The following is a 52,651-nucleotide window of genomic DNA, read 5'->3' as shown; positions in this document are numbered from 1 at the left end:
GATACCAGAAGCCACGTGCACCACGGTACCCGGCTTTGCCAGCACGTCAGCGCGGCTGATCGTCTTGACCGGGCGAGTCTGGGTGCCTGGATTTGAATCGGAACCGGTGGTTGCGACATACAGGTCAGCGGCCATGGCGCCGCCGCATGCGGCGAACAGGACGGCTGCGCTGGCGATCGACTTCAGGGTGAAACGGACATTCGAGAACTTGACTGCGTTTTGCATGTGGATTGCCTTAACAATGTAATGGAGTAGCTTGGAGCGGTGGAAACTTCCTAAGTTCAATAGATCGCAGGAAAAATTTTCTTACGGTAGTAAATTACAAAGATCAATTTCTATCTATAAATAAACCTGTGCATTCGGTGTTATTCCAGATCCTGCAAAGGAGTAACTTTGAGCGTCGAAAAATTCTTAAGTTCAATAGATTTTGGGAAAAATTTTCCCCCTGGTATCGAACGAAAAAGAAAAATTTCGTATCGGCAATATTCGCTCGCTTTCGCAACTGCCTAAAGGATGCAAAGGAGTAGCTTTGAACGCAGGAAAGTTTCTAAGTTCAATAGATCTTGGGAAAAATTTCTCACAGTATTGAAAAACAAAGAAAAATTTCCGATTAGCAATTGGTTTCCACTGCAACATGTATCAATAATGTGAAGGCGGATCTTTGAGGCTGGGAAGGTTCCTTAGTTCAATGGAATTTCGGAAAAAAATCGTGCGTAATGAACATCAAAGACTCATTCCTGTTGGAATTGAGTCTCGCATTCAAATCGGGAGGGAGAGAGAGGCGAGATCAGACCGAGAACATCGCTAATACTTTCCAATACCCATCTGCAGGGTCCGGCTGATCAGCTCGCTGCACTACACATAAGTTCAATACGCAAATTACTGGTGACGAGAGAGTTGGTGCTGGAAGCATTGGCAGAGAGGCAACACAGATGCGCGACAGCAGACGCTCTCCACCGCCAGGAGAAGCGACCGATGCTGCGCAGGGGAATCAAGGCGCCTGTGTTGAAGAGCCTACCGATGATGAGCGTGTGCTGCTGGCGTCACTCGCATTGCACGAGCTATCGTGTGGAAGTCGATCAGCCAACAGTCATAGCCAGGCTCGCGAAGCGAGCTGTGGCATTCCAGCAGCGATCCACACAAGCCGGAGCCAGCGTGAGTGGTGCCCATTAAGAACAATGCGTTTCCAGTCCGGCGTGTGCTTCATATGTATACGCGGATGGCAGCAATCGAATCTTGGCTTCGATCCAGGCGCATGCAGCGTAGCTCCGGTAGCTGCGCCCAGCCCTGCGCGTCGACTACCGAGGGCAAGCACCGGCTGCGGCTAGCAGCCCTGTACATCGCGCACTGAGGCCGCATGGACCAGCGGCACGAGCTAATCGGAATATTTCAGCTGCCCGACCGGGCCCGGATGGAATTGCATGCGGGAGCGGCCGATCCCGTAGCTGATATTGTTGAACAAGACACCCTGCGGCGACAAGCCGGCATGGTTCAAGCGCTTGACCGATTCGGTGATCTCGCCATCGGTCGTCACCCGTGCACGGGCGAGCAGGAAGATGGCGCCGGCGCGGGCGCCGACGATCAAGGAGTCCGCTGCCAACAGCAGCGGCGGCGTGTCGATCAGCACCAGGTCGTAGTTCGGGCTCATCGTTTCGAGCAAGGTGCTGAAGTTCAGGTGCAGCAGGAAGTCGGATGGATTCGGCGGCAGCGAGCCGGTCGGGATGAAGTCCAGGTTATCGAACACGTTGTGATGGATGATGTCGTCCACCGACGTGGCCCCGTTGATCACCTTGGACAAGCCTTGTTCGCGGCCGATGCCGAAATAGCGGTGCAGGCGCCCATTGCGCAGGTCGGCATCGATCAGGAGCACCCGCTTGCCGCTGGCCGCCATCACGGCGGCGAAATTGATGGTCACGAAGGATTTGCCGACGCCATGCGTGGGCCCGGCGAATACCACGATGTTGTTACTGAAATGCGGCATCGAGAACTGCAGGGCGGCACGGAAGCTGCGCAGGCTTTCCACGGCCGGGTCTTCTGGAAGGATTTGCGCCAGCAGGGGCAAGACGCCCTCACCTTTCACCTTGCGCATCAGCTTATCCTCGTTGATGCTGTGCGGAATCGAGGCATACACGACCTTGGCGCGCAGCAGCCGCTCGATCTTGGCCGGGTCGTCGATCCCGCCGCGCATGGCTTTGCGCGTAAAGGCGATCAGCATGCCAATGAAAAGCCCGGTGACCACGGCCAGCGCCACGATCAGCGGGCGGTTCGGCTTGATCGGCCGCTCGGGCGCGATCGGCGCGTCGACCAGGCGCACGTTACTGACGCGGCCCACCGAGATCAGGCGCAATTGCTGCGCGGTGTTCGACAGCGCGGTGTAGAGGTCGGTCTTGACCTTGATGTCGCGGGTCAGGCGCGCCTCGTCCTGTTCCATTACCGGCAGCGTGCGGATGCGGGTGTTTATGGCCTCGATCTCGGATTCGACCTCCTTGCGCTGGCGGTTGATGGCGGCAACGATCGGGTGGTCGTCGGTGAAGCGCGCCAGCAGTTCGGTCTTTTTCTGGATCAGTTCCATGCGCCGCGTGCGCGCCGCCGCCGCCTGCGTCAGGCTCATGCGCGCCTCTTCGCGCAGGTCGACCGTGCCATGGGCGTTGCGGAACTGGTTGTAGCGGTCTTCGGACTGTTCCAGCTGGCGCTTCAGGATGGGCAGTTGCTGGTTGAGGAAGGCCAGCGATTTTTCGGCTTCCTCGGTCTTGCGCGCCAGGTTCTGGCGCATGTATTCGCGGCCGATTTCGCTGAGCAGCCCGTGGATGGCTTCAGCGTTTTCGCCCTGCAGCTTGACTTCGATGACGCCGGATTGCTTGCCCTGCTCGGTAATGACCATGGCGTTCTGGATCGCCTGGATCGTGCCCAGGCGCGAATTGCGCTTGATCCGGAAGCGCGCTCCGGGATTGGCGTGCAGGCGGTCGACCTTGATTTCGACCAGGCCGCTGGGCGTCGGCACCCGGTAGCGCTGGCCTACCGTGGCATCGAAGGCGATCGGCTGCCCGCCGCCGGAAAAGCGGTAGCGGTGGCCTTCGCGCGCGGTGATGGTGAATTCACGCTTGAGCCAGCTGTCGGGTACCTCGAATACCGACACCTCGGCCTTCTCCCCGCCCCAGACGAATCCGCCCTGGCCGAACAGGCCGGGTTGCGACAGTGCGCTGCCGTTCTGGGTCGCGAACCAGGAACCGACTAGGGGGAAGTATTCAGGCCGCACCTCGACATACAGCTGCAGGTTGTCGACCGCGCGCGATACCACCATGCGCGAGCGCAGCAGTTCCATCTCGGCGATGGCGGCCTTCTTGGTCTCGAAGAGCGACGAGGCCTCGCTCAGGATGTTCTTGGAGGCGGTAGGGCTTTCTTCCTCGACGTGGATCATCAGGTTGGCTTCGAATACGGGCTTGGTTAGCAGCGCATACAGCACCGCCACCACCGTGATGATCCCGGTGATGGTGCCGATCAGCCAGCGGCTGTCGTACAAGGTGTTGAGGTAGCCCTTGAGGTCGACGGCCGGCTCCTCGGCCAGCGGCTCCGCCGGGCGCGGGTCGAAGGGCACCGACAGCACCGGAGGGCGCTGGTAGACGGGGCTGAGCGGGTGAGGATGGGGATCGTGCGGGGTGGTCATGGCGGACTTCTCCGGTCAGGGCCTGGTGGTGACGCCGACGGCCGAGGTCAGCGCGCCCGGGAACAGCATGCTCAGGTGGCGGTTCCAGTTCGCCAGCGGCGAAGCGGCGACGTAGACCACGTCTTTGGGCCGCAGCTCGAAGGATTCGGCCATGCCGAGCGCCCCGCTGGCGCGGGCGTCGAGCCGGAACACGCGGGTGCGCTCCGGGGTCTTGCGCACGACATAGACCTGGCGCGCGTCGCCGCTCAGCGGGCTGATACCGCCGGTCGCGCCCAGTGCCTCGTTGAGGGTCAGGCGGCCGTTGTGCATGGTGAGCGCCTTCGGGGTAATGACCTCGCCGGAGACGAAGACCTTGCTCTCGTCGCGCGAATGGACGCGCACCACGTCGCCGTGCCCGAGAAGGATGGTGCCGGGATTGACGCCTTTCTGGACCAGCTCGCGCAGGTTGACCGTATAGCGCCGCTCGCCGCGCTCGAGGACGATCTGGCTCTGGTCGGCACTGGGAAGCATGCCGCCGGCACGGTTGAGCGCTTCCACGAGCGTCATGGGAATGTCGTCGATGGCCTGCAGGCCGGGTGTGCGCACCTCGCCGTCGACATAGACCCGCCTGCTGCGATAGGACTGAACGCGCAGCGTGACGTTGGGCTGGGCGAGGTAGCGCGCGAGCTTTTTGGCCAGCAGTTCGCGTGCCTGCTCTTCGGTCAGGCCTTCCATGGTCAGCAGTCCGATCAGCGGAAACTGGATGCGTCCCAGGTGGTCGACGGCGAAGCCGGGTGTCGCCGCATTCGGCGGCGCCGCGCCGCCCCCGCTCAGGGGGGTGGCCGCGTTCATGCCGCCCGCGGCGAGCTCGGGGTGGTCCCAGACCACGATCGACAGGATGTCGCCTCGGCCGATTGTGTAAGGAGGCGGCTTGGCCACGAACAGCGGGCCGAGATCCTGGCGCGCGCTGCCGGCTACCGCCTGGCGTTCCGCCGCGATCAGCTTGTCGGTAATGAGTTCGGTAGGCGGCGCGGCACTGCCGTCCGCGCTGTCTCCGCCCACGGGAGAATCGAAACCGATACCGGTTGCACATCCGGCCAGCGCCAGCACCAGCGCGGCCGCACGACATCCCCTGATTGCACCCCAACAAAACAACGCCATGATTGTTGCCTATCAAAAATGGACCGTTACTTGAGTCGTTCAGCTCAGCGTACGGGGTCCATCAGGCTTGGCTTTGCACCGTATCAAAGTTCGAGCCTCGGCGGTCCGGCCCGGTGCTGGTAGCGCTCAGCGCATCTCTTCCATGAGCTTCAGGCCATCGGCAAAGGCCCAGACCCGGCGGATCTCGATGACGTCGAAGCGCGCGGCGACATTCGGGGGAAAGGCCGAGTAGCGCTCGTTCAGCCGCACGAAGCGGCGCACGGCGTCGTCCATGTCGGCGCGGCCGCTGGAACGCACGATCGTCACCTCATCGATGCTGCCGTCGCTGCGCAGCGACACGCTCACCAATGGATCGATGCGCACCTCGCGTGAGGCAAAGCGCGCGCCGCCGAGCACCGCATTGCGTTCGAGCTTCTGGCGCACGCTGTCGACATACAGGCGCAAGGGCACGTCGCGCTCTGCGCCGTCGGCGAGCACGCGGCGCCCGTCGTGTTGTGCGTTTGGCGGCCGGGCCGGTGGCGCCACGCTCGGGATGGTGACGCCACGCAGCAATTCGCGGGCGCGGCTGCCGACGCTTCCGGCCAGGGCGCCCGCCGGAATCCCCCCACTGCCGGCACCGATGCCCGGGCCGATCGCCGGCCCCCCTGATGCCTGCCCGCCGCTTCCGGGGATCGCCGCTTGCCGGCGGTCGGACTCGGCGGCAGCTTGACGGGCAGCTTCGGCGGCTTGCCGGGCCGGGTGCTCGGCCTGGGCACGCTCATCGGCCTCTCGGCGCGCGCGCTCGTCCGCCAGGCGCCGCCGGGCGAGTTCCTCGCGCTGGCGCTGATCGAGTTGCTCGGCCAGCCGGCCCTGCGCCTCTTCGGCGCGGCGGCGCTCGGCAAGCTCGGCTTCGCGGGCGGCGGACTCGTCGGCCAGCCGCTGTTCGGCCTGGCGCCGCAGAAGCGCGTCCTGTTCGCGCTGGCGCTGCACCGCTGCCTCATCGGCCAGGCGCCGGCGCTCCTCGTCGGCACGTCGGCGGGCCAGCTGCTGCTGGCGCTCCTGTTCGGCGAGCTGCCGGGCTCGCTGCTGCGCAGCCAGGCGTTCCTCAGCCAGGCGCGCAGCCTCGGCCTGCTCGGTGCTTTCCTGGGCCAGTATCGCCGGGTCCGGCTCCGGTTCCGCCGTCACCTCGGGCGCGATCCTTTCAGCCTCGGGCCCCGGTGCCGCATCCGCGGGCAAGGGATCCGGCGCCGCGTCCACCTCTGGCAACGGCACGGTAAATGCAGAATCGGACCGTGCCTCGGACGCGATCACGGGTGTCGGCACCGGCGCCACGCGCCGTTTTGGCATGGCCGGGCGGCTGCGCTTGGGAGGCCTGGGCCGGGCCGGCTGGTTCGCCGCCACTGGATCGGGGGACTTCGGCGCAATCGGATCGACGATTCGAAGGCCGGCGGGCGCCGGCGTCGGCGCGAGGGCTGCGTCAGGTGGAGACGGCAATGGCTCCTGCGCCAGTGGCGGCGAAGGCGGAACGTCAGCGACAGGCGGCAGCGGCGCCAGCGCAACCGTGATCGGGCCACCTCCCCCGGCATCGACACCGGGCAGCCCGAACTGCAGCGACAGCAGCAGCGTGTGCAGCACGACCGACACCGCCACCCCGGCTCCGAGGCGGCGGTCAGTGTGGCCGTATGGCTGGTGTCGACTGCTTGCGTTCGCTGGAGGCATGCCCGTCCTGATGCGACATTGTCAAGCTGGCATCTTAGCGTTTACTCAGCAGTATGGGGAAGCGCGCACGATAGGAATCGCTGCCGGCGGCAGGCTGCGTCAATACCCGCACCAGTTCCCGGTCAGCGCTGCACGGGTGCGAACCCGTAAGTCTGGCCGTGCGACAGGTAAATGACGTCCTGTTCCAGCCCGGCGGCCTTGACCTCGCGTGCGAACTCCTCGAGCGGCGACTTGAACACGTCGTAATCGTTGTAGTGGACCGGTACGGTCTTTTTGGGTCGCACGACCTGCATCATGCGCACGCCATCCTGGCCGTCCATGGTCACCTTGACCACGCCGAGGATGCGCGTGCCGCCAAGGTGCAGCAGCGCCAGGTCGATATTCGGGAATCGTTGCGGGATGGCGTGGATGTCGTCATGGACCAGCGTATCGCCACTGATATACATGCGGTAGTCCGGCGCTTGCGGGTCGGCGCCGAAGTCGAGCACCGAGCCCATGGTTTTCGGCAGCAGCACGGCAACGGCCGCAGGACCGTGGCGGCCAGGTGCGGCTGTGATGCGCAGGCGCGCTTGTCCTTTGCTCACTTCGACGCGATCCCAGGTACTCAGGCCAAAGGTGCGCGTGAATCCCATGCGCTTGAGCCGCTCGCCCGCTTCCTTGGTGCTGATGATGGGCGTGGCGCGGTTGAGCCGCTCCTGCACTTTCTTGTCGAAATGGTCGTCATGGAAATGCGACAGCACGACCAGGTCGATCGGTGGCAGGTCTTCGAAGCGGATGGCCGGATTGGTCTTGCGTTCGGAGGTCAGACCATAGCCAAGGTGCACGTGCTCGCCCTTGTGCAGGAAGTTCGGGTCGGTCAGGATGGTAAAGCCCTGGAAGCGGATGATGACAGTCGCCGTGCCGATGAACTGCACCGTACCATTGTTCGCGTCCTGGGGCGGCGCACCCGCCGGCAACTGCAGCGTGAAACTTTCGCCCTGGGCCGGGGTGGCGGTCGCATCGGCATGGGCTGCACCGGCCAACCCGCACAGTGCGGCCAGCAGCAAACAGGTCTGGAACAATCGTGCGACAGGCATGGAAGGCACTCCGGAGCGATGCGCGTCCCGGAGCGGTCCGCGCTTGCCGGAACGTTAACACGCCAGGGTAGAAACCGGCGTTCGCTTGCCTTGCCTGGTGGCCGGCGCAAAGGCCCCGGCTAGAGCTTGGCAACCACCCCGGCCAGTTGCTGGCGCGCCTTCTGCCAAGGCGTGCCAGCCAGGGCCGCACCGCAGCGCTCGCAAGGCTCGAAGGGATTGCAGCCGTGCTCCAGCGCCACATAATTGGTTCCGACCACGGTCTTGCCCTGGTAGCTGTCGACCCGCCCGCCTGCCGCCGGCGCTGCCGGCTCGCCCTGCCCGGCCCATTTTTCGAAGGCGGCGGTGGCGACGCCATCGGGAACATACCAGCGGCGCTTGGTGGGATTCCAGCGGGCGCCGAGCGCCTTGGCTTCGTCCTTCTCGGCGTAGGGAACAGTCAGGAAAAGCATGGTATCGAAAAGCGTCCAGAATGAGCGACCGCGGCGGGACGCCGGGTCCGGGACCGTGATCTTACTGCAAGGGGAAGAAATCGCGAAGCCTGAGGCGGATTCACGGTGCGCTTGACCGCAATGCGGGACATGTCGGGGATGGCCTGCCCAGCAGGAATCGAACCTGCGACCCTCAGCTTAGAAGGCTGATGCTCTATCCAACTGAGCTATGGGCAGAAAATACAATGCGGAAGGTGAAAACAAAACGGGCTGTCCGAAGACAGCCCGCAGGGAAAACTGTGGTCGGAGTACAAGGATTCGAACCTTGGACCCCCTGGTCCCAAACCAGGTGCGCTACCGGGCTGCGCTACACTCCGAATAAGACGGATGATACTCCCCCGGAGGGGCTACGTCAAATCGGGATTCCTGGTTCGTACCCCGCCCTCCAGCCTGTACCCGCTACTGCCTTGTTCAAGCCGCCAGCTTGTCGGCAATCCGGCGCGCCATGCTTTCGGCGAGCTCGGCTTCCTTGGCTTCGACCATTACGCGAATCAATGGCTCGGTGCCCGATGCGCGGATCAGCACGCGGCCGGTATCGCCCAGCTCGCGCTCGACGGCCTCTTTCTCGGCCACGACAGCGCTGTTGCTGGTCCAGTCGAAGCCCGGGGCCACCTTCTTGTTGATCAGCGTTTGCGGATACAAGGTCAGTTCGCTGCAGCATTCGGCGAGCGAGCGGTTGCTGCGCTTGAGCGCCGACAGGACCTGCAGGGCCGAGACGATGCCGTCGCCGGTCGAATGCTTGTCCAGCGCCAGCAGGTGGCCCGAGCTCTCGCCGCCGAACAGCCAGCCGCGCTCCTGCATGACTTCCAGCACATAGCGGTCGCCGACCTTGGCGCGCGCAAAGCCCACGCCGAGTTCCTTGAAGGCCACTTCCAGCGCCATATTGGTCATCAGGGTACCGACGGCGCCGGACACCGGGCCGGTCGACATCCGGTCGCGCACCATCAGATAGAGCAGCTCGTCGCCGTTGTAGACGCGGCCGGTTGCGTCGACCATGATCAGGCGGTCGGCATCGCCGTCCAGCGCAATGCCGAGGTCGGCCTTGTTGGCGACGACGGATTCCGACAGCGCCTTTGGCGCGGTGGCGCCAACGCCAGCGTTGATATTGAAACCGTCCGGCTGCGCGCCGATCGAGATCACCTCGGCGCCGAGTTCGTGGAACACGTGCGAAGCGATGTTGTAGGCGGCGCCGTGGGCGCTGTCGACCACGATCTTCAGGCCGCGCAGGTCGAGCTCGTTCGGGAAGGTGCTCTTGCAGAATTCGATGTAGCGGCCCTGGGCATCGCGCAGGCGGGTGGCACGGCCGAGCTTGTCCGAGGGCACGCAGCCCATCGGCTGGTCGATGGCCTCTTCGATCTCCATTTCGACCGCATCCGGCAGCTTGGTACCGTGTTCCGAGAAGAACTTGATGCCGTTGTCCTGGAAAGGATTGTGCGAGGCCGAGATCACGACGCCGGCCTGCAGCCGCAGCGCGCGGGTCAGATAGGCAATCGCCGGGGTCGGCATCGGGCCAGCCAGCATCACGTCCACGCCAGCCGCCGAGAAGCCCGCTTCCAGTGCGGCTTCCAGCATATAGCCGGAGATACGGGTGTCCTTGCCGATCAGGACGACCGGACGGCCGCTGGTCGACTTCCCGCCCTTGGCCAGCACCGTGCCGGCAGCATAGCCGAGACGCATGACGAAGTCGGGAGTAATCGGCGCGGTGCCTACCAAACCGCGAATGCCATCCGTACCAAAATATTTACGTGCCATTCTCGTTCTCTTTTCTTTCCGTGATTATTCGTTGTTGGCCGCGTGCCATACCTTCAGGGCATCGACCGTATCTGCTACATCATGCACACGCACGATTCTAGCGCCATGCGCTACCGTAGCCAATGCCCCAGCGACACTGCCTGCAACACGTTGTTCAACTGGCCGCCCAGTGACGGCCCCAATCATCGACTTGCGCGACAGGCCTGCCAGCACAGGCAGGCCGACTTCGTCGCCGATGCGCTTCAAGCCGCGCAGCAAGGCGTAATTGTGTTCGACGGTTTTCCCGAAGCCAAAACCGGGGTCGATGCAGATGCGTTCGCGGGCAATGCCCTCGCCCACCATCGTGTCGACACGTGTCTTCAGGAAGCCGATCACCTCCCCCACCACGTCTGTGTAGCTGGGCGCATGCTGCATGGTCTGCGGCGTGGCCTGCATGTGCATCACGCACAGCCCGCAGTCGCTGTCGCGCACGGCATCGAGCGCACCCGGCGCCTGGAAGGCATTGATGTCGTTGATCATGTCGGCCCCGGCAATGATCGCTTCACGCATCACCTCGGGCTTGCAAGTATCGACCGACAGTGCGACCTCGAGCGTGCGCAGCGCGTACAGCACCGGCATCACGCGTGCCAGCTCTTCGCCAAGGGGCACGCCAGGCGAACCGGGCCGGGTGGATTCGCCACCGATGTCGATCATGCTTGCGCCCTCGAGCATCATCTGCTCGGCGTGCGACAGCGCGAACTCGAGACCCTGGTAGCGTCCGCCGTCGGAAAACGAATCGGGGGTGACGTTCAGGATGCCCATCACGACTGGATGGGTGGAGGCCGGGCCATCCAGCGCGAAGCTGAACTGGCCGCATTGCAGGTTCTTTGGCATGGCAGGACAGACGCGGGGACCGGGAAGCGTTAACAAACAAAAGGCATCCGGAGGGATGCCTTTTGCGGGGGGTGTTCAGGCGATCAAGGGATCAGGCCGGCGCGGTGGCGTTCGGCGCCACGCCACCCGAACCGCCGTCGCCCGGAGGGGTGCGCTTGGTCAGGATGCTGGTCGGCGACTGGCGCGGCTCGCGGCCGGCCATGATGTCGTTGATCTGCTCGGCATCGATGGTTTCCCATTCGAGCAGCGCCTTGGTCATGGCTTCGACCTTGTCACGGTTTTCTTCCAGCAGGCGGCGCGACAGCGCGTACTGCGTGTCGAGGATCGCGCGGATCTCGGCATCGACCTTCTGCTGGGTGGCTTCCGAAATGGTCTTGGTGGCGCCGCCGAAGAAGCCTTCGTTCTCGCTGTCCTCATACACCATCACGCCCATGCTCTCGGACATGCCGAAGCGGGTCACCATCGAACGGGCCAGCTTGGTGGCACGCGCGAAGTCGTTCGAGGCGCCGGTCGACATCTGGCCGACAAAGATCTCCTCGGCAATACGGCCGCCGAACAGGATCGAGATTTCTTCGAGCATCTTGTCTTTGTAACCGGACAGCGCATCGTGTTCCGGCAGCTGCCAGGTCAGGCCGAGCGCATAACCGCGCGGCATGATCGTGACCTTGTGCACCGGGTCGGCTTTAGGAAGCAGCTTGGCGATCACGGCGTGGCCCGACTCGTGGTAGGCCGTATTGCGGCGCTCTTCCTCGCGGATGATCATCGACTTGCGCTCCGGACCCATGTAGATCTTGTCCTTGGCGTCTTCGAAATCGATCATCTCGACCAGGCGCTTGCTGCGGCGCGCGGCGAACAGTGCAGCCTCGTTGACCAGGTTGGCCAGGTCGGCGCCCGAGAAGCCCGGGGTGCCGCGTGCCAGGATATCGGCCTTCACGTCGGTGCCGATAGGCACTTTACGCATGTGCACGTTCAGGATCTGTTCGCGGCCGCGGATGTCCGGCAGGCCCACCGTCACCTGGCGGTCGAAACGGCCCGGACGCAGCAGCGCCTTGTCGAGCACGTCGGCGCGGTTGGTAGCGGCGATGACGATCACGCCGGACGAGGCTTCGAAGCCGTCCATCTCGACCAGCAGCTGATTCAGCGTCTGTTCGCGTTCGTCGTTGCCGCCGCCCATGCCGGCGCCGCGGTGGCGGCCGACGGCGTCGATCTCGTCGATGAAGATGATGCAAGGCGAATGCTTCTTGGCGTTCTCGAACATGTCGCGCACGCGGGACGCACCCACGCCGACGAACATCTCGACGAAGTCGGAACCGGAAATCGAGAAGAACGGCACCTTGGCTTCGCCCGCGATGGCGCGCGCCAGCAGGGTCTTGCCGGTACCCGGAGGACCGACCATCAGGACGCCGCGTGGAATGCGGCCGCCCAGTTTCTGGAACTTGGTCGGGTCTTTCAGGAAGTCGACGATCTCGCTGACTTCTTCTTTCGCTTCGTCGCAACCGGCGACATCGGCGAAAGTGACGGTGTTGTTGGTTTCATCGAGCATGCGCGCCTTCGACTTGCCGAAGGAGAAAGCGCCGCCCTTGCCGCCGCCCTGCATCTGGCGCATGAAGAATACCCACACGCCGATCAGCAGCAGCATCGGGAACCAGGAGATGAAGACCTGCTGCAGGAAGGATGGTTCTTCCGGCGGCTTCACGTCGAAGCGCACGCCGTTCTCGCGCAGGTCGCCGATCAGGCCGCGGTCGAGGATGGTGGCAGTGGCGCGCACCTTGCTGTCATCCTGGCGGGTCGCGGTGATGTTGGAACCTTCGATGACCACGTCCTTGATACGACGGGCCTTCACATCGTCGAGCAGCTCGGAATAAGCAATGGTCTTGCTGCCGCCTGCGACGCTATGGTTGTCGAACTGCTTGAACAGCATGAACAACAGCAGTGCGACGACCACCCAGATGGCGGATTTGGAAAACATATTATTCACGAAAACTCCTCCGATGCGATTGCATCTCTACCGATATCAGTATCACGATTTTAACCGCAATAAGCCGACACTGCCACGCAAGGTCAGCAATGGTGCAAAAACGCCATATTTGCATGTTCAACAAGCACCGCAAGCATGCGCAATGCCGGCCTCACGCGGCAAATGTGCGGTTGCCGCGCCGAATATCAAGGGCTAAAACGACGTCATGCATTGCTTTTTACGCAGCAGGATTCTTCAGACCACGCCCAAGCAGGAAAATTTCGGATGATTTGTCCCGGCTGGCCTTGGGTTTGACCTGCTTGACCGTCCTGAATTCCACCCTGAATTTCTCCAGTATCTGGGTAAATCCCATATCTTTGAAGCATTTCACCAGCAGTCCGCCGGTCGGCTTCAAATGATGTTGAGAGAACTCAATAGCCAGGTCGACCAAGTGTTCCATGCGCGCAGCATCCGCGGTCGGAATGCCCGACAGGTTGGGCGCCATGTCGGACAGCACCAGGTCGACCTGGCGTCCCTGCAGCACCACGTCGAGCTGATCCAGCACTTCTTCCTCGCGGAAATCGCCCTGGATGAATAAAACGTCGGCAATCGGCTCCATCGGCAGCATGTCGAGCCCGATGATGGTGCCATGGATGCCGCCACCGTCCTTGCCCGCCAGCTTGCGGCGGGTGTACTGCGCCCAGCTGCCGGGCGTGCAGCCGAGGTCGACAATGACCTGGCCCGGCTTGATCAGCTTTTCGCTTTCGTCGATTTCCTTGAGCTTGAATGCCGCGCGCGCGCGGTAGCCTTCTTTCTGGGCCAGTTTGACGTACGGGTCGTTAATATGGTCGTGTAACCAGTTTTTGTTTAATTTGTTCTTGGCCATTCGCGTAGAATACTGCTTTTAAAGGTACATCTAAATATTATTATGCTTAAACTCACCCCGGCCGAGCGCAGCGCACTGCGCGCTGAAGCCCACGGACTGAATCCCGTTGTCATGATTGGCGAATCCGGCCTGACCGAATCCGTCATGAAAGAAGTTGCTGCGAGCCTCGACGCGCATGGCTTGATCAAGGTCCGCGTGTTCGGCGACGACCGCGAAGCCCGCATCGCCATGTACGAACAGATCTGCGCCGAGCTCGATGCCGCGCCGGTCCAGCACATCGGCAAGCTGCTGGTGGTCTACCGCCCGAAGAAGGAAGTCGTCAAGGAACGCAGCACCAGGTCCGGCAAGGGCATGCGCGAAGTCACCATCGTCAAGGCCAGCGCCAGCGGCACCAAGAAGCCGAGCGTCACCAAGGTCATGATCAAGGGGAACGAGCGCGTGACGGCTGGCGGCAACATCAAGCGCGCCAAACCGCGCCAGGCCAGCACCAAGAAAAATGCACTGAACAAGTGATCGCGCCGCGCGAGGCGAAAACCGGGGCGACCCGGTTTTTTTTCGCCTGGTGATTCGTGATTGTGTCGTTATGACCACCACAACATGAACCGTCGTCCCGGCGGAGGCCGGACCCAATTTCCCGCACCAACCAGCACCGCATCCTTACATCTCAAGCGCCGGGTTTATAGCACGCGTTAGTGTAACGCAGCGAAATCAGGCTCCGGCCTTTGCCGGAGGTCGCAGGCGCCAGTGGCGCGTGCGACGGATCAAACGGCGCGGGATGCGGTCAGGCGATCAACGGCTTTTCAACACCAGCACCGCTGCCAGCACGCTCTCGATCACGTGAAACAGCTGCGACACCCCGTGCATGAGCGCAAACTGCGTCCAGTACGGCGAGGCCCTCACGCCGCCCTGCCCGGCCAGCGCGCGCATCTGCGCCATCGCCGGCTGCAGGCCGACATACATCACCAGCGCGCAGGCCAGCATCGCCAGCACCACCAGGTAGAGCGAGCGCTTGCGCGCGGGGTCGAGATCGCGTGAGAGCCGCACCATCGCCAGCATCAGCGCCGCACAGCCGAACGACACCCAGGCCAGGCGCGCCAGCAGGACGGCGACGACATCCCCCGCCACCGTGCTCGGCACCGCCGCGAACACCGCCGGCGCCGCAATGTAGCCGACCGTCCACAACGCACCCGCCCACAGCACCGCCGCCAGCAGCCGCGCCGCCGCCAGGCGCGACATGGCGCGCGAGGGCACGCTAGCCGCGGTTGCTTTCATCAGATGTAGCGCACTTCCAGGATTTCGTATTCGCGCGGGCCGGACGGCGCCTGCACTTCGACCACGTCGCCGGCATACTTGCCGATCAGGGCGCGGGCGATCGGCGAGGTCACCGATACCTTGTTCAGTTTCAGGTCGGCTTCGTCGAGGCCGACGATCTGGTAGGTGACCTTCTGGCCGTTGTCCAGATCTTCGAGGTCGACGGTGGACGCGAAGACGACGCGGCCTTCGGCATCCAGGGTCACCGGGTCAATGATCTGCGCGGCGGAGAGCTTGCTTTCGAGTTCGGCGATGCGGCCTTCGACGAAGGCCTGGCGCTCTTTTGCGGCATCGTATTCGGCGTTCTCGGACAGGTCGCCATGCGAGCGCGCCTCGGCGATCGCGTCGATCACCATACGGCGCTCCTTGGTCTTGAGCTGGTGCAGCTCTTCCTTCAGGAGTTGGGCGCCGTATTTGGTCAATGGGACGGTATTGTTCATGTCTGTCTATGGTGTGCGTTTGTCGACGTACCAAGTGAAAACCACAGAGTGCGCGCCCTAGGGCGCACGAGCTCTGTGGTTTGACGGGGTACTGCTTCCAGCTTACTGCATTGCAGCTTTCATGCCTAGTTTAAGGTTTTATGAAGCCCTTGTAAATCGTACACCTGGAGTTCGTCGATATGACGCATGCCTTCGATCGCCGCTTCCGCGCCGGCGATCGTCGTATAGGTCACGACGCGCGACTGCAGGGCCGAGGTGCGGATGGTACGCGAGTCGGTCACCGCCGAGCGCTTTTCCTCGACCGTATTGACGACCAGGACGATCTCGCGGTTCTTGATCATGTCGACCACGTGCGGGCGTCCTTCCATGACCTTGTTCACCGCGCGCACCGGCATGCCGGCGGCCGCGATCACGGCAGCCGTGCCCTTGGTCGCCACCAGCGAGAAGCCCAGCGCCACCAGTTCGCGCGCGACGCCGACGGCGCGCGGCTTGTCCGAGGCCTTCACCGACAGGAACACGGTGCCCTTGGTCGGCAGGATGATGCCGGCCGCCAGCTGCGATTTCACGAAGGCTTCGCCGAAGGTCATGCCTACGCCCATGACTTCGCCGGTCGACTTCATTTCCGGTCCGAGGATGGTGTCCACGCCCGGGAATTTCACGAACGGGAAGACCACTTCCTTGACGCTGTAGAACGGCGGGACGACCTCTTTCGTGATGCCCTGGCTGGCCAGCGTCTGGCCGACCATGCAGCGCGCCGCGATCTTTGCCAGCTGCAGGCCGGTGGCTTTCGATACGAACGGCACGGTGCGCGAGGCGCGCGGGTTCACTTCCAGCACGAACACGGTATCGACCGTCTTGCCGTCGACTTCCGACTGCTGGATCGCGAACTGCACGTTCATCAGGCCGACCACGTTCAGGGCCTTGGCCATGAGCGAGGTCTGGTGCTTGAGTTCCGCGATGGTCTCTTGCGACAGCGAGTATGGCGGCAGCGAGCAGGCCGAGTCGCCCGAGTGCACGCCGGCCTGTTCGATGTGTTCCATCACGCCGCCGATGAAGGTGGCTTCGCCGTCCGAGATGCAGTCGACGTCGACTTCGATGGCGTCGTTCAGGAAGCGGTCCAGCAGCACCGGGGAATCGTGCGAGACCTTGACCGCTTCGCGCATGTAGCGCTCGAGGTCACGCTGCTCGTGCACGATCTCCATCGCGCGGCCGCCCAACACATAGGACGGGCGCACCACCAGCGGGTAGCCGATTTCCTGGGCCAGTTCGAGTGCATCAGCTTCGGTACGCGCGGTGCGGTTCGGCGGCTGGCGCAGGCCCAGCGTCTGGAGCAGTTGCTGGAAACGCTCGCGGTCTTCGGCCGCATCGATCATGTCGGGCGAGGTGCCGATGATCGGCACGCCGTTCGCTTCCAGGTCGAGCGCGAGCTTCAATGGGGTCTGGCCGCCGTACTGCACGATCACGCCGACCGGCTTTTCCAGCTCGACGATTTCCAGCACGTCTTCCAGCGTCAGCGACTCGAAGTACAGGCGGTCCGAGGTATCGTAGTCGGTCGACACGGTCTCGGGATTGCAGTTGACCATGATGGTCTCGTAGCCGTCTTCGCGCATGGCCAGCGCCGCGTGAACGCAGCAGTAGTCGAACTCGATACCCTGGCCGATGCGGTTCGGGCCACCGCCCAGCACCATGATCTTCTTCTTGTCGGTCGGATTGGACTCGCATTCCTCGTCGTACGTGGAATACATGTAGGCCGTATTGGTCGCGAATTCGGCGGCGCAGGTGTCGACCCGCTTGTACACCGGGCGGATGCCCAGTGCATGGCGCTGCTTGCGCACCGCTTCCGGCGTGGTCTGCATCAGGAAAGCCAGGCGGCGATCCGAGAAGCCTTTTTGCTTGAGCTTGTAGAAGGTCGGCTTGTCCAGGCTTTCCAGCTTCTGGTGATCGAGCCACAGCTCGATGTCGACGATCTCCTTGATCTGCACCAGGAACCACGGATCGATCTTGGTGAGGTTGTGCACCTCTTCCAGGGTGAAGCCCTGGGCGAAGGCATCGCCCACGTACCAGATGCGGTCCGGGCCCGGCTCGCCGAGTTCTTCTTCGATCTTCTCGCGGTCGCGGGTCTTTTCGTTCAGGCCATCGACGCCCACTTCCAGGCCGCGCAGCGCCTTCTGGAAGGATTCCTGGAAGGTGCGGCCCATCGCCATCACCTCGCCCACCGATTTCATCTGGGTGGTCAGGTGCTTGTCTGCGGTCGGGAATTTCTCGAAAGTGAAGCGCGGGATCTTGACCACGACGTAGTCGATCGACGGCTCGAAACTGGCTGGCGTGGCGCCGCCGGTGATCTCGTTGCGCAACTCGTCCAGCGTGAAGCCCACGGCCAGCTTGGCCGCCACTTTCGCGATCGGGAAGCCGGTCGCTTTCGAGGCCAGCGCCGAAGAACGCGACACGCGCGGGTTCATCTCGATGACGATCATGCGGCCGTCCTTCGGATTGATCGCGAACTGCACGTTCGAGCCACCGGTGTCGACGCCGATCTCGCGCAGCACGTCGATCGACGCGTTGCGCATGATCTGGTATTCCTTGTCGGTCAGGGTCTGCGCCGGCGCCACGGTGATGGAGTCGCCGGTGTGCACGCCCATCGGGTCCAGGTTCTCGATCGAGCAGATGATGATGCAGTTGTCGTTCTTGTCGCGGACAACCTCCATCTCGTACTCTTTCCAGCCCAGCAGCGACTCTTCGATCAGGAGCTCGTTGGTCGGCGAGGCTTCCAGGCCGCGCTTGCAGATCGCTTCGAATTCTTCTTCGTTGTACGCAATGCCGCCGCCGCTGCCGCCCATCGTGAACGACGGACGGATGATGGTCGGGAAGCCCAGCTCGCGCTGCACGGTCCAGGCCTCGTCCATCGAATGGGCCACGCCCGAGCGTGCCGAACCCAGGCCGATCTTGGTCATCGCGTCCTTGAACTTGGAGCGGTCCTCGGCCTTGTCGATGGCTTCCGGCGTGGCGCCGATCAGCTCCACCTTGTATTTTTCCAGCACGCCGTTGTGGTGCAGGTCGAGCGCGCAGTTCAGCGCGGTCTGGCCGCCCATGGTCGGCAGGATCGCGTCCGGGCGTTCCTTGGCGATGATGCTCTCGACGACCTTCCAGGTGATCGGCTCGATATAGGTGACGTCCGCCGTTTCCGGGTCGGTCATGATCGTCGCCGGGTTCGAGTTCACCAGGATGACCTTGTAGCCTTCTTCGCGCAGGGCCTTGCAGGCCTGGGCGCCCGAGTAGTCGAATTCGACCGCCTGGCCGATGACGATCGGGCCGGCCCCGATGATCAGGATGCTTTTGATATCACTACGTTTTGGCATGTTATTTTTTCTCCGCAGCTTGCATCAGGCCGATGAAGCGATCAAACAGGTAGGCAACGTCGGTCGGGCCGGGCGAGGCTTCCGGGTGGCCCTGGAAGCAGAAGGCTGGTTTGTCCGTGCGCTCGAAGCCCTGCAGCGAACCGTCGAACAGCGACACATGGGTCACGCGGCAGTTGGCCGGGAGGGTAGCCGGGTCGACTGCGAAGCCGTGGTTCTGCGACGTGATCAAGACCTTCTTCGAATCCAGGTCCTGCACCGGGTGGTTGGCGCCGTGGTGGCCGAACTTCATCTTCATCGTCTTGGCGCCGGAGGCCAGCGCCATGATCTGGTGACCCAGGCAAATGCCGAAGGTCGGGATGCCCTTCTCGATCAGCTCGGCGCTTGCCTTGATCGCGTAATCGCAGGGTTCCGGGTCGCCCGGACCGTTGGCCAGGAAGATGCCGTCCGGGTTCAGGGCCAGCGCGTCGGCGGCTGTGGCTTGCGCCGGCAGCACCGTCACTTTGCAGCCGCGCTCGGCAAGCATGCGCAGGATGTTGCGCTTGACGCCGTAGTCAAAAGCGACCACGTGGTATCGGGGGTTCTCTTGCTTGCCGAAGCCCTCGCCCAGCTTCCACTCGGTCTCGGTGAATTCGTAGGATTCCTTCACCGACACCACCTTGGCCAGGTCCATGCCTGCCAGACCCGGGAAGGAGCGCGCCAGTTCCAGTGCTTGCGCCTCAGACGGCTGGTTGCCTTGCGTGCCAGTCAGGATGGCGCCGCCCTGAGCGCCCTTCTCGCGCAGGATACGGGTCAGCTTGCGGGTATCGATGCCCGCGATGGCGACCACGTTCTCGAGCTTCAGGTAGTCCGCCAGAGACATGGTGGAACGGAAATTCGATGCCAGCAGCGGCAAGTCACGGATGATCAGGCCGGCGGCGTGGACCTTGGATGCCTCGACGTCGGCGGCGTTGACGCCGTAGTTGCCGATGTGCGGGTACGTCAGGGTGACGATCTGACGCGAGTAGCTGGGGTCGGTAAGGATTTCCTGGTAGCCGGTGATCGCAGTGTTAAACACCACCTCGCCGGTCGTATGGCCGGCAGCGCCAATGGAATGTCCTCTGAAAATCGTTCCGTCTGCAAGGGCCAGGATGGCCGGGACGGCTGGGCCAGAAAAAAATGGCGGCAAGGGTAACTCCCAATAAAGTTACCGTAGCTGCGCCACGTCAGACCGACATCCAAAATGCCCGGGCGGACTAAGCGTGCCGGGAAATGGATATCAAGTTGAATGAGGGATGATGGGTAGGCGCTACGGCTGATGTGTAAATGGCTAAACTTCCAAATTATAGCGCGAAACCACCGTATTCGGCAATGCAGCAATTCTATAGAAGTGGCGCCATTTTTGCCGGAACAGGTTGGGAAGTCGGCGCGGAAACAATGCTCCGCTGCAGGTGCAACATAGAAGAAAAGGCGCCACGCAGGCGCCTACATGCGGATGGCGGCAGCTTGGCTCAGCCGTTGCTCAGGGCGGCAATGCCCGCCTTGGCGACCTGCGCATCCTCAGTCGACTTGACGCCCGAGACGCCAACGGCGCCAATCACGTGACCATCGACGATGACCGGCACGCCGCCTTCCAGCATCCCTTCGATTTCAGGCGCCGACAGGAAGGAAGTGCGGCCGTTGTTGATCAGGTCTTCATAGATCTTCGATTCGCGCCGGCCGAGCGCCGCGGTCTTCGCCTTGGCCGGGGCGATATGCGAGGAGATCGGCGCGGCGCCGTCGAGGCGCTGGAACCAGAGCTGGTGGCCGCCATCGTCGACGATGGCAATGGACACGGCCCAGTTGTTGCGCACGGCTTCGCTTTCGGCCGCTGCGGCGATTTTCTTGACGTCGTCGAGGGTGAGATAAGGCTTCGATTGCATGGCGTTTCCCATATTCCTGGTTAGTGAGCTTGCTGCTTGGCCTTGAGCTTGGCCTTAATCTGCGGCATTACGTTTGCTGCCGCCTGCTCGCCGGCGAGGATCGCCAGGTTGCGGCTACCGAAGTCGCTGCTGCCCATGTTGCCGAGCGCCGGCGTGATGACGATATCGGCTTCCTTCAGCTCGAAATAGTTCAGGCGCTGGCCCATGATGCTGAAGGTCTGCATCAGCACGTCGAGCGAGCTGGCCGTGGCCGCCCCCTCGGTCGCGCTGGAGATGTTCACCGCGATAATGAAATCGGCGCCCATGTCCTTGACGAACTTGACCGGCACCGGCGCCACCAGCCCACCATCGACATAGGAGTTGGCGCCGATCTTGACCGGCTGGAAGACGCTCGGCACCGCGGACGACGCGCGCACGGCCATGCCGGTATTGCCCTTGTTAAACAGAATCGGCTGGCCGGTACGCAGGTCGGTGGCCACGGCGCCGAAGCGGATCTTCAGGCGTTCCATTGGCACGTTATTGACGGCCTTGTTGACATAGCCCTGCAGCGCCTCGCCTTTCAGTACGCCGGTCGATTTGCCGAACAGGGGCAAGGCCCAATCGGAGATCGTGGCTTCATCCATGGCCATGGCCGTCTTCTGCAACGCAAAACCGTTCAGGCCCGAGGCGTAGAGCGCGCCGACCACCGAGCCGGCGCTGGTGCCGACGACGATTTCCGGCACGATGCCCTGCGCTTCCAGGGCCTTGATGACGCCGATGTGGGCGAAGCCCCGCGCGGCGCCACCGCCGAGGGCCAGGCCGATGCGGACCTTGCGCGGCGCCGCGGGCGGCGTCGCCTGCTGGGCGCCAGGGGTAACGGGGGGCGGAGTCGGGGTGCTGCCGCAGGCGCTGAGGAGCAGCGCGGTGCAGGCGATCAGGGACAGACGGCGAGAGAACATAGACGGTAAGAAAAAGAGCGAGGCACGATTGTACCCCGACTCCCCGGCAAACCGTCCAGTGCGGCTAAACCGGACGCTTGCTCGGATCGGTCACACAACGCCAGCTTGCGCCAGCGCTTATCAAGCCGGGAAATTTATCGTTAGCATTGCTCTTCGATACGAGATCGGGAGGCCAACATGGCGAGCATCTGCACCGAAGTCGATTCACTTCCTGTCGTCCTGAGGCTCATCAGCGCCGCCCATCGAACCGCCGTCCTCGCCCATCCGCAATGGATCGACATCAAGCACGATCGGGCCCCATCCCGCCAGCTTGCCTGGATGGTCGAGCAGCGCCTGCTCACCTACGACGAGCTGGATGATTTGCAGACCCTCGACCGGGACCCATCCAAACGTGACCGAATCGTCGAAGAAGCGTATGCCCTGCTTGCCCAGTCGACTACGCTCGCCAATTGTGGCCTGCTCCACCAACTGTCACCATAGCTCCCCAAAAAATATTGGGGTCAGCTTGGCAAGGACGTATTCGGCAACACCGCCGTAAAGCAGCTCCCCTGCCCCGGCACCGAACTGATCATCAGGCGCCCGCCGTGGCGCAGCAGCACATGCTTGACGATCGCCAGGCCCAGCCCCGTGCCCTGGGTCTCGCGCGAGCGGCTCTTGTCGACGCGGTAGAAGCGCTCGGTCAGGCGCGCAATGTGGATCGGTTCGATACCGATGCCGCAATCCATCACCGAGAAGCGCAAGTCGTCGGTCCCGCGCGTCCACTTCAGGCGGATGGTGCCGCCCTGGGGCGAGTAGCGCACCGCGTTCGAGGCCAGGTTGGCGAAGGCGCTGCGCAGTTCTTCAGCGTTGCCCATCACGTCCGGCCCGTCGACCTCGGCCTCGATCGCATGGCGCCCGCCGGACAGGGCCCGGGCCTCGAGCGCCACCGATTCCACCAGCGCGCGCAGGTCGACGCGTTCGCGCCTGAGCGGGAATTCGTCGGACTCCAGGCGCGACAGGGTCAGCATGTCGCCGATCAGGCGCTGCATGCGCTGCGCCTGCTCCGTCATCAGGGCCAGGTGGGCGGTGCGGGTGGCCACGTCCAGGCCCGGGTCGGACATCGCGATCTCTAAAAAGCCGACGATGACGGTGAGCGGCGTGCGCAGCTCGTGCGAGGCGTTGGCGATGAAGTCGCGCCGCATCGCTTCGATGCGCTCGGTGTCGGTGGCATCGTGCGTGACCAGGATCTGGCGCCGGTTCTCGAAGGGGATGATGCGGCATTCCAGCTTGCGGCCGCGGAAGGACAGGGTCAGCGGCGTGTCATAGCGCCCCAGGATCACGTAGTCGATGAACTCTGGATGGCGCACCAGGTTGGTTACGCGCAGGCCCTTGTCGCGCGCCAGGCTCAAGCCGAGGTGGCGCTCGGCCGCCTCATTGCACCATTCGAGGAACAGCACATCGTCCATGATGGCCACGCCTTCCGGCAGCATTTGCATCGCCTGGCGAAAGCGCGCCAGCCATTCGGCCATCTCGGCCTGGTGGCGCTCGTCCTCGCGGCGCAGGCGGTACAGGCGCGCGAACACGTCGGTCCAGGCGCCCCAGCCGTCCGGCAGGCGGCTGCTGTGGGGATTGTTCAGCCACTCGCCCAGCTCGTGCAGGTAGCGCAATTGGACGAATAGCGCGATGATCACCGCCCCCAAGGCGAAGACCAGCGCCTCGACGATGCTGGACATCCACCAGACCACCAGGGCTGCAACGAACACGAGGCCCAGGCGCAGCACGGCCGGCACCCAGAACAGCAGCTTCGGATTCATTGAGCCCACGCTATTTTTCTGACAGCATGTAGCCGACGCTGCGCACCGTCCGGATCAAGCCATCGGCGCTTTTGAGCGCCTTGCGCAGCCGCAGCACGTGCACGTCCACCGTGCGCTCTTCGATGACGGCATGGTCGCCCCATACCTTGTCGAGCAGCTGGGCGCGCGAGAACACGCGCTCGCGGTGCGCCAGCAGGAACTTGAGCAGCTTGTATTCGGCATTGCCGATCTCGATCTGCTGGTCGTCGACGCAGACCGTGCAGCTGTTCGGGTCGAGCACCACGCTGCCAGCGCGCAGCGGCGCTTCCGACAGGTGCGGGCTCTTGCGGCGCAGCAGCGCGCGCGAGCGCGCCAGCAGTTCGCGCGGCGAGAACGGCTTGGTGATGTAGTCGTCGGCGCCGGTATCGAGGCCGGCGAGCTTGTCTTCTTCCATGCTTTTCGCGGTCAGCATGATGACCGGGATGTCCTGGAAGTCGCGGTCGCCGCGCAGGCGCGACAGCAGGCGCAGGCCGCTCTGGTCGGGCAGCATCCAGTCCAGCAGCAGCAAATCGGGCTTGCCGTGCGTGATGCTGTCCCAGGCGCCGCCGACGGTGTCGGCGGTGCGGATGTCCCAGCCGGCTTCGCGCAGCGAATACTTCACTAGCTCGACGATCGCCGGTTCGTCCTCGACGACCAGCACGCGCGTCTTGTCCGTCATGCTCAAGCCGCCGGCTGCTCGATGGCCACTGGCTTGCTGTGGCGGATGTCGCGGCCTTCGACCACATAGATCACGTATTCCGCGATGTTCTTGGCATGGTCGCCGATGCGCTCGATGGCCTTGGCCACCCACAGCGTGTCGAGTGCCGACGAAATCGTGCGCGGGTCTTCCATCATGAAGGTGATCAGGTTGCGCAAGATGGTGCGGAATTCGTGGTCGACGCCTTCGTCGGCCGCGATCAGCTCGAGCGCCTGCTTGCCGTCCAGGCGCGCGAAAGCGTCCAGCGCATTGTGCAGCATCTCGCAGGTCGCCTTGCCGATGTTGCGGATCATGTCGTAGTGCGCGAAGCTGGTATTGCCGCGGGCGTACAGGCCCTTGGAAGTGCGCGCGATCTTCGATGCCTCGTCGCCGATGCGCTCGAGGTCGGTGATGACCTTGATGGTGGCCATCACGGTGCGCAGGTCATTCGCGGTCGGCTGGCGGCGCACGATCAGGTGGCTGCAGGCGTCGTCGAGCTGCACTTCGAGCTGGTTGACCGCCTGGTCCTCCGCCATCACGCGGTCGGCGCGCGCCGGGTCATCCATGCGGAAGCATTCCAGCGCCGCCTCGAACTGGGTCTCCACCATGCCGCCCATCAGCAGGACCTTGGAACGAATCGCTTCCAGTTCCTGGTCGTACTGCTTGGATGAGTGTTCGCCTGTCATTGTTATCTCCTGTGATCCCTGTTTATCTTCTGATCTGACTGAACTACTTAACCGAAACGACCAGTAATGTAATCTTGCGTTTCTTTGCGCGCCGGATTCATGAAGATCTGGTCAGTTTCCCCGAATTCCACCAGCTCGCCAAGGTACATGTAGGCGGTATAGTCGGAACAGCGCGCGGCCTGCTGCATGTTGTGCGTCACGATGGTGATCGTGTAATCCTGCTTGAGCTCGCTGATCAGTTCCTCGATCTTCGCGGTCGAGATCGGGTCCAGCGCCGAGGTCGGCTCGTCCAGCAGCAGCACGTCGGGCTTGACCGCCACGCCGCGCGCGATGCACAGGCGCTGCTGCTGGCCGCCCGACAGCGACAGGCCGCTCTTGCTCAGCTTGTCCTTGGCTTCTTCCCACAGCGCCGCCTTCTTCAGCGCCCATTCCACGCGCTCGTCCATTTCGCCCTTGGACAGGTTCTCGTACAGGCGCACGCCGAAGGCGATGTTATCGTAGATCGACATCGGGAACGGGGTCGGCTTCTGGAACACCATGCCGATCTTCGCGCGCAGCATGTTGACGTCGACACCCGGCTCCAGGATATTCCGGCCGTGGTAGCGGATCGAACCCTCGGCGCGCTGGCCCGGGTACAAATCGTACATGCGGTTCAGGGTGCGCAGCAGGGTCGACTTGCCGCAGCCGGACGGGCCGATGAAGGCCGTCACCTGCTTGTCGTGGACGTCAAGCGACACGTTTTTCAGGCTCTGCGTTTTACCGTAGAAGAAATTCAGCCCTTCGATTTCGATCGTCTTGGCTTTGGCGCTGCCTGGGGCCTGGTTCGGCATAAGTTGGGTCATCGTTTTTATCTGGAAAAATTAACGCGGGGTCTTCTGGCTGAACAGGGTGCGCGACACGATGTTCAGCAACAGCACGGTAAAGGTCACGAGCAGCGCGCCGCCCCAGGCCAGCGAACGCCAGTCGTCGTATGGGCTCATCGCGAACTGGTAGATCACGACCGGCAGGTTGGCCATCGGCGCATTCATGTCCGCGCTGAAGAACTGGTTGTTCAGTGCGGTGAACAGCAGCGGCGCGGTCTCGCCCGAGATGCGGGCCAGCGCCAGCAACACGCCGGTGATCACGCCGGCCTTGACGGCGCGCAGGCGCACCATGGTCGCGACCTTCCAGCGCGGCGCGCCCAGGGCAAAGGCCGCCTCCAGCAGGCTGTTGGGCACCAGGCGCAGCATGTTGTCGGTGGTGCGCACCACCACCGGCACCGCGATCAGGGACAGCGCGATGGTGCCGGCATAGCCCGAGAAATGCTGGACTTTGGCGACGTAGATCGCATACACGAACAGGCCGATCACGATCGACGGGGCCGACAGCATGATGTCGGTCACGAAGCGGGTCACCTGGGCAAATTTGTTGCCCTCGCCGTATTCGGCCAGATAGATACCGGCCAGGATGCCGATCGGGGTGCTGATTGCGGTCGAGAGGCCTACCATCATCAGGCTGCCGAGGATGGCGTTGCGCAGGCCGCCCCCCTCGCTGCCCGGGGCCGGCGTGTCGGCCGTGAACATATTGCCTGAGAGCGCGCCCAGGCCGTTGATCAGGAGGGTAGCCAGGATCCAGGCCAGAAAGGCCAGGCCGATGCCCATCGCGGCCACGGACAGCACGATGCCGAAACGGTGCGCCAGCAGGCGCTTGCGGTAGACGGGATTTTTCGCGGTCGTCATTATTTGGTTCCTTCATTGCGGGACATCCCGAGCAGCATCAGCTTGGCTGCCGACAGCACGATGAAGGTGATGGCGAACAGGATCAGGGCCAGCGCGAACAGCGAAGACACGTGCAGGGGCGAAGCCGCTTCGGCGAATTCGTTGGCCAGGGTCGAGGAAATCGAGTTACCGGCCGAGAACAGCGACCACGACAGGTCGTGCGCATTGCCGATCACGAAAGTCACCGCCATGGTCTCGCCCAGGGCGCGCCCCAGGCCCAGCATCACGCCGCCCACCACGCCGTTGCGGGTATAAGGCAGCACGACCTTGCGCACCACTTCCCACTTGGTGCAGCCCAGGCCATAGGCGGACTCCTTGAGCACGGTCGGGACGATCTCGAACACGTCGCGCATCACCGAGGCGATGAAGGGAATGATCATGATGGCCAGGATCAGGCCGGCGGTCAGGATGCCGATGCCCATGACCGGGCCCTGGAACAGCTGGCCGATCACCGGCAGCTGGCCGAGGGTGCTTTTCAGCAGCGGCTGGACGTGGTCGGCGAACAGCGGCGCGAACACGAACAGGCCCCACATGCCGTAGATGATCGAGGGCACGCCGGCCAGCAGCTCGACCGCGGTACCCATCGGGCGGCGCAGCCAGACCGGGCAGATCTCGGTGAGGAAGAGCGCGATCCCGAAGCTGATCGGGAAGGCTACCGCCAGCGCGATCATCGAGGTGGCGAGCGTGCCCCAGATCGCGATCATGGCGCCGAACTGGTCGTTCACCGGGTCCCACTCGACGCGGGTCACAAAACCAGGACCGAACTCCTTGAAGGCCGGCCAGGCGCCGACCATCAGCGAGGCGATGATGCCGACCAGGACCAGCAGCACCGAGGCCGCGAACAGCAGCGTGACCTTATGGAAGAAGAAATCCTGGATGCGCTGGTTGCGCATCGTGTTGCGCAGGGCGGCCGAGTGGAAGCCGTTGGCATTGTCCTCCTGCTTGGGCAGGTCGGGCATCGCGACGGAGGTTTGTACGCTCATAACTTTTTGTCAATCTTGCTGGCGAACGAAAGGGCTGGCGTTCCGTAAAACCGCCAGCCCTTCCCTTCGCTGTGGAAGGGAAATTACCAGAGCGCCTTGCCCGCAGCGTCCTTCACATTGGCGCGCCAGGCATCTTGTACGAGCTTGGTGACGGCATCCGGCATCGGCACATAGTCCAGCTCGGCCGCTGCCGCATCGCCGTTCTTGTAGGCCCAGTCGAAGAACTTCAGCACTTCCTTGCCCTTGACACCGTCCGCCTGGCTCTTGTGCACCAGGATGTAGGAGGCGCCGGTGATCGGCCAGCTGGCCTTGCCGGCCTGGTTGGTCAGCACCACGGCGAAGCCTGGCGTACCGGCCCAGTTGGCGCCGGCGGCGGCGGCCTTGAAGGCTTCATCATCCGGCTGCAGGAAGGCGCCGTCCTTGTTCTGCAGCTGGGTGTGCTGCATGCGGTTCTTCTTGGCATAGGCCCACTCGACATAGCCGATCGCGCCCTTGATGCGCTGCACGTTGGCGGCCACGCCCTCGTTGCCCTTGCCGCCCACGCCCACGGCCCATTTCACCGCGGTGCCGGCGCCGACCTTGGTTTTCCATTCGGCGCTGGTGTGCGACAGGTAGTCGGTCCAGAGGAAGGAGGTGCCCGAGCTGTCGGCGCGGTGCACGACCGTGATCTCGGTGGCAGGCAGCTTCACGCCCGGGTTCAGCGCGGCGATCTGCGGGGCATTCCAGGTCTTGATCTTGCCGAGGAAGATGTCGGCGACGACGGCGCCGGTGAGCTTGAGCTGGCCCGGGGCGGTGCCCGGCAGGTTCACGACCGGCACCACGCCGCCCATGATGGCCGGGAACTGGAACAGGCCGGCGGCGTTCAGTTCAGCGGCCGACAGCGGCATGTCCGAGGCGCCGAAATCGACGGTTTTGGCCTTGATCTGCTTGATGCCGGCGCCCGAGCCGACCGACTGGTAGTTCAGGCCGTTGCCCGAACTAGCCTTGTACATCTCGGCCCACTTTGCGTAGATCGGATACGGGAAGGTCGCGCCGGCACCGGTGATGTTGGCGGCCTGGGCGGAGGCGAAGCTGGAAGCGGCGATGGCGACGGAGACGAACAGATGCTTCATGCGCATGGTGGTTCCTTTGGAAAGAGGCCCGGGATGAGTCCCGTTCATTTGACGTTGCGAAGTCTACTGCCCGATTATGACAAGTTCATGACAGATGTAATAATCGGGCGCACCGGACGTAGCTTGCCCGGGTTTCGGACACGGGCGCACACGATTGCAGAGACTGCCCCGGGCAGGGTCCGGCCGGCCCCGGCTGATGCAAATATATTACGTTCCGGCCCCTCCGCCTGCCTTGTAAAGACAGCGGCTTCTGCTAACCTGAAGACAGGTTTTCACAAGGAGGGGATGCTGAAAGGCGTTGAGAGTTATGTTCAGTATTATGGTATTTGGTATCCTGAGTGGTTTGGCCGGACTCGTTGCTTTCGAGATCTTCCAAGAGGTCAAAGGCAGCAAGGATAGCCTAACCGATCACTATCACGAATAGTGTGGATCCGATTCTTCGGATCATGTCATAAAGCGACAAAACGGCGAGGCCCAGAGGGCACTCGCCGTTTTGCATGGGGCCGCAGCACGGCCCGGACCGCCTCGCCGCCCGATTCAGCGCAGGTAGCGCGCCACCGCCGTCATCGCCGCCAGTTCCAGGTTCAGGAACTGGAAGCCGACCTTGAATTCGCCATTGCTGAAAATGCAGTAGAGCGCCCGGGCACGCGCGCTGATGGCTATCTGCTTGCCGTCGATGAGCAGTTCGAAACTGACTTGCCCGGTCTGGCCGACCGGCAGCGGGTCGGGCAGGTTGATGCAGACGCCATTGGCGCCGAGGTCGCTGGTGCGGCCGCTGGCCGGAGCCGCGCCTTCCATCGCCACGCGGGCGCGGGTACGCAGCAGCTTGCGTTCGGATGTCCTTTGTTCTGAAAACACGTTGTGCCAATACTGTTAGAGAGTGAGCGAATGCGGCAGGCAGGATTATCAGAGCGCAGATGCGCTCAGTCGAGTTCGCGCAGCTTGGTGAAAGCCTGGTCGATGCGCTCGACCGCGATGATGGTCATGCCCTCGATTTTCTGCTTCGGCACGTTCCCTTTCGGGATCAAGGCATGGGAAAACCCGAGCTTGGCCGCTTCCTTCAGGCGCTCCTGGCCCCGTGGCGCCGGGCGGATCTCGCCGGCAAGGCCGACTTCGCCGAACACCACCAGGCCGCGCGGCAGCGGCTTGTTGCGCATCGACGAGTTGATCGCCAGCAGCACGGCCAAATCGGCCGCCGGTTCGGCGATCTTCACGCCGCCCACGGCGTTGATGAACACGTCCTGGTCGAAGGCGGCAATGCCGGCATGCCGGTGCAGCACGGCCAGCAGCATGGCGAGGCGATTTTGTTCCAACCCGACAGACAGGCGGCGCGCGTTGGGCAGGTGGCTGGCGTCGACCAGGGCCTGGATCTCGACCAGCAGCGGGCGCGTGCCCTCTTGCGTGACCATCACGCAGGAACCCGGCACCTGGCTGTCGTGCTGGGACAGGAACAGGGCCGACGGGTTCGACACGCCCTTCAGGCCCTTCTCGGTCATCGCGAACACGCCCAGTTCGTTCACCGCGCCAAAGCGGTTCTTGATGGCCCGCACCAGGCGGAAGCTCGACTGGGTATCGCCCTCGAAATACAGCACGGTGTCGACGATGTGCTCGAGCACACGCGGGCCGGCCAGCGCGCCCTCTTTGGTCACGTGGCCGACCAGAATGATGGTGATGCCGGTCTGCTTGGCCACCCGGGTGAGCTGGGCCGCGCATTCGCGCACCTGGGCCACCGAGCCCGGGGCCGAGGTCAGCGCGTCCGAATACAGGGTCTGGATCGAGTCGATCACCGCCACTTCCGGCTTGAGGTCGGCCAGGGTCCCGAGGATCTTCTCCAGCTGGATCTCGGCCTGGAAATTCAGCTCGGACGAATCGACCGACAGGCGGCGCGCGCGCAGCGCGATCTGGGAACCGGATTCCTCGCCCGACACGTAAAGCGTGTTGCGGGTAGCGGCCAGGTTGGCGAGGGCCTGCAGCAGCAGGGTCGACTTGCCGATGCCCGGGTCGCCGCCGATCAGCACCACGCCGCCGGCCACCAGGCCGCCGCCGAGGACCCGGTCGAATTCCTCGATGCCGGTGCCGAAGCGCGGCACGTCCAGCGCGTCGATGTCCTTGAGCGAGAGCACCGGTGCGGTCTGGGCCAGGCTCTTATGCTGGACCTGCGACATGCGGTTCACGCCCGGGGCCTCGACCACGCTCTCGACCAGGGTATTCCAGGCCTTGCAGTCGGGGCACTGTCCGGCCCAGCGACTCGCGGTGGCGCCGCATTCGGTGCAGACAAAAGCGGTTCGTGATTTAGCCATCGGTTCCCATCCGTCCTTCTTGTACGCGCACCCGCTGAGCGAGTGCGCACATCAGTTCATAGCCGATCGTACCGGCCGATTGCGCCACCTCGTCGATCGGCAGGCCGTCGCCCCAGAGCGTGGCCTTGCTGCCGATGCGGGCATTGCGGATCGGCGTCAGGTCGACCGTCATCATGTCCATCGACACCCGCCCGACCAGCGTAGTGCGCACGCCGTCGACCACCACCGGGGTGCCGTGCGGCGCGTGGCGCGGGTAGCCGTCGGCATAGCCGCAGGCCACCACGCCCACAGTCATCGGGCCACTGGCCTCGAAGCGGCTGCCATAGCCGACGGTGTCGCCGGCCTTGATTTCCTGGATGCCGATGATCTCCGAGCGCAAGGTCATGGTCGGGAGCAGGCCGTAGTCTTGCGCGCTGCGCCCGCCCGGAGTGCCGCCATAGAGCATGACACCGGGCCGCACCCAGTCGTTCGACAGCGCATCGCCCAGTTGCGGCTGGTGCAGCACGCCGCCGGAATTGGACAGGCTGCGTTCGCCCGCCAGGCCGCCGGCGCCATGCTGGAAGCGGCGCACCTGCTCGGCGATCGTCAGGCGCGGGTGTTCCAGCTCGTCGGCATTGGCGAAATGGGTCATGTGGGTGATGTTGCGCACGCCGGGAATCGCGCGCAGGCGCTTGAAGGCCGCCGCGTACTCGCCGGGCTGGAAGCCGAGGCGGTTCATCCCGGTATTCATCTTCAGGTGCACGTCGATCGGGCGGTAAAGCTGGGTGTACTCGAGCATCTTGATCTGCTCGATGTTGTGGACCGCACTGTTGATATTGTGCTCGGCCAGCAACGGCACGTCGGAGGCGTCGAAGATCCCCTCAAGCAGCAGCACCGGCTTGATCCAGCCGCTCTCGCGCAGGCGCACCGCATTCTCGGTCTCGATCAGGGCCAGGCCGTCGGCCAGGGCGAAGCCGCGCATGGCGCGCTCCAGGCCATGGCCATAGGCGTTCGCCTTGACGACGGCCCAGATCTTGGCCTGCGGCGCGCAGCTGCGCGCACGCGACAGGTTGTGTTGCATGGAATCGAGGTGGATGGTAGCGGAGAGCGGACGTGGCATCGTCAATACCGGCGTTTTGCAGCCGGCTTTCAAAGGCTGGGAAAGGATCTATTTTACCGGAGTGGGCCGGGGCGTGCCGACGCGCGTACTGCTGACAGGCCCGGTTTTCCTTTTGGTGCGGAGACCATTCATGGTATAAAGCAACTCGGACCAGCTTTTACTCTTTTAGAATGAACCGTGGTTTTTATACCATCATGGCGGCGCAGTTTTTCTCGTCGCTGGCAGACAATGCGCTCCTGTTTGTTGCGATCAGTCTGCTGACGTCGATGAATGCCCCGGCTTCGCTGACTCCCCTGCTGAAGCTTTCATTCGTGCTCTTCTACGTGCTGCTGGCCGCCTTCGTGGGCGCCTTCGCCGACTCGCTGCCCAAGGGCCGCGTGATGTTCATCGCCAACCTGATCAAGGTGTTCGGCTGCGCGCTGATGTTCCTGAGCGTGCACCCGCTGCTGGCCTATGCCGTCGTGGGTTTCGGCGCGGCCGTCTACTCCCCTGCCAAATACGGCATTCTGACCGAATTGCTGCCGCCCGAAAAACTCGTTCCCGCCAATGGCTGGATCGAAGGGCTGACCGTGATGTCGATCATCTTCGGCACCGTGCTGGGCGGGACCCTGGTCAGCACGCGCGGCAGCGCCTGGCTGCTCGGCTTCGACATCCCCGGTATCGAGAGCGGGATCGACACCGGCGCCGAAGCGGCGATGTCGGTGGTGGTGGTGATCTATGTGCTGGCCACCTTGTTCAACCTGCGCATCCCGGACACCGGCGCGCGCTACGAGCACCAGGAACGCAACCCGGCCAAGCTGATCGCCGATTTCGCCAACTGCTCGGCGACCCTGTGGCGCGACAAGCTTGGCCAGATTTCGCTGGCCGTGACCACCCTGTTCTGGGGCGCCGGCGCAACCTTGCAATTCATCGTGCTGAAATGGGCCGAGCGCTCGCTGCACATGCCGCTCGATAAGGCGACCAACCTGATCGGCGTGGTGGCGATCGGCGTGGCGCTGGGCGCCGTGATGGCGGCGCGCATGATCCCGCTGCGCAAATCGCTCACCGTGATCCCGCTCGGGATCATCATGGGCCTGGTGGTCTGCAGCATGGTGTTCGTCAAGTCCGTGAACTTCGCCTATCCGCTGCTCACGCTGATCGGCTTCCTGTCGGGCTTCTTCGTGGTGCCGATGAACGCCCTGCTCCAGCACCGCGGCCACGTGCTGATGAGCGCCGGCCATTCGATCGCGGTCCAGAACTTCAACGAAAACCTGTCGATCCTGACCATGCTGGCGCTGTACGCGATCATGATCACGCTGAACCTGGACCTGGACATCATCGTCGTCATGTTCGGCCTGTCGGTGGCCGGCATCATGTACTTCATCGGACGCCTCCACGCGGCGAACCAGCGCGAGCATGATTCGCTGGCGCTGATTGGCGAGCATAAGCACTAAGACCTGCAGGTATTCGTAGGGTGGGCCGCTTCGCCGCCCGCGCGTTCAAATCAAATCTGAATGATCGTCGCGGCCAATCGCCAGCTGGTTGAACGCGTGGGTAGGTAAAACAGTCCAGTGGACTGTTTTACGCCCACCCTAAGGGCGACGGGCTGCGGCGCGCTCGCGCCAATCGTTCGGCACGATGAAACCGCGCTCGACCTCTTCGATCACTCCCGGCATATTGCGCACCACCGCCACCAGCACCGGCGTCGAATTAAGCTCGAACTGCGCCTCCAGCTCCGCATGCAGCTGCGCGCCATTCATCATCCATTCGGCTGAACTGGCGCGGAACGGGGCCAGCCACTGCAGCTTGGGCAAGACCAGGAAGCCTTCTCCGGCCAGGGTGCCGATGTCTTCCAGGGCGCACCAGAAACCGCGGCAATGGCCGGCGGCGATGCCGCGCATGACGGGCCAGCTGCCGGCCGGATAAAACAGCCAGCCCATGACCTGCGCCCGTGCCCGGGCGACGGGACGCGGCAGCAGCGCCTGCGCGGCAGGGTGCTCGCCCAGGCTGAGCTGGCGCTCGAAGACCTTGCGCATCTTGGCCCCCAGGCTGTCGGCCAGGTTGGGGCCGACCAGCGCGTCCATCTCGCGCCCGCCCTCCCCTTCGAGCAGGTAGAACTTGGTGGCGAACTCGATGTGCTCGACCGCATCCGGTCCGTCGTCCAGTAAAAAGTCGAACTCGCCGACGGTATCGTTGCGGTTGGCGCGCACCTGCAGGCCGTGGGCCACCAGCATGCCGTGCTGTTCATAATAGAAGGCCATCAGCTTTTCGGCGTACAGGCCAAGGCGCGTGTAGACGCGGGGCCCTAGCGCGGCGTCCAGCGCGGAAGGATCGTGGTCGAGTTGATTCAGCCAGGCGGCGATATCGGGCGTGATCGGGCCCACTGTGGCGATGCGACCGGCCCACAGCGGGTGGCGCGCATCGAGCAGGCCGGGTGCATCGAGCAGCCAGGCCAGGGCGCGCACCCGGGCGCGCCGCAAGTGGCCCCAGCGGCGGTGGAAGCCCTGCTGGTAGCTATCGAGGGGCGCGTCCATCCGTGGCCTTCGCCCGGCACAAGTCGATCCAGGCCAGCGCCTTGTCGGCGCCGCGCCGCAGCAGCTCGCCCGGATGCAGGGTCGCCACCATCGGCACATCACCCAGTCGTTGGGTGGCGCCGCGCGAACCGGTCAGCGGCTCGGAGAGCGGTTTGCCGAGCAGGCCGTTGGTGGCCACCTGGCCCAGGGTCAGGACGGTAGCGGCGCCGCACAGTTCGCGCTCGCGTTCCAGGAAGGGACGGCAGGCCGCCACTTCGTCCAGCGTCGGCGCCCGGTCGCCGCCATTGCGGTTGGCGGGGCGGCATTTGACCAGGCTGGTGATGTAGACGTCGGTCTCGCGCGACATGCCGACCGCCTGCAGCATGTTGTCGAGCAGCTTGCCGGGGTCCCCGGTCATCGGTTCGCCGGCCTTTTCATCGATGGCGCTGGCGGTGCCCGCCGCGACCAGCCAGCGCGCGGTGCGCGCGCCGGTGCCGAATACCGGCTTGCGGCCTTCGCTGCAGGCACTGCAATGCCTGCAATTGGCCACCGCAACGCGCAAGCCATCCCAGTCGAGCGCGGAGACGTCGACCTGTTCGGGCGCGGGAACAGGTTCGACTACCGGAGGCGTCCAGCTGCGCGCGGGCGCCGGCTCGGCGACCTGGCGCGGCATCGGCGGGGGCGCCAGCGGAGCCGGCTGCGCTACCGGCGCGGGTGCGGCCGGAGCGGCTTCGTCGACAAGGTCCAGCGCAGCGGGCGCCGCACGCACGCTCCACAGCGGGCCGATGCCCATCTCGGCCAGGAAGGCCGCATCGCGGTCGCTGATTCGGTTCACAGGTCCAGCCTCATCACAATGGCATCCTCGCGCAGGCCGGCATGGGCCGGGTAATAGCCTTTGCGGCGCCCGATTTCGCGGTAGCCGTAGCGGCGGTAGACATCCAGTGCGCGCTCGTTCGACGGACGCACTTCCAGCAGGATCGAGTCCATGCCGGCTTCTCGCGCGCGCGCGCCAATGCGGTCGAGCAGCTGGCGACCCAGGCCCTGGCGCTGGAGGCCGGCAGCGACCGCCACGTCGAGCAGGTGGGCTTCGTCGACCGCGTACATCAGGAGGTAGTAGCCGGCCAGCGCGCCATCGCGGTCACGGACGGTCCAGGCATCGTAGCCGCTGGCCAGCGAATCGGTGAAATTGGTCCGGCTCCACGGATGCGGGAACACGCTGCATTCGAGCGCGTGCACTTCGTCCAGGTCGCCAGGCACCATCGGCGCGAACGCCAGCTGGTCAAGTGCGTTCACGACCGTCATGCGCCCGCCTTGGCCGCATTGATCGCCAGGCGCTCGGCGCTGGTGAAGGCGATCTTGTTGCGCAGGTAGAGCGGCTGGGCCTGGGCCGCCGGCAGGCCCAGGCCGGCGGCCAGGGCGGGCACTGCCAGCAGCGCCATTTCGCGCGCCTGCGGCAGGATGTCGCTCAGCGCCCCCGCGGCGAAAGCCTTGCCGGCAAACGCGTCCGGGTAGGCCGAGAAGCCATTGCCGCAGGCGGCCAAACCATCGGCCGGGACCGGATGCACGGCGTCCGGCGCCGACAAGGCAGGCGCCACGACCTCAAGCCAGCCGCCGTCGTAACGGTACTGGGCCCAGTAGACCTCGTTCATGCGCGCGTCCAGTACTGCGAGCACCTCAGTCGCGCCGGTGCGGGCGCGGCAGGCTTCGGCCATCGCGGCCAGGGTCACCATCGGTACTACCTGCAAACCGGCCCCGAAAGCCAGGCCCTGTGCCACGCCGCAGGCGGTGCGCACGCCGGTGAACGAACCGGGACCGGCGCCGAAAGCCACGGCATCGCAATCGGCGAGCCGGATACCGGCTTCAGCCAGCAGCTCCTGCACCATCGGCAAAATCGATTGCGAATGGGTGCGCACGCCGGTGGTGGAGCGGGCGAAGACGGTGTCCCCGGCCAGCAGCGCGCAGGACGCGAGCTCGGACGAGGTTTCGATGGCGAGGATGTTGGGCATGCCGACATTTTACCCGCTCGGCCGCGCATCGACTACGTCCCCGGCGCCGGCATTTCCCCGGATGCACAAGAACTGCGCAACACGCGGTAGAATTCGGCTCATGCAAAGCCTGACACTCGATTCCGCCAACCGCGCGGCCATCGCCGCCGCCATCGAAGGAGACGCCCTCACGGTCGCCTGCCTGTGCGCCGCCTGGTGCGGCACCTGCGCGACCTACCGCGCCACCTTCGAGCTGCTGGCGGCGCGCCATCCGGACAAGACCTTCGTATGGATCGACATCGAAGACCAGGCCGACATCGTGGGCGACCTCGACGTCGACAACTTCCCGACGCTGCTGGTGCAGCGCGGCGATACGGTGGTTTTTTTCGGCACCATGGTGCCGGATCCGCACGTGGCCGACCGCCTGGTGCAGGCCCAGGCCGCGCAGACGCCGGAAGAAATGCGCTGCTGGGCCAACTCGAGCGAAGAACGGCGCGCCTGGCAGCGCGACTGCAACCTGCGCGCGCTGCTGGCGGCCTAGATTAACTTCCGCTTAACCTTCTCAAACTTCGATTAGCTCTACTTAACTCAGCCGCAGCGGCAGGCTGCGCAGCCGCTGCCCGGTCAGCGTGAACACGGCCGCGGCCACCGCCGGCGCAATCGGCGGCGTGGCCGGCTCGCCCACCCCTTCCGGATGCGCCGCGCTGGGCAGGATGATGGTCTCGACCTGCGGCGCCTCGTGCATGCGCAGTACCGGATAATCGCCGAAGTTCGACTGCTGTACCCGCCCGTCCTTGAGCGTGATCTCGCCATACAGCGCTGCCGACAACCCGAACAGCACACCGGATTCCACCTGCTGGGCCACGATGTTCGGGTTGACCACGATGCCGCAGTCGATAGCGCACCAGACCCGGTGCACGCGGATGTTTTTTCCTTCCACCGACACCTCGGCCACCTGGGCCACCGTGCTGCCGAATGAGCGGTGCAGCGCCACGCCGTGGGCCCGGCCGCCCGGGGGCCGGCCGGCGCGCGCCACCGCGGCATCGAGCACCGCCAGCGCGCGTGGCTGCGTCTTCAAGAGCGCTCGCCGGAACCCCACGCCATCGCGCCCGGCAGCATGCGCCAGCTCGTCGATGAAGCCCTCCTTGAAGAAGGCATTGTGCGAATGTCCCACCGAGCGCCAGTAGCCGATTGGCACCGGGCTGTCCACGGTCACGTGGGCGACGCGCTGGTTGGCGATCGCATACTGCATGTCATACTCGCCTTCGGCCGTGGTCTTGTCCGGCCCCAGGCCCGGCAGACCCAGGTTGCGCGCGAAATACTGGTGGCCGATGGCGCCGCCGGCCGACTTGTTATCCCAGGCCAGGATGTTCCCCGCGGCGCCGAGATGGGCGCGAAAGCGCGCCAGCGCAGCCGGGCGGTAGACGTCATGGGTGGTATCGTCCTCGCGCGTCCAGATCAGCTGCACCGGCTTGCCCCCAAGCGCCATGGCCACCGCCACCGCCTGCGCCACCATGTCCGCTTCCAGCCGGCGCCCGAAACCGCCGCCCAGCAGCATCACCTCGATGGACACGTCTTCACGGGCGACGCCCGCCACGCGCGCCGCCACGTCAACGGCCACGCTCGGCACCTGGGTCGAGGCCCACAAGCGCACCTTGCCGCCTTCTACCTGTGCGGTGCAATTCACCGGTTCCAGCGCCGCATGCGCCAGGTAGGGTGCGCGATATTCGGCAGTGACGGTGAGCGCCGCGCCGCGTACGTCCTGGCTGCCCGCCTCATGGTAGACATAGCCGCTGTCTTCATCGAGCGCGCGCGCGAATTCCTCGAACACCGCCTCGGTCGACAGCTGCGCCGACGCCCCTTCGTTCCAGGTCACCGGCAAGGCCGCCGCGGCCTGGCGCGCCTGCCACCAGCTGGCGGCAACCACCGCCACGCCTGCGCCGGCGCCGGTGCGCTCGCCCGGCGTGCCGGGAATCGCGACCACCTGCAGCACCCCCGGCATCGACGCCACCGCCGCGGCGTCGAAGCTCGCCAGTTCGCCGCCAACGACCGGCGACATCTTCACTGCCGCGTAGACCATGCCAGGCACCCGCGCATCGATGCCGAAGCGCGCGGCGCCGGTGACCTTGGCGCGGCTGTCCAGCCGCGGCACCGGTTTGCCGATCAGGCGAAATTCCCTGGGCTCCTTCAGGCGCACGTCTCCGGCGTCGATGCCGGCGCCGACGCGGGCCGCATCCTGCGCGAGCGCGCCATACGCCAGGCGTGCGCCGCGCGTGTGGATCACGAAACCGTCTTCGGTCCGGCATTGCGCCAGCGGCACCCGCCAGCGTTCTGCTGCCGCCTTGACCAGCATGGCGCGCGCCACGGCGCCGGCTTCGCGCATCGGCAGCCAGGCGTCCTTGACGCTGGTCGAACCACCTGTAAACATGATGCCCAGCTCGCGTCCCAGCTTGGCGGCCAGCCACTGCGCGCCCTGGCGCGTGCGGCCATCATCATCAGGGTGGAAAGGCAGGGTTTCGCGCAGGACCGTGAGATTGGCGTAGATCTTGTCGATCGGGGCCTGGACTACCCGCACCGAGTGCAGCGGCACGTCGAGCTCCTCGGCCACCAGCATCGGCAGCGCGGTATGCACGCCCTGCCCCATTTCGCTGCGCGGCACCACCACCGAGACCGTGCCGTCGGGCGCGATCGCGACCCAGCCGTTCAGGCCGACCGCGCCGCCTTCGACGGGCAGCGGTTCGGCCGCATGCAGGCGCTGGCGCGGCGGCTGGAAGCCCCAGCCGACCAGCAGGGCGCCGGTGCCAAGCAGGCCGCCGGCGAGGAAACGCCGGCGCCCGCGCTTCGGCTTGTCGTCAGCTTGTACCTGGGTTGCCTGTTGCGGCCTCGTTTGCGTCATCGCGTTCTTTTTCGTGTCCCTGGCCCCAGCGTGCCAGTATCTCCGCCGGCAGTACCGGCCGGCTGTATAGATAACCCTGCGCATGGCTGCAGCCATGGCGCAGCAGGAAGGCCGCCTGCTCTTCCGATTCGACGCCCTCGGCAATCACCGACAGGTTCAGGCTCTTGCCGAGCTGGATGATCGCCACCGCGATCGCCTCGTCGCTGGCATCGGTCGAGATGTCCTTGATGAAGCTGCGGTCGATCTTCAGGGTCTGCACCGGCAGCTGCTTCAGGTAGGCCAGCGACGAGTAACCGGTCCCGAAATCGTCGATCGCCAGCCCGACGCCGATCGCGCGCAGGTTGTTGATGTACTCGAGCGCGTCGCCGGTATTCATGATGACCGACTCGGTGACCTCGAGCTGCAGGCGCGCCGCACTCAGACCGGCGTCTTGCAGGACCGCGGCCACGGCCGGCGCCATGCTGCCGCGGTCGAACTGGCGCACCGACAGGTTCACCGCCATCTTCGGCACGTGCAGCCCATCCGTTTCCCAGCATACCATCTGGCGGCAGGCCTCGGCCAGTACCCATTGCCCCAGCTGGCCGATGAAACCGGTGTCCTCGGCCACCGGGATGAAGCGCGTCGGCGGAACCAGCCCCAGCTCGGGGCTCTGCCAGCGAACCAGCGCCTCGACGCCGACCAGGCGACCGCTCTCGATGTCGACCTGGGGCTGATAATGGAGGAAAATCTCGTTCTTCTCGATCGCGCGGCGCAGCATGGTTTCCAGGCGCAGGCGCTCGACGCCCTCGCCGCTCATCGAGGGCGCATAGAACTGGTAGCCGTTGCGCCCGCGCGCCTTGGCCTGGTACATCGCCACGTCGGCGTTCCGCACCAGCATGTTCACGTCCAGGCCATCCTGCGGGAACAGGCTGATGCCGATGCTGGCGGTGACGAACAATTCGTAGCCCGAGACCGTAAATGGCTGCTCGAACAGGGTCATCAGCTTGCCGGCCGCGTGGCCCGCGCCGAACTCGCCCTTGGCGTCTTCGAGCAGCACGATGAATTCGTCGCCGCCCAGACGCGCCAGCGTATCGCCCTCGCGCAGGCACCTGGTGAGCGCCGCTGCCACCTGCTTGAGCAGCTCGTCGCCGACGTGGTGGCCGAGCGTGTCGTTGACGTTCTTGAAGCGGTCCAGGTCGATGAACAGCACGGCCAGCTGCTCGTCGGCGCGGGCGGCGCGGATCATCGCGTGCTGCAGGCGGTCGTGGAACAGCAGGCGATTCGGCAGCGCGGTCAGCGGGTCGTGGTGGGCCAGGTGATCGAGCTTGTCCTGCGATTCCTTGACCTTGGTGATGTCGCTGAACACGCAGACATAGTGGGTGACCGAGTCCTGTTCGCCGCCATCGTCGCTGCGCACCGCCGACACCGTGAGCGACTCCAGATAGACCTCGCCGTTCTTGCGGGTGTCCCAGATCTCGCCGCGCCAGAAGCCCGTATCGGCCAGGTCGCCCCACAGCTGCTGGTAGAAGCCGTCGTCGTGGCGGGTCGAGCGCGTCAGGCTCGAATGCTGGCCCAGCGCTTCGCGCTCGGTGTAGCCGGTGATCTGGGTGAAGGCCGGGTTGGTGGCGATGATGCGGCCGAACACGTCCAGCACCATCACGCCGTCGGCGATGTGTTCGAGCACGGTGGCGGCCAGGCGCAGCTTTTCCTCGGCCTGCTTGCGCTCGGTGATGTCCGCGAATACCCAGATGCTGCCTTCGTTCGGGCGCAGCGGATCGAGTGCGCTGCCGCTCACCAGCAGCCAGAAGGGCGTGCCGTCGCGGCGCCGGAACTGGATTTCCTCGCCGGTATCGAGGCTCCCGGCGCGTGCCGGATAGCTCTCGAGCCAGCCCTGCTCGTATTCGGCGCGGCCTGGGAACAGGATCTCGGTCGAGCTGCCGACCATGCCGCCGTCGGCATAGCCGAACAGCGCTTCGCCGCGGCGGTTGGCCGAGACGATGCGGCGATGGCGCACGAACAGCACGCCGAACATGACATTGTCCAGGATCGCGCCCTGCTCGGTCAGCAACGCCTCGATGCGCATTTCGTCGTGCTTGCGCGCGCTGATGTCGTAGATGATGCCGTCTACGCGGAAGGCTTCGCTGCCCCACTCGCCCTGCGGCTGGCCGCATTCCAGCACCCAGCGCTCGATGCCGCCGGCGTCGACGATGCGGTACTCGACTTCATACGGGATCCCGGCCAGCAGCGCATCCTTGGCCGCGTGGCGCTGCAGGCGGCGGTCTTCGGGATGGATGATGTTGCACCAGTCGTCGGTGGTGGCCAGCATGAAGCGCTCGGCCCGATAGCCGGAGATCTCCTCGATGGCGTCGCTGACGAAATCGATCGCGCCGCCCGGGCGGGCGCGGAACACGGCGCCCGGCACCTGGGTGACGATGGTGCGGAACTGCTCCTCGCGCCGGCCGATGTCGGCGAACAGCTCGCCGATCGCCATGCGCATGCGCTCCATCTGGCTGCCCAGGCGTCCCAGCTCGTCGGCGGCGCTGAGCACCAGCGGGGTATCGAAGTCGCCGCGCGCCAGCCGGTCGGAGAAACCGGTGAGCGTGCGCAGCGGCGAGAGCAGCCGGCGCCGCAGCAGCAGCGCGATCAGCAGCAGCGAGATGCCGAGCTGGATCGCCAGCACCAGGGCGTAGTCGCGCTGCTTGGCGCGCAATTCCTGCTGGCTGAGGTAGTCGCCCATCTCGATCGCAACGCGGCCGATCTTCTGGCCCTGCACCACGATGTCGCGCTCGGCGCGGTAGGCGCGCGCGCCAGGCAGCAGCACGGCGCGCCGACTGATGATCTCGGTTTCCGACACCCCGCGCACCTCGAGGTACACCACGGCCGGGTCGCGCATGAAGGAGTCGACCAGCGAACGCGCCGCCTCGAGGTTCATGTCCCAGAGCGACTCCTGGATCCCGAGCGCCAGGATGTCGGCATTGCGCTGCAGCGCATCGTTCAGGCCGTAGACGGCGGCTTCGCGCTCCTGCACCCCGATCAGGAACACGCCGCCGACCACGGCGGGCACCGCCAGGCTGCCGAAGACCACCAGCAGCAGCGCGCAATAGATCGAGCGGCCATAGAGCCGGCGCAGCCGGGCCGGCAATCCGCGGAAGGTGAAGCGTGGGAGGGGCATCGGGTAGTCGGCGCGACCCTGCGCTTGCGCAAGGCAACACCCATTTATCTATGGCAAGGGAATGCCTTGATTATGCATGTTAGATAGCAATGCGTCACGCAATTGCAGAGGGCGCCGGAATGCCGGACTCCCTGCTGTCGGCAGGACGCGACAAGACTTGTTATGATTGAATCTTTCAGAGGAGACATGATGAGCCTGTCCATGTATACCGCCTCGGTCCCGGCATTCCGCCGCATGCTCGGCAGCCTCGCCGCGCTGCTGGAAACCGCCGAGACCCATGCCCAGCAACACAAGTTCGAGCCGGCCGCCCTGCTGCAGGCGCGCCTGTTCCCGGATATGTTCCCGCTAATTAAGCAGGTGCAGGTCGCGAGCGACTTCGCCAAGGGCGCGAGCGCGCGCCTGGCCGGCCAGGACGTGCCGCGCTACGAGGACAACGAGCAGACCTTCGCCGAGCTGCAGCAGCGCATCACCAAGACCCTGGGCTATATCGATTCGCTGCCGCAGGAAGCGTTCGATGGCGCCGACACGCGCCCGGTCACCCACGGGGCGGGCGAGCGCGCCCGCCATTTCGACAGCGGCGACGCTTACCTGACGGGTTTCGTGCTGCCGAACTTCTACTTCCACGTGACGACCGCCTACGCCATCCTGCGCCACAACGGCGTGCCGATCGGGAAGCGCGATTTTTTGGGCGTGAGTTAACCAGAACCGCAGACCAGCCCACGCGTTCAACCCACGCGTGCGCAGCCCGAACGCGTCATATTACGTATTCCGCCGAGGATACCCCTGCGCCAGAATCCGCACCCACACCCGTTCCTTGTCCTCGTCGCTCATCGACACCCAATGGGCCACCTCGGCCACGGTCCGCCCGCAGCCCCGGCAGACGTCGTCGAAGGTCGTCGAGCACACCGCCACGCAGGGCGTATCCGCCCGCTCCGGCACCTTGCCCGGCCCGGCGGGATCAGCGTGCCGGGCCGACATCGAGCTTGTCCCAGCCGTCATGGCCCAGTTTTTCCATGGTCTCGATATTCTTCTCGAAGATCTCGGCCGCCTCCGGGAAGGCCTCGACCGCGCGGTCGATGCTGTCTTCGCGCAGCAGGTGCAGGATCGGGTAAGGCGCGCGGTTGGTGTAGTTCGCGATGTCGTTGGGGTCGCTGTCCGCGAACTGGTAGTCCGGGTGAAAGCTGGCCACCTGCAGCTCGCCGTCCAGCTGCATGTCCTCGACAGCGGCATCGGCCACGTCCAGGAACTCGTTGTAGTCCTCGAAGTCGTTCAGCACGAAAGGATGGATCAGCAGGGTCGTGTCGACCTCCTCGGCCGGGGTGTCGGACAGGCGCTGGAGCTCGTCCATCAATTGCTCGAGCAGCGCTTCCGGAGTGGTCGCACTCGACACCACGTAGCGCACCTGCTCCTTTATATAGACAGCCTTGGCAAAGGGACAGAGGTTCAGGCCGATGACGGCCCGTTCCAGCCAGCGGCGGGTGGCGGCAATGACCGCGTCGTCGTTGGGGTTCGGTTGTGCAGTGCTCATGGTGGCTCGTTCTGAAATGCGGGAAGCGAAAAGCCGGATTGTACGCACTCTTTGCGTGCCCTCATAGGTCGAGACCCCGGCAGACCTGGTCTAGCCCCTGAGGCATGCGCGCATGCCGCATGCATGCACAGGATTTCCGGAACAGGCAAGCCGGGCGGCACCATCGCCTCATACGCCTAATGTCGCGATCAGCGGCCAATTTCAGGGCATCTTTCATGTTCGCGATGTCAATTTACGAGAGTGGTAGCAGGAAAATAATTTGTAACGAGAGGGTTTTACTTCTTGACGTGTAAGAGCATGCCTACTTAAACTGCTTCCTTACCTAGTCCGTTCGTTCCTGGACGCAACACTGGAAAGCGATGCACGATATGATCCGAAAGACCTTAGCGACTGCCGCGCTGGCCCTGTTGGCCGCCCCGATGACCTACGCGATCGAGACCGCCCCAAGCGCCCCAGTGGCGACCGCGGCGCCTGTAAGCTCCGCAGCGAATCTCCGCCCTGCCCTCGCGACCGCGCCTGGCCTGCTGAAGGCCGACGAATTCAAGGAAACCGACGTCTGGGGCCGCATCCGCAGCGGTTATGCGATCCCCGATATCGACAACAGCCTGGTTGCGCGCCACACCAAGGGCTATAGCGCCCACCCGGACAGCCTCAAGCGCATTTCGGGCCGCGCCTCGCTCTATCTCTACCACGTGGTACAGGAACTCGAAAAGCGCGGCATGCCGACCGAACTGGCGCTGCTGCCCGTGATCGAATCCGCCTTCAACCCGCAAGCCCTGTCCACCGCCAGCGCTGCCGGCCTGTGGCAGTTCGTGCCGGGCACCGGCAAGGACTACGACCTCAAGCAGAACATGTTCAAGGACGAGCGGCGCGGCGTGCTGGCCTCGACCGATGCCGCCCTGACCTATTTGCAGCGTTTGTACACCATGTTCGGTGACTGGCAGCTGGCCCTGGCAGCCTATAACTGGGGCGAAGGCAATGTACAGCGCGCCATCAAGAAGAACCAGGCGCTGGGCAAGGGCACCGATTTCGAAAGCCTGGCCGAGCTGATGCCGCTCGAAACCCGCAACTACGTGCCGAAGCTGCAGGCAGTCAAGAATATCGTCGCCAACCCGGCCCAGTACAACATCGCCCTGCCGGCGATCGACAACCAGCCGTATTTCACCGCCGTGGACAAGACCAGCGACATCGACGTCGCCGTCGCCGCCCAGCTGGCGGAAATGTCGCTCGACGAATTCCGCGCCCTGAACCCGCAGTTCAAGAAGCCGGTCATCACCGGCGGCGAGAAGACCAAGATCCTGCTGCCGAAAGAAAACGCCGAAAAGTTCCACCTGAACCTGGCGCAATGGGGCCGCAACCTGTCCACCTGGACCACGCACAAGATCACCGGCGCCCGCGTCTCGATCGCCTCGCTGGCCTCGAAGTTCGGCACGACCCCGGAAATCATCCGCCAGGCCAACAACATCCCGGCGAAGTCGACCTTCAAGGCCGGCTCGACCATCTTGGTGCCAAAGGTCTCGGCCTCGAATGCCGGCGACATCGCCGAGAACATCATCGACAATGCCGTGGTGGCCTTCGAAGCCGAACGCAGCAGCAGCAAGCGCGTCAAGGCGTCCGCAGGCTCGCGCTACAAGGCCAAGGCCGAAGCCCGCAGCTCTTCCAAGGGCGGCCGTATCGCCCGAAATACCACCTCGAAGCGCAAGCACCGCTGATCCTCCCCAAGGCCGGCCCCGCGCCGGCCTTGTCCCCACCTGCACTTCTGAACAGCTGCGTGCAGACTTTTCCAAACTGTTGTATAGTGTCGTTTGTGCGCTGCAATAGAACGTCCGAACAGACTGGACGCAGCAGTTGATTCGTCGACTTAGCAAGCAGCATCACAAGTAACAAACAAGCAGCATCGCAACCCTTGGCGACAAATTGGTCGCCCCCCATAAAGCCCTCCCGCCCTGTGTGTCAGCACCAAGACACCGTCCCGGCGCAAAGCTTTTGTGCCGAAATTTCTTTCTATTCTGAGTCATTTCGTAGTGTTGGTTCGCGTTGCTATTTTGCGCACGTCTCTTTGACACGCGTGATCACGATTTAATTCGAAAGTAAAATCCACATGAGTTTTGAAGCACTAGGTTTACACGCGTCCCTCGTCAAAGCAGTTGCCGTCGCCGGCTACACCCAGCCGACCCCGGTGCAGGAGCAGGCAATCCCTGCCGCCATCGCCGGCCGCGACCTCTTGGTGTCGTCGCAGACCGGTTCGGGCAAGACCGCAGCCTTCATGCTGCCCGCCCTGAACAAGCTCGCCAATGCCGAGCAGGCCGACGCTGCCCGTACCACTGCGCAAAGCGCGCAATCGGCGCGTGCCCGCGGCGAAAAAGTCCGTTTCACCGCAGCCCAGCCGAAAATGCTGGTCCTGACCCCGACCCGCGAGCTGGCACTGCAAGTGACCAGCGCGACCGAGCAATATACCTCCGACATGCGCCGCATCCGCGCCGTGTCGATCCTGGGCGGCATGCCTTACCCGAAGCAGATGCAACTGCTGGCCAAGAATCCTGAGATCCTGGTTGCCACCCCTGGCCGCCTGATCGACCACATGGAATCGGGCAAGATCGACTTCTCGCAGCTGGAAATCCTGGTGCTGGACGAAGCCGACCGCATGCTGGACATGGGTTTCATCGACGACATCGAGAAGATCGTCGCCGCGACCCCGTCGTCGCGCCAGACCATGCTGTTCTCGGCAACGCTCGACGGCGTCGTCGGCAACATGGCGCGCCGCATCACCAAGGATCCGCAGACGATCCAGATCATGAGCGCGGCCAACCGCCACGAGAACATTACCCAGCGCGTGCACTTCGTCGACGACCTGTCGCACAAGAACCGCCTGCTGGACCACCTGCTGCGCGATGAATCGGTCGACCAGGCTGTCGTCTTCACCGCCACCAAGCGTGACGCCGACACCATCGCCGACCGCCTGAACATCGCCGGCTTCGCTGCCGCTGCGCTGCACGGCGACATGCACCAGGGCGCGCGTAACCGCACCCTGGACAGCATGCGCCGCGGCCAGGTGCGCGTGCTGGTGGCGACCGACGTTGCCGCCCGCGGCATCGACGTCCCGACGATCACCCACGTGGTGAACTACGACCTGCCAAAGTTCCCTGAAGACTATGTGCACCGTATCGGCCGTACCGGCCGTGCCGGCCGCAATGGCCTGGCGATCTCGCTGGTGAACCACGCCGAAGGCATGAACGTGAAGCGCATCGAGCGCTTCACCAAGCAGCTGATTCCGGTCAACGTCGTGGAAGGCTTCGAGCCGAAGCGTTCGGCGCCTGCCCGCACCGGTGCTCGCCCAGGCTGGAAACCAGGCGACGGCCGCAATGCCGCACCGAGCAAGCCAGGCCAGCGCAGCTTCGCCAAGCCGGGCGCTCCACGTGAAGGCGGTTACGCCGATCGTGCAGCCCGTCCAGCCGACAGCCGTTATGCAGACCGTGGCCCGCGTGAAGGTTTCGGCGCAGCGCGCGAAGCCGGCCGTGCACCAGTAGCCGGCGCCCCGCGCGAAGGCGGCTACCGTGGCGCCCGCACGGAAGGCGCACCACGCCGCGACAGCGGTTTCGCCAAGCCATCGGCGCATCCGCGTTCGGGCGACGGCGTGCGCCGCACCTTCGGCGAGTATTGATCGCTGACACGGGGGAGCACCAGCTCTCCCAGGAAAAACGGCTGCCTCGGCAGCCGTTTTTTTTCGCCTGTCGATTCCAGCAAGCGCCTCCTCCCCGCCCATGCTGCCGAATCCGCATTCGCCGGCATCAAGGGCTGCCGGCCCGGGCGGCGGCGTATAATCGCGTTCTTTCTTCATTCGCAAGAGCAGCCAGTGCGCAAGCGCATCCTCATCGTCAGTCCCGCCAGCGCGCGGGAAAACAATGGCAACTGGCAGACGGCCAGCCGCTGGGCGCGTTTCCTGCGCGGGACGCACGACGTGCAGATTGCAGGCGACTGGTCCGCAGGCGAGGCGCCGCCCGACCTGATGGTGGCCCTGCACGCGCGCCGCTCGGCCGCGCCGCTGGCCGCCTTCACCGGCGCGCATCCCGGCCGGCCCTCGGTGCTGGTGCTGACGGGAACGGACTTGTACCGCGACATCGACACGATTCCTGAAGCCGGCGCGTCCCTGGTGCGCGCGCAGGCCCTCGTGCTGCTGCAGCCCGCGGGCATGGAGCTGCTGCCACCCGCGCTGCGCACCAGGGCCCGTGTCATCTACCAGTCTGCGCCCCAGCTGCGCCCCCACCGCCGCACGGGCGGCGAACGCTACGCCGACATCTGCATGCTCGGCCACCTGCGCGACGAAAAAGACCCGCTGACCTTCATGCGCGCGGCGGGCCTGGTCACCGCGCCAGCCGCCCGCTTGCTGCATATCGGCAGCGCGCTCGATCCGGCGCTGGGCGCTGCCGCCGACGCCGCGCAGGCAGAGAACCCTCGCTACCGCTGGCTCGGCGCCCTGCCCCATGCTAGAGCGCGCCAGCGCCTGAAGCGCTGCCATGCGATGGCGATCACGTCAACCATGGAAGGCGGCGCCAACGTCATCATCGAAGCCGTCACCTGCGGCGTGCCGGTGCTGGCCTCGCACATCAGCGGCAACCGCGGCATGCTGGGCGAGGACTATGCCGGCTATTTCGCGCCAGGCGACGCGGCCGCGCTGGCGGGCCTGATCGACCGCTGCGTCAAGGACGCGCAGTTCGACGCCCTGCTGCGGCGCCAGTGCGCGGCGCGCGCCGCCCTGTTCGCCCCCACCCTCGAGCAAGCGGCGCTGCGCGAACTGGTGGATAATCTCCTCCTTGCCGCGCCCGGCGCGCACCTACCAACGACTGGATAAGCCCATGAACACGACGCCTGAACAACCCATCAAACTGACCTCCTTCTCGCACGGCGGCGGCTGCGGCTGCAAGATCGCGCCCGGCGTGCTGGCCGAAATCCTGGGCAAGTCGAAAGGCTTCCCGATCCCGAAGGAGCTGATGGTAGGCATCGAGACCGCCGACGACGCCGCGGTCTACAAGCTCAATGACGAGCAGGCCCTGATCGCCACCACCGATTTCTTCATGCCGATCGTCGACGACCCCTTCGACTTCGGGCGCATCGCCGCCACCAATGCGATCTCGGACGTGTACGCAATGGGCGGCACGCCGATCATGGCGCTGGCCCTGGTCGGCATGCCGGTCAATAAGCTGCCTTTGGCGACCATCGGCGACATCATCCGCGGCGGCGAGTCGATCTGCGCGGAAGCCGGCATCCCGATCGCGGGCGGCCATACCATCGACTCGGTCGAGCCGATCTACGGCCTGGTGGTGCTGGGCCTGGTGCATCCGTCCAAGGTCAAGCGTAATGCCGACGCGCGCGCGGGCGATGTCCTCATCCTCGGCAAGCCGCTCGGCGTGGGCGTGCTCTCGGCCGCGCTGAAAAAAGACGCCCTGGGTCCGGACGGCTATGCGGCGATGATCGCCAATACCACCAAGCTGAACAAGCCGGGCAAGGCGCTGGCCGAGATGGAAGGGGTGCATGCGCTGACCGACGTCACCGGTTTTGGCTTGCTGGGCCACTTGCTGGAACTGGCGCGCGGCGCCAAATTATCGGCCTGGCTCGAGATGGGCCGGGTGCCACTGCTGCCGAACGTGCTGCGCCTGGCCCAGGACGGCTTCTTCACCGGCGCGTCCGGCCGCAACTGGGACGCCTACGGCAAGGACGTGACCCTGCGCGCCGCCGTCACCCCGGCGCAACAGGCGCTGCTGACCGATCCGCAAACCTCGGGCGGCCTGCTGGTGGCCTGCGACCCGGCCAGCGTCGACGAGGTCATGGCGCTGTTTGCGCGCGAAGGCTTTGCTGATGCCGCCATCATCGGCAGCATGGGCGAAGGCGAGGCGCGCGTCACCGTCATTTAAGGACCGGCAGGCCCCGCCCAGCGCGGCGGCGACGCCGGCAAACTACTCTGCTGCCTGTCCATCGATGTCCGCCTGCGACGGGTCGTAATCCACCGCCGAATAAATCGCCGACCCGGCCGGCTGCCCGACGGTGCGCGCAATGAGCCCGCCCAGCCTGATCGACATGATGGAATGGCCTCGCGCTCAGCGCGTGCGGCGCTGCGGGGCCGACAGCTCGCCGATGCCGTCGACCTGCAGGCGGCCCAGGCGGAACAGCCCGCCATCCCCGCCCTCGTGCGCGGCCTCCGGTCGGCGCACCGGCAGCGGCTTGCGCAGTGACAGCGCGACCGCGCTCAGGGCCACCAGCACCAGCAGCAGCAAGACCAGCGCGAGGGCGACCGGCAGGGGCAGGACGAAGGCGACAGTTTGGCTCATGACATCTCCCGATGAGGTTGATCTCGCGCTCGATTAACTTGGCGCAAGCGCCTACTGTGCCACCGCAAGAAATACGAGAAATTGATGAAGCGCAACCAGTTGCAAACAGGAAGGTTCAGGTGGGCGGGTGGGTGATGAGGGGCTCGGGCGGCTGGTTGGCACGGCCCTGCCCGACCCGCTCGTATTCGGCGATCACCTGGGCGCCGAGCAGCAGCAGGGTGGCCGCGATCTCGAGGCTGAACATCACCACGATGGCGGTCGTCATCGAGCCGTAGACGACGTTCACCTGCGACAGGGTCGAGAAATACCAGACCAACACGTGGCGCGCGACTTCCCAGAGCAAGGTCGCGGTGACGCCGCCGATCAGCGCATGCCAGACGGACAGCCGGCCCACCGGCATCACCAGGTAAATCGAGGTCAGCACCAGGATTTCGCCTAGCAGCCCCAGCAGGTAGAGCAGCACCCCGGAAACGCCGTTGAGCGACCACTGGTAGCCGAACAGCCAGACGCTTTCCTGGCCCATCACTTCCAGGGTGCCGGCGACCAGGGTGACGATCATGACGCCGAAGCCCAGCGCCAGGATGTAGCAGTAAGGCAGCACGGCCGACACCAGGAAATGGCGGCGCGTGATTTCGACCCGGTGCTTGAAGATCACGCTCATCGCGTTTTCCAGCACGGTGAAAGCAAACGAGCTGAAGAACAGCATGGTCCCGCCCAGCAGCCAGGTGATCAGGTCGCGGTTTTCCAGGAAGTTCGCCACCTCGCCCACGATCGAGTCGGACTGGCCCGGCATCAGGAGCTTCAAATAGCGGTGCAGGGTCTCGAGCAGCTCGCCTTGGGGGATGAAATGCGACAGCGCCACCACCACCAGCATCAGGAAGGGCACGATCGACAGCAGCGCGTAATAGGCGACGGCGCCGGCCAGCAGCAGGCCCTGGTTGGCGCGGAAACCGCGGATCACCTGCAGGGTGAATGCCAAGGGGTGGGCCAGGATATGCGCGTTTGCACGCTGGTCGAGCAGGTGCTCGCGCCAACTGCGGCGGCTCATCGGGCCAGCCTGATCCCGGTGAACTGCCAGCGGGCACCTGTCGGGAAAAAGTTGCGGTAGCTGGCACGCGCATGGCCATCGGGCGTGGCGCAAGACGAGCCGCGCAGCACGTACTGGTTGACCATGAACTTGCCGTTGTATTCGCCGATGGCGCCCGGCGCCGGGACATAGCCGGGGTAAGCCGCATAGCTGCTGCTGGTCCACTGCCAGCAGGCGCCAAACATCTGCTGCAAGCCGTCGCCGTTGGCCGCAGCCGGATGCAGGGCCCCGCCGGCGAGCGCCGCCTGGCGCGCGGCGAATTCCCACTCGGCTTCGGTCGGCAGGCGCGCGCCGCGCCAGCGTGCGTAGGCATCGGCCTCGTAGAGCGACAGATGGGTCACCGGGCGCTGCGCATCGAGCGGCTGGATGCCGTGCAGGGTGAATTCGTCCCAGCCACGGCTGCCGTCGCCGATCCAGTACAGCGGATGCTGCAGCTCGCCCGTGCAGACGCGGTCCCAGCCCTCGGCCAGCCACAGCGCCGGGTCGCGGTAGCCGCCGGCCTCGATGAATTCGCGGTATTCGCCATTGGTGACCAGGCGCGAGGCCAGCTCGAAGGGCGCGATATAGGTGCTGTGGCGCGGCAGCTCGTTGTCGAAGCAAAAGCCGTCGCCTCCATGGCCGATCTCGGCCAGGCCGCCGTCGAATTCGATCCATGACGAGGCCGCATGCGGCACACCCGCTTCCATGTCTTGCGGGGCATACGCCGGGAACATCGGGTTCTGGGCCAGCAGGTGCTTGACGTCGGTGAGCATCAGCTCCTGGTGCTGCTGCTCATGCTGCAGGCCGAGCTCGACGAGCTTGCCGATGGCAGGGTCGGGCTGGCCCGCCGCCAGCCGGGCGACGCGGCGGTCGACGTCGGCGCGGTAGGCACGCACTTCGTCCAGCGAAGGCCGCGTGAGCAGGCCGCGCTGCGGGCGCGGGTGCTTGGCGCCGATGCCGTTGTAATACGAATTGAACAGCACCCGGAAGGCCGGGTGGAAGGGAGCAAAGTCCGCCTCAAACGGCTCCAGGATGAAGGTCTCGAAGAACCAGGCCGTGTGTGCCAGGTGCCACTTCACCGGGCTGGCGTCCGGCATCGATTGCGCGCAGCAGTCTTCGCTTGACAGGGGCGCGGCGATCTCGAGCGAGCGGGCGCGCACCCTTTCATAAGCGTGCATGAGGTCTTCGCGCTGCCCGATACCCATCAGTGGACCACCTTTGCCTGCGTGCGTGCGTGCGCATGCGCGTGGATCACCGCGAACCAGCGCTGCGGGTCGGTCCAGACGTG

The 52,651-nt window shown here is 64.7% G+C and carries 48 protein-coding genes and 2 tRNA genes (1 of these 50 only partly in view); 9 read left to right on the top strand and 41 right to left on the bottom strand.

From position 1 onward, the window contains the following. The 12 genes from AC56K1_RS09815 to AC56K1_RS09760 all read right to left on the bottom strand — a co-directional run. On the bottom strand, positions 1 to 225 hold a 225-nt coding region (locus tag AC56K1_RS09815), incomplete at its 3' end, for a DUF1565 domain-containing protein (protein WP_497157654.1). A gap of 1,150 nt (positions 226 to 1,375) precedes the next feature. Further along, the gene (locus tag AC56K1_RS09810) at positions 1,376 to 3,664 is read right to left on the bottom strand and encodes a polysaccharide biosynthesis tyrosine autokinase (RefSeq protein WP_497157653.1); all 2,289 of its coding nucleotides are present in this window, start codon (positions 3,662 to 3,664) and stop codon (positions 1,376 to 1,378) included. 15 nt (positions 3,665 to 3,679) lie between these two features. Then, positions 3,680 to 4,804 (bottom strand): polysaccharide biosynthesis/export family protein, encoded by a 1,125-nt coding sequence (locus tag AC56K1_RS09805; RefSeq protein WP_497157652.1) that lies wholly within the window; start codon positions 4,802 to 4,804, stop codon positions 3,680 to 3,682. Between the two features lie 126 nt (positions 4,805 to 4,930). Further along, positions 4,931 to 6,433, bottom strand: coding sequence for an energy transducer TonB (locus AC56K1_RS09800; RefSeq protein ID WP_497157651.1), 1,503 nt, complete (start codon positions 6,431 to 6,433; stop codon positions 4,931 to 4,933). A gap of 191 nt (positions 6,434 to 6,624) precedes the next feature. Next, the gene (locus AC56K1_RS09795; RefSeq protein WP_497157650.1) at positions 6,625 to 7,578 is read right to left on the bottom strand and encodes an MBL fold metallo-hydrolase; all 954 of its coding nucleotides are present in this window, start codon (positions 7,576 to 7,578) and stop codon (positions 6,625 to 6,627) included. A gap of 119 nt (positions 7,579 to 7,697) precedes the next feature. Beyond that, a complete protein-coding gene (locus AC56K1_RS09790; RefSeq protein WP_497157649.1) occupies positions 7,698 to 8,027 on the bottom strand; it encodes a DUF5710 domain-containing protein in 330 nt (109 codons plus the stop codon). A 139-nt stretch (positions 8,028 to 8,166) separates the two neighbouring features. Further along, positions 8,167 to 8,243: transfer RNA gene (locus tag AC56K1_RS09785), tRNA-Arg, on the bottom strand. 63 nt (positions 8,244 to 8,306) lie between these two features. Continuing rightward, a tRNA-Pro gene (locus AC56K1_RS09780) sits at positions 8,307 to 8,383 on the bottom strand. A 94-nt stretch (positions 8,384 to 8,477) separates the two neighbouring features. Then, positions 8,478 to 9,818 carry a phosphoglucosamine mutase gene (gene glmM / locus AC56K1_RS09775; RefSeq protein WP_497157648.1) on the bottom strand — a complete coding sequence of 447 codons (1,341 nt, stop codon included), beginning with the start codon at positions 9,816 to 9,818 and terminating at the stop codon, positions 8,478 to 8,480. Positions 9,819 to 9,842: 24 nt separating this feature from the next. Continuing rightward, a complete protein-coding gene (folP, locus tag AC56K1_RS09770) occupies positions 9,843 to 10,691 on the bottom strand; it encodes a dihydropteroate synthase (protein WP_497157647.1) in 849 nt (282 codons plus the stop codon). Between the two features lie 91 nt (positions 10,692 to 10,782). Next, entirely contained in the window at positions 10,783 to 12,669 is a 1,887-nt protein-coding gene (gene ftsH / locus AC56K1_RS09765) for an ATP-dependent zinc metalloprotease FtsH (RefSeq protein WP_497127189.1), read from the bottom strand. Between the two features lie 217 nt (positions 12,670 to 12,886). After that, entirely contained in the window at positions 12,887 to 13,534 is a 648-nt protein-coding gene (locus tag AC56K1_RS09760; RefSeq protein WP_497157646.1) for an RlmE family RNA methyltransferase, read from the bottom strand. A 42-nt stretch (positions 13,535 to 13,576) separates the two neighbouring features. Here AC56K1_RS09760 and yhbY point away from each other — a divergent pair, with 42 nt between their 5' ends. After that, positions 13,577 to 14,047 (top strand): ribosome assembly RNA-binding protein YhbY, encoded by a 471-nt coding sequence (gene yhbY, locus AC56K1_RS09755; protein ID WP_497127195.1) that lies wholly within the window; start codon positions 13,577 to 13,579, stop codon positions 14,045 to 14,047. A 276-nt stretch (positions 14,048 to 14,323) separates the two neighbouring features. Here the strand turns inward: yhbY and AC56K1_RS09750 are convergent, their stop codons facing one another. The 6 genes from AC56K1_RS09750 to AC56K1_RS09725 all read right to left on the bottom strand — a co-directional run bounded on the left by AC56K1_RS09750 (position 14,324) and on the right by AC56K1_RS09725 (position 21,477). Then, complete coding sequence (locus AC56K1_RS09750) at positions 14,324 to 14,806, bottom strand: DUF4149 domain-containing protein (RefSeq protein WP_497157645.1); 483 nt, start codon at positions 14,804 to 14,806, stop codon at positions 14,324 to 14,326. Continuing rightward, positions 14,806 to 15,285 (bottom strand): transcription elongation factor GreA, encoded by a 480-nt coding sequence (greA, locus tag AC56K1_RS09745; RefSeq protein WP_497157644.1) that lies wholly within the window; start codon positions 15,283 to 15,285, stop codon positions 14,806 to 14,808. Before greA ends, AC56K1_RS09750 begins: the two co-directional genes overlap by 1 nt. Before the next feature lie 125 nt (positions 15,286 to 15,410). After that, positions 15,411 to 18,641, bottom strand: a complete 3,231-nt coding sequence (gene carB, locus AC56K1_RS09740) for a carbamoyl-phosphate synthase large subunit (protein ID WP_497157643.1) — start codon at positions 18,639 to 18,641, stop codon at positions 15,411 to 15,413. A gap of 1 nt (position 18,642) precedes the next feature. After that, positions 18,643 to 19,806: a glutamine-hydrolyzing carbamoyl-phosphate synthase small subunit gene (gene carA / locus AC56K1_RS09735; RefSeq protein WP_497157642.1), complete on the bottom strand. Its 1,164-nt coding sequence runs from the start codon at positions 19,804 to 19,806 to the stop codon at positions 18,643 to 18,645. Positions 19,807 to 20,128: 322 nt separating this feature from the next. Beyond that, complete coding sequence (locus tag AC56K1_RS09730; protein WP_497157641.1) at positions 20,129 to 20,539, bottom strand: GlcG/HbpS family heme-binding protein; 411 nt, start codon at positions 20,537 to 20,539, stop codon at positions 20,129 to 20,131. A gap of 20 nt (positions 20,540 to 20,559) precedes the next feature. Next, positions 20,560 to 21,477, bottom strand: a complete 918-nt coding sequence (locus tag AC56K1_RS09725) for a patatin-like phospholipase family protein (RefSeq protein ID WP_497157640.1) — start codon at positions 21,475 to 21,477, stop codon at positions 20,560 to 20,562. Positions 21,478 to 21,654: 177 nt separating this feature from the next. Between AC56K1_RS09725 and AC56K1_RS09720 the strand changes: the two genes are divergently transcribed. Beyond that, a complete protein-coding gene (locus AC56K1_RS09720) occupies positions 21,655 to 21,957 on the top strand; it encodes a hypothetical protein (RefSeq protein ID WP_497157639.1) in 303 nt (100 codons plus the stop codon). A gap of 20 nt (positions 21,958 to 21,977) precedes the next feature. On the opposite strand, the gene phoR is transcribed toward AC56K1_RS09720, so the two are convergent. The 10 genes from phoR to alr all read right to left on the bottom strand — a co-directional run bounded on the left by phoR (position 21,978) and on the right by alr (position 31,922). Continuing rightward, the gene (gene phoR, locus AC56K1_RS09715) at positions 21,978 to 23,270 is read right to left on the bottom strand and encodes a phosphate regulon sensor histidine kinase PhoR (protein ID WP_497157638.1); all 1,293 of its coding nucleotides are present in this window, start codon (positions 23,268 to 23,270) and stop codon (positions 21,978 to 21,980) included. Between the two features lie 10 nt (positions 23,271 to 23,280). Further along, positions 23,281 to 23,967, bottom strand: coding sequence for a response regulator (locus tag AC56K1_RS09710; RefSeq protein WP_497157637.1), 687 nt, complete (start codon positions 23,965 to 23,967; stop codon positions 23,281 to 23,283). 2 nt (positions 23,968 to 23,969) lie between these two features. Further along, on the bottom strand, positions 23,970 to 24,671 hold the full coding sequence (phoU, locus tag AC56K1_RS09705) for a phosphate signaling complex protein PhoU (protein ID WP_497157636.1): 702 nt from the start codon (positions 24,669 to 24,671) through the stop codon (positions 23,970 to 23,972). 47 nt (positions 24,672 to 24,718) lie between these two features. After that, positions 24,719 to 25,513: a phosphate ABC transporter ATP-binding protein PstB gene (gene pstB / locus AC56K1_RS09700; protein ID WP_497157635.1), complete on the bottom strand. Its 795-nt coding sequence runs from the start codon at positions 25,511 to 25,513 to the stop codon at positions 24,719 to 24,721. Positions 25,514 to 25,531: 18 nt separating this feature from the next. Next, positions 25,532 to 26,389, bottom strand: a complete 858-nt coding sequence (gene pstA, locus AC56K1_RS09695) for a phosphate ABC transporter permease PstA (protein WP_497157634.1) — start codon at positions 26,387 to 26,389, stop codon at positions 25,532 to 25,534. Next, the gene (gene pstC / locus AC56K1_RS09690) at positions 26,389 to 27,387 is read right to left on the bottom strand and encodes a phosphate ABC transporter permease subunit PstC (RefSeq protein WP_497157814.1); all 999 of its coding nucleotides are present in this window, start codon (positions 27,385 to 27,387) and stop codon (positions 26,389 to 26,391) included. The genes pstA and pstC overlap by 1 nt, the downstream gene beginning before the upstream one ends. 107 nt (positions 27,388 to 27,494) lie before the next feature. Continuing rightward, positions 27,495 to 28,529 (bottom strand): phosphate ABC transporter substrate-binding protein PstS, encoded by a 1,035-nt coding sequence (gene pstS / locus AC56K1_RS09685; protein WP_497157633.1) that lies wholly within the window; start codon positions 28,527 to 28,529, stop codon positions 27,495 to 27,497. Positions 28,530 to 29,060: 531 nt separating this feature from the next. Beyond that, positions 29,061 to 29,381 (bottom strand): PilZ domain-containing protein, encoded by a 321-nt coding sequence (locus AC56K1_RS09680; RefSeq protein ID WP_497157632.1) that lies wholly within the window; start codon positions 29,379 to 29,381, stop codon positions 29,061 to 29,063. 65 nt (positions 29,382 to 29,446) lie between these two features. Then, positions 29,447 to 30,823 (bottom strand): DNA repair protein RadA, encoded by a 1,377-nt coding sequence (radA, locus tag AC56K1_RS09675; protein ID WP_497157631.1) that lies wholly within the window; start codon positions 30,821 to 30,823, stop codon positions 29,447 to 29,449. Further along, on the bottom strand, positions 30,816 to 31,922 hold the full coding sequence (gene alr / locus AC56K1_RS09670; RefSeq protein WP_497157630.1) for an alanine racemase: 1,107 nt from the start codon (positions 31,920 to 31,922) through the stop codon (positions 30,816 to 30,818). The genes radA and alr overlap by 8 nt, the downstream gene beginning before the upstream one ends. 170 nt (positions 31,923 to 32,092) lie before the next feature. Here alr and lplT point away from each other — a divergent pair, with 170 nt between their 5' ends. After that, positions 32,093 to 33,355 carry a lysophospholipid transporter LplT gene (lplT, locus tag AC56K1_RS09665; protein ID WP_497157629.1) on the top strand — a complete coding sequence of 421 codons (1,263 nt, stop codon included), beginning with the start codon at positions 32,093 to 32,095 and terminating at the stop codon, positions 33,353 to 33,355. A gap of 138 nt (positions 33,356 to 33,493) precedes the next feature. Here the strand turns inward: lplT and AC56K1_RS09660 are convergent, their stop codons facing one another. The 4 genes from AC56K1_RS09660 to tsaB are packed head-to-tail and all read right to left on the bottom strand — an operon-like array spanning position 33,494 to position 36,420. Next, entirely contained in the window at positions 33,494 to 34,435 is a 942-nt protein-coding gene (locus AC56K1_RS09660) for a DUF1853 family protein (protein WP_497157628.1), read from the bottom strand. Beyond that, positions 34,416 to 35,249, bottom strand: a complete 834-nt coding sequence (locus AC56K1_RS09655; RefSeq protein WP_497157627.1) for a uracil-DNA glycosylase — start codon at positions 35,247 to 35,249, stop codon at positions 34,416 to 34,418. The genes AC56K1_RS09660 and AC56K1_RS09655 overlap by 20 nt, the downstream gene beginning before the upstream one ends. Further along, positions 35,246 to 35,716: a ribosomal protein S18-alanine N-acetyltransferase gene (rimI, locus tag AC56K1_RS09650; RefSeq protein WP_497157626.1), complete on the bottom strand. Its 471-nt coding sequence runs from the start codon at positions 35,714 to 35,716 to the stop codon at positions 35,246 to 35,248. Before rimI ends, AC56K1_RS09655 begins: the two co-directional genes overlap by 4 nt. Further along, complete coding sequence (tsaB, locus tag AC56K1_RS09645) at positions 35,713 to 36,420, bottom strand: tRNA (adenosine(37)-N6)-threonylcarbamoyltransferase complex dimerization subunit type 1 TsaB (protein WP_497157625.1); 708 nt, start codon at positions 36,418 to 36,420, stop codon at positions 35,713 to 35,715. The genes rimI and tsaB overlap by 4 nt, the downstream gene beginning before the upstream one ends. A gap of 100 nt (positions 36,421 to 36,520) precedes the next feature. Here tsaB and AC56K1_RS09640 point away from each other — a divergent pair, with 100 nt between their 5' ends. Beyond that, positions 36,521 to 36,940: a thioredoxin family protein gene (locus AC56K1_RS09640; protein ID WP_497157624.1), complete on the top strand. Its 420-nt coding sequence runs from the start codon at positions 36,521 to 36,523 to the stop codon at positions 36,938 to 36,940. Between the two features lie 42 nt (positions 36,941 to 36,982). Here AC56K1_RS09640 and AC56K1_RS09635 read toward each other — a convergent pair whose 3' ends face one another. Together AC56K1_RS09635 and AC56K1_RS09630 are read right to left on the bottom strand one after the other, a co-directional pair. Next, complete coding sequence (locus AC56K1_RS09635; RefSeq protein ID WP_497157623.1) at positions 36,983 to 39,295, bottom strand: xanthine dehydrogenase family protein molybdopterin-binding subunit; 2,313 nt, start codon at positions 39,293 to 39,295, stop codon at positions 36,983 to 36,985. Further along, positions 39,252 to 42,446, bottom strand: coding sequence for a bifunctional diguanylate cyclase/phosphodiesterase (locus AC56K1_RS09630; protein WP_497157622.1), 3,195 nt, complete (start codon positions 42,444 to 42,446; stop codon positions 39,252 to 39,254). Before AC56K1_RS09630 ends, AC56K1_RS09635 begins: the two co-directional genes overlap by 44 nt. Positions 42,447 to 42,635: 189 nt before the next feature. Between AC56K1_RS09630 and AC56K1_RS09625 the strand changes: the two genes are divergently transcribed. Further along, on the top strand, positions 42,636 to 43,145 hold the full coding sequence (locus tag AC56K1_RS09625) for a DUF1993 domain-containing protein (RefSeq protein WP_497157621.1): 510 nt from the start codon (positions 42,636 to 42,638) through the stop codon (positions 43,143 to 43,145). Positions 43,146 to 43,205: 60 nt separating this feature from the next. Here AC56K1_RS09625 and AC56K1_RS09620 read toward each other — a convergent pair whose 3' ends face one another. Together AC56K1_RS09620 and AC56K1_RS09615 are read right to left on the bottom strand one after the other, a co-directional pair. Further along, complete coding sequence (locus AC56K1_RS09620; RefSeq protein ID WP_497157620.1) at positions 43,206 to 43,424, bottom strand: DUF1289 domain-containing protein; 219 nt, start codon at positions 43,422 to 43,424, stop codon at positions 43,206 to 43,208. Continuing rightward, a complete protein-coding gene (locus AC56K1_RS09615; RefSeq protein ID WP_497157619.1) occupies positions 43,405 to 43,974 on the bottom strand; it encodes a DUF1415 domain-containing protein in 570 nt (189 codons plus the stop codon). Before AC56K1_RS09615 ends, AC56K1_RS09620 begins: the two co-directional genes overlap by 20 nt. Positions 43,975 to 44,333: 359 nt before the next feature. On the opposite strand from AC56K1_RS09615, the gene AC56K1_RS09610 reads away from it, so the two are divergent. The 4 genes from AC56K1_RS09610 (at position 44,334) to selD (ending at position 49,883) form a co-directional block, all read left to right on the top strand. After that, complete coding sequence (locus AC56K1_RS09610; protein WP_497157618.1) at positions 44,334 to 45,686, top strand: transglycosylase SLT domain-containing protein; 1,353 nt, start codon at positions 44,334 to 44,336, stop codon at positions 45,684 to 45,686. Positions 45,687 to 46,075: 389 nt separating this feature from the next. Further along, on the top strand, positions 46,076 to 47,635 hold the full coding sequence (locus AC56K1_RS09605) for a DEAD/DEAH box helicase (RefSeq protein WP_497157617.1): 1,560 nt from the start codon (positions 46,076 to 46,078) through the stop codon (positions 47,633 to 47,635). Positions 47,636 to 47,827: 192 nt separating this feature from the next. Then, a complete protein-coding gene (senB, locus tag AC56K1_RS09600; protein ID WP_497157616.1) occupies positions 47,828 to 48,823 on the top strand; it encodes a selenoneine biosynthesis selenosugar synthase SenB in 996 nt (331 codons plus the stop codon). 4 nt (positions 48,824 to 48,827) lie between these two features. Next, entirely contained in the window at positions 48,828 to 49,883 is a 1,056-nt protein-coding gene (gene selD, locus AC56K1_RS09595; protein WP_497157615.1) for a selenide, water dikinase SelD, read from the top strand. A gap of 42 nt (positions 49,884 to 49,925) precedes the next feature. Here selD and AC56K1_RS09590 read toward each other — a convergent pair whose 3' ends face one another. From AC56K1_RS09590 to egtD, 5 genes are all read right to left on the bottom strand, one after another. After that, positions 49,926 to 50,048 (bottom strand): hypothetical protein, encoded by a 123-nt coding sequence (locus AC56K1_RS09590; protein ID WP_497157614.1) that lies wholly within the window; start codon positions 50,046 to 50,048, stop codon positions 49,926 to 49,928. 18 nt (positions 50,049 to 50,066) lie between these two features. Then, a complete protein-coding gene (locus tag AC56K1_RS09585; RefSeq protein ID WP_497157613.1) occupies positions 50,067 to 50,297 on the bottom strand; it encodes a hypothetical protein in 231 nt (76 codons plus the stop codon). 115 nt (positions 50,298 to 50,412) lie between these two features. Continuing rightward, positions 50,413 to 51,345 (bottom strand): YihY/virulence factor BrkB family protein, encoded by a 933-nt coding sequence (locus tag AC56K1_RS09580; RefSeq protein WP_497157612.1) that lies wholly within the window; start codon positions 51,343 to 51,345, stop codon positions 50,413 to 50,415. Further along, positions 51,342 to 52,568, bottom strand: a complete 1,227-nt coding sequence (gene egtB / locus AC56K1_RS09575) for an ergothioneine biosynthesis protein EgtB (protein ID WP_497157611.1) — start codon at positions 52,566 to 52,568, stop codon at positions 51,342 to 51,344. Before egtB ends, AC56K1_RS09580 begins: the two co-directional genes overlap by 4 nt. Continuing rightward, a protein-coding gene (gene egtD / locus AC56K1_RS09570) for an L-histidine N(alpha)-methyltransferase (protein WP_497157610.1) crosses the window boundary here: on the bottom strand, positions 52,568 to 52,651 show its end. 900 nt of this gene lie beyond the right edge of the window; 84 of the gene's 984 nt are visible here — the last part of the coding sequence; its start codon lies off the right edge, out of view; it ends in the stop codon at positions 52,568 to 52,570. The genes egtB and egtD overlap by 1 nt, the downstream gene beginning before the upstream one ends.

This window comes from Telluria sp. ZB4P37 (genome assembly GCF_059685855.1).
Note: the sequence above shows the minus strand (reverse complement) of the source record. Positions and strands in the feature narration are given on the sequence as shown.

What these genes read in the sequence shown, in the direction of transcription:
- AC56K1_RS09630 (WP_497157622.1), bottom strand. Translation starts at nt 42,446, where the DNA reads ATGCCCCTCCCACGCTTCACCTTCCGCGGATTGCCGGCCCGGCTGCGC.
- greA (WP_497157644.1), bottom strand. Translation starts at nt 15,285, where the DNA reads ATGAACAATACCGTCCCATTGACCAAATACGGCGCCCAACTCCTGAAG.
- AC56K1_RS09635 (WP_497157623.1), bottom strand. Translation starts at nt 39,295, where the DNA reads ATGACGCAAACGAGGCCGCAACAGGCAACCCAGGTACAAGCTGACGAC.
- yhbY (WP_497127195.1), top strand. Translation starts at nt 13,577, where the DNA reads ATGCTTAAACTCACCCCGGCCGAGCGCAGCGCACTGCGCGCTGAAGCC.
- radA (WP_497157631.1), bottom strand. Translation starts at nt 30,823, where the DNA reads ATGGCTAAATCACGAACCGCTTTTGTCTGCACCGAATGCGGCGCCACC.
- AC56K1_RS09750 (WP_497157645.1), bottom strand. Translation starts at nt 14,806, where the DNA reads ATGAAAGCAACCGCGGCTAGCGTGCCCTCGCGCGCCATGTCGCGCCTG.
- pstS (WP_497157633.1), bottom strand. Translation starts at nt 28,529, where the DNA reads ATGCGCATGAAGCATCTGTTCGTCTCCGTCGCCATCGCCGCTTCCAGC.
- AC56K1_RS09730 (WP_497157641.1), bottom strand. Translation starts at nt 20,539, where the DNA reads ATGCAATCGAAGCCTTATCTCACCCTCGACGACGTCAAGAAAATCGCC.
- alr (WP_497157630.1), bottom strand. Translation starts at nt 31,922, where the DNA reads ATGCCACGTCCGCTCTCCGCTACCATCCACCTCGATTCCATGCAACAC.
- AC56K1_RS09810 (WP_497157653.1), bottom strand. Translation starts at nt 3,664, where the DNA reads ATGACCACCCCGCACGATCCCCATCCTCACCCGCTCAGCCCCGTCTAC.
- AC56K1_RS09580 (WP_497157612.1), bottom strand. Translation starts at nt 51,345, where the DNA reads ATGAGCCGCCGCAGTTGGCGCGAGCACCTGCTCGACCAGCGTGCAAAC.
- tsaB (WP_497157625.1), bottom strand. Translation starts at nt 36,420, where the DNA reads ATGCCCAACATCCTCGCCATCGAAACCTCGTCCGAGCTCGCGTCCTGC.
- AC56K1_RS09585 (WP_497157613.1), bottom strand. Translation starts at nt 50,297, where the DNA reads ATGAGCCAAACTGTCGCCTTCGTCCTGCCCCTGCCGGTCGCCCTCGCG.
- folP (WP_497157647.1), bottom strand. Translation starts at nt 10,691, where the DNA reads ATGCCAAAGAACCTGCAATGCGGCCAGTTCAGCTTCGCGCTGGATGGC.
- pstA (WP_497157634.1), bottom strand. Translation starts at nt 26,389, where the DNA reads ATGACGACCGCGAAAAATCCCGTCTACCGCAAGCGCCTGCTGGCGCAC.
- pstB (WP_497157635.1), bottom strand. Translation starts at nt 25,513, where the DNA reads ATGACCCAACTTATGCCGAACCAGGCCCCAGGCAGCGCCAAAGCCAAG.
- AC56K1_RS09795 (WP_497157650.1), bottom strand. Translation starts at nt 7,578, where the DNA reads ATGCCTGTCGCACGATTGTTCCAGACCTGTTTGCTGCTGGCCGCACTG.
- AC56K1_RS09710 (WP_497157637.1), bottom strand. Translation starts at nt 23,967, where the DNA reads ATGACGGACAAGACGCGCGTGCTGGTCGTCGAGGACGAACCGGCGATC.
- pstC (WP_497157814.1), bottom strand. Translation starts at nt 27,387, where the DNA reads ATGCCCGACCTGCCCAAGCAGGAGGACAATGCCAACGGCTTCCACTCG.
- AC56K1_RS09625 (WP_497157621.1), top strand. Translation starts at nt 42,636, where the DNA reads ATGAGCCTGTCCATGTATACCGCCTCGGTCCCGGCATTCCGCCGCATG.
- selD (WP_497157615.1), top strand. Translation starts at nt 48,828, where the DNA reads ATGAACACGACGCCTGAACAACCCATCAAACTGACCTCCTTCTCGCAC.
- AC56K1_RS09615 (WP_497157619.1), bottom strand. Translation starts at nt 43,974, where the DNA reads ATGAGCACTGCACAACCGAACCCCAACGACGACGCGGTCATTGCCGCC.
- phoR (WP_497157638.1), bottom strand. Translation starts at nt 23,270, where the DNA reads ATGAATCCGAAGCTGCTGTTCTGGGTGCCGGCCGTGCTGCGCCTGGGC.
- AC56K1_RS09620 (WP_497157620.1), bottom strand. Translation starts at nt 43,424, where the DNA reads ATGTCGGCCCGGCACGCTGATCCCGCCGGGCCGGGCAAGGTGCCGGAG.
- AC56K1_RS09725 (WP_497157640.1), bottom strand. Translation starts at nt 21,477, where the DNA reads ATGTTCTCTCGCCGTCTGTCCCTGATCGCCTGCACCGCGCTGCTCCTC.
- lplT (WP_497157629.1), top strand. Translation starts at nt 32,093, where the DNA reads ATGAACCGTGGTTTTTATACCATCATGGCGGCGCAGTTTTTCTCGTCG.
- AC56K1_RS09720 (WP_497157639.1), top strand. Translation starts at nt 21,655, where the DNA reads ATGGCGAGCATCTGCACCGAAGTCGATTCACTTCCTGTCGTCCTGAGG.
- rimI (WP_497157626.1), bottom strand. Translation starts at nt 35,716, where the DNA reads ATGACGGTCGTGAACGCACTTGACCAGCTGGCGTTCGCGCCGATGGTG.
- AC56K1_RS09790 (WP_497157649.1), bottom strand. Translation starts at nt 8,027, where the DNA reads ATGCTTTTCCTGACTGTTCCCTACGCCGAGAAGGACGAAGCCAAGGCG.
- AC56K1_RS09805 (WP_497157652.1), bottom strand. Translation starts at nt 4,804, where the DNA reads ATGGCGTTGTTTTGTTGGGGTGCAATCAGGGGATGTCGTGCGGCCGCG.
- AC56K1_RS09660 (WP_497157628.1), bottom strand. Translation starts at nt 34,435, where the DNA reads ATGGACGCGCCCCTCGATAGCTACCAGCAGGGCTTCCACCGCCGCTGG.
- AC56K1_RS09640 (WP_497157624.1), top strand. Translation starts at nt 36,521, where the DNA reads ATGCAAAGCCTGACACTCGATTCCGCCAACCGCGCGGCCATCGCCGCC.
- AC56K1_RS09605 (WP_497157617.1), top strand. Translation starts at nt 46,076, where the DNA reads ATGAGTTTTGAAGCACTAGGTTTACACGCGTCCCTCGTCAAAGCAGTT.
- AC56K1_RS09590 (WP_497157614.1), bottom strand. Translation starts at nt 50,048, where the DNA reads ATGTCGATCAGGCTGGGCGGGCTCATTGCGCGCACCGTCGGGCAGCCG.
- AC56K1_RS09610 (WP_497157618.1), top strand. Translation starts at nt 44,334, where the DNA reads ATGCACGATATGATCCGAAAGACCTTAGCGACTGCCGCGCTGGCCCTG.
- carB (WP_497157643.1), bottom strand. Translation starts at nt 18,641, where the DNA reads ATGCCAAAACGTAGTGATATCAAAAGCATCCTGATCATCGGGGCCGGC.
- phoU (WP_497157636.1), bottom strand. Translation starts at nt 24,671, where the DNA reads ATGACAGGCGAACACTCATCCAAGCAGTACGACCAGGAACTGGAAGCG.
- AC56K1_RS09760 (WP_497157646.1), bottom strand. Translation starts at nt 13,534, where the DNA reads ATGGCCAAGAACAAATTAAACAAAAACTGGTTACACGACCATATTAAC.
- glmM (WP_497157648.1), bottom strand. Translation starts at nt 9,818, where the DNA reads ATGGCACGTAAATATTTTGGTACGGATGGCATTCGCGGTTTGGTAGGC.
- egtB (WP_497157611.1), bottom strand. Translation starts at nt 52,568, where the DNA reads ATGGGTATCGGGCAGCGCGAAGACCTCATGCACGCTTATGAAAGGGTG.